56 protein-coding genes, 1 tRNA gene and 1 pseudogene (2 of these 58 cut by a window edge) are annotated in these 56,280 nt (G+C 63.7%); 36 read left to right on the top strand and 22 right to left on the bottom strand.

The features are described from left to right. Positions 1-1,372 carry the 5' portion of a YifB family Mg chelatase-like AAA ATPase gene (locus A9D13_RS11905; protein WP_066773748.1) on the bottom strand. It extends 137 nt beyond the left edge of the window, so only the first 1,372 of its 1,509 coding nucleotides appear in the window; the start codon lies at positions 1,370-1,372; its stop codon lies off the left edge, out of view. A 213-nt stretch (positions 1,373-1,585) separates the two neighbouring features. Between A9D13_RS11905 and rpmH the strand changes: the two genes are divergently transcribed. From rpmH to A9D13_RS11870, 7 genes are all read left to right on the top strand, one after another. Further along, positions 1,586-1,720 (top strand): 50S ribosomal protein L34, encoded by a 135-nt coding sequence (gene rpmH, locus A9D13_RS11900; protein WP_066773746.1) that lies wholly within the window; start codon positions 1,586-1,588, stop codon positions 1,718-1,720. Positions 1,721-1,831: 111 nt separating this feature from the next. Further along, positions 1,832-2,236 carry a ribonuclease P protein component gene (gene rnpA, locus A9D13_RS11895; RefSeq protein WP_066773744.1) on the top strand — a complete coding sequence of 135 codons (405 nt, stop codon included), beginning with the start codon at positions 1,832-1,834 and terminating at the stop codon, positions 2,234-2,236. Positions 2,237-2,240: 4 nt separating this feature from the next. Continuing rightward, the gene (gene yidD / locus A9D13_RS11890) at positions 2,241-2,450 is read left to right on the top strand and encodes a membrane protein insertion efficiency factor YidD (RefSeq protein ID WP_066773742.1); all 210 of its coding nucleotides are present in this window, start codon (positions 2,241-2,243) and stop codon (positions 2,448-2,450) included. 96 nt (positions 2,451-2,546) lie between these two features. Further along, positions 2,547-4,337, top strand: a complete 1,791-nt coding sequence (yidC, locus tag A9D13_RS11885; RefSeq protein ID WP_066773740.1) for a membrane protein insertase YidC — start codon at positions 2,547-2,549, stop codon at positions 4,335-4,337. Positions 4,338-4,341: 4 nt separating this feature from the next. Next, positions 4,342-4,992 (top strand): ribosome biogenesis GTP-binding protein YihA/YsxC, encoded by a 651-nt coding sequence (gene yihA, locus A9D13_RS11880; protein ID WP_066773739.1) that lies wholly within the window; start codon positions 4,342-4,344, stop codon positions 4,990-4,992. 114 nt (positions 4,993-5,106) lie between these two features. Next, a complete protein-coding gene (locus A9D13_RS11875; RefSeq protein WP_156522022.1) occupies positions 5,107-6,093 on the top strand; it encodes a hypothetical protein in 987 nt (328 codons plus the stop codon). A gap of 216 nt (positions 6,094-6,309) precedes the next feature. Beyond that, positions 6,310-6,690, top strand: coding sequence for a hypothetical protein (locus A9D13_RS11870; RefSeq protein WP_066773735.1), 381 nt, complete (start codon positions 6,310-6,312; stop codon positions 6,688-6,690). Between the two features lie 30 nt (positions 6,691-6,720). Here A9D13_RS11870 and A9D13_RS11865 read toward each other — a convergent pair whose 3' ends face one another. Further along, the gene (locus tag A9D13_RS11865; RefSeq protein WP_066773731.1) at positions 6,721-7,374 is read right to left on the bottom strand and encodes a YitT family protein; all 654 of its coding nucleotides are present in this window, start codon (positions 7,372-7,374) and stop codon (positions 6,721-6,723) included. Positions 7,375-7,539: 165 nt separating this feature from the next. Here A9D13_RS11865 and A9D13_RS11860 point away from each other — a divergent pair, with 165 nt between their 5' ends. Together A9D13_RS11860 and A9D13_RS11855 are read left to right on the top strand one after the other, a co-directional pair. Next, positions 7,540-8,226, top strand: a complete 687-nt coding sequence (locus A9D13_RS11860) for a glutathione S-transferase family protein (protein ID WP_066773729.1) — start codon at positions 7,540-7,542, stop codon at positions 8,224-8,226. Positions 8,227-8,379: 153 nt separating this feature from the next. Further along, positions 8,380-8,688 carry a hypothetical protein gene (locus tag A9D13_RS11855; RefSeq protein WP_066773728.1) on the top strand — a complete coding sequence of 103 codons (309 nt, stop codon included), beginning with the start codon at positions 8,380-8,382 and terminating at the stop codon, positions 8,686-8,688. Between the two features lie 7 nt (positions 8,689-8,695). On the opposite strand, the gene A9D13_RS11850 is transcribed toward A9D13_RS11855, so the two are convergent. After that, positions 8,696-9,238 (bottom strand): hypothetical protein, encoded by a 543-nt coding sequence (locus tag A9D13_RS11850; RefSeq protein ID WP_066773726.1) that lies wholly within the window; start codon positions 9,236-9,238, stop codon positions 8,696-8,698. Positions 9,239-9,519: 281 nt separating this feature from the next. Here A9D13_RS11850 and A9D13_RS11845 point away from each other — a divergent pair, with 281 nt between their 5' ends. Continuing rightward, on the top strand, positions 9,520-9,816 hold the full coding sequence (locus A9D13_RS11845; protein ID WP_066773724.1) for a DUF1294 domain-containing protein: 297 nt from the start codon (positions 9,520-9,522) through the stop codon (positions 9,814-9,816). A gap of 31 nt (positions 9,817-9,847) precedes the next feature. Here the strand turns inward: A9D13_RS11845 and thrS are convergent, their stop codons facing one another. Next, the gene (thrS, locus tag A9D13_RS11840; protein ID WP_066773722.1) at positions 9,848-11,860 is read right to left on the bottom strand and encodes a threonine--tRNA ligase; all 2,013 of its coding nucleotides are present in this window, start codon (positions 11,858-11,860) and stop codon (positions 9,848-9,850) included. Positions 11,861-12,209: 349 nt separating this feature from the next. On the opposite strand from thrS, the gene A9D13_RS20515 reads away from it, so the two are divergent. The 8 genes from A9D13_RS20515 (at position 12,210) to A9D13_RS11805 (ending at position 18,689) form a co-directional block, all read left to right on the top strand. Beyond that, positions 12,210-12,377 carry a hypothetical protein gene (locus A9D13_RS20515; protein ID WP_156522020.1) on the top strand — a complete coding sequence of 56 codons (168 nt, stop codon included), beginning with the start codon at positions 12,210-12,212 and terminating at the stop codon, positions 12,375-12,377. Next, the gene (locus A9D13_RS11835) at positions 12,374-12,970 is read left to right on the top strand and encodes a hypothetical protein (RefSeq protein WP_066773720.1); all 597 of its coding nucleotides are present in this window, start codon (positions 12,374-12,376) and stop codon (positions 12,968-12,970) included. Before A9D13_RS20515 ends, A9D13_RS11835 begins: the two co-directional genes overlap by 4 nt. Next, entirely contained in the window at positions 12,967-13,161 is a 195-nt protein-coding gene (locus A9D13_RS11830; protein ID WP_066773718.1) for a helix-turn-helix transcriptional regulator, read from the top strand. The genes A9D13_RS11835 and A9D13_RS11830 overlap by 4 nt, the downstream gene beginning before the upstream one ends. Positions 13,162-13,264: 103 nt before the next feature. Further along, the gene (locus A9D13_RS11825; RefSeq protein ID WP_229665251.1) at positions 13,265-14,410 is read left to right on the top strand and encodes a YjgN family protein; all 1,146 of its coding nucleotides are present in this window, start codon (positions 13,265-13,267) and stop codon (positions 14,408-14,410) included. 2 nt (positions 14,411-14,412) lie between these two features. Then, positions 14,413-15,468 (top strand): M48 family metallopeptidase, encoded by a 1,056-nt coding sequence (locus A9D13_RS11820; protein ID WP_066773714.1) that lies wholly within the window; start codon positions 14,413-14,415, stop codon positions 15,466-15,468. A gap of 72 nt (positions 15,469-15,540) precedes the next feature. Beyond that, a complete protein-coding gene (locus A9D13_RS11815) occupies positions 15,541-16,317 on the top strand; it encodes an alpha/beta hydrolase (protein ID WP_066774123.1) in 777 nt (258 codons plus the stop codon). Between the two features lie 39 nt (positions 16,318-16,356). After that, the gene (locus A9D13_RS11810; RefSeq protein WP_066773713.1) at positions 16,357-17,352 is read left to right on the top strand and encodes an LLM class flavin-dependent oxidoreductase; all 996 of its coding nucleotides are present in this window, start codon (positions 16,357-16,359) and stop codon (positions 17,350-17,352) included. A gap of 104 nt (positions 17,353-17,456) precedes the next feature. Further along, positions 17,457-18,689, top strand: a complete 1,233-nt coding sequence (locus tag A9D13_RS11805) for an NAD(P)/FAD-dependent oxidoreductase (protein WP_066773711.1) — start codon at positions 17,457-17,459, stop codon at positions 18,687-18,689. Here the strand turns inward: A9D13_RS11805 and queG are convergent. Further along, positions 18,686-19,726, bottom strand: a complete 1,041-nt coding sequence (gene queG / locus A9D13_RS11800; RefSeq protein WP_066773709.1) for a tRNA epoxyqueuosine(34) reductase QueG — start codon at positions 19,724-19,726, stop codon at positions 18,686-18,688. The two genes, A9D13_RS11805 and queG, sit on opposite strands and share 4 nt — an antisense overlap. A gap of 177 nt (positions 19,727-19,903) precedes the next feature. Between queG and A9D13_RS11795 the strand changes: the two genes are divergently transcribed. The 5 genes from A9D13_RS11795 to A9D13_RS11775 all read left to right on the top strand — a co-directional run bounded on the left by A9D13_RS11795 (position 19,904) and on the right by A9D13_RS11775 (position 25,147). Then, positions 19,904-20,932, top strand: coding sequence for an ABC transporter ATP-binding protein (locus A9D13_RS11795; protein ID WP_082922317.1), 1,029 nt, complete (start codon positions 19,904-19,906; stop codon positions 20,930-20,932). Next, on the top strand, positions 20,932-22,179 hold the full coding sequence (locus tag A9D13_RS11790) for an ABC transporter permease (protein WP_066773706.1): 1,248 nt from the start codon (positions 20,932-20,934) through the stop codon (positions 22,177-22,179). The genes A9D13_RS11795 and A9D13_RS11790 overlap by 1 nt, the downstream gene beginning before the upstream one ends. A 24-nt stretch (positions 22,180-22,203) precedes the next feature. Next, entirely contained in the window at positions 22,204-22,689 is a 486-nt protein-coding gene (msrB, locus tag A9D13_RS11785) for a peptide-methionine (R)-S-oxide reductase MsrB (RefSeq protein ID WP_066773704.1), read from the top strand. A gap of 122 nt (positions 22,690-22,811) precedes the next feature. After that, on the top strand, positions 22,812-24,749 hold the full coding sequence (dxs, locus tag A9D13_RS11780) for a 1-deoxy-D-xylulose-5-phosphate synthase (RefSeq protein WP_066774119.1): 1,938 nt from the start codon (positions 22,812-22,814) through the stop codon (positions 24,747-24,749). Next, positions 24,746-25,147, top strand: coding sequence for a hypothetical protein (locus A9D13_RS11775; protein ID WP_066773702.1), 402 nt, complete (start codon positions 24,746-24,748; stop codon positions 25,145-25,147). Before dxs ends, A9D13_RS11775 begins: the two co-directional genes overlap by 4 nt. On the opposite strand, the pseudogene A9D13_RS11770 reads toward A9D13_RS11775, so the two are convergent. Further along, positions 25,144-25,802 (bottom strand): annotated as a pseudogene (locus A9D13_RS11770) (NnrU family protein). The gene A9D13_RS11775 and the pseudogene A9D13_RS11770 sit on opposite strands and share 4 nt — an antisense overlap. Before the next feature lie 31 nt (positions 25,803-25,833). Continuing rightward, positions 25,834-27,462: a peptide MFS transporter gene (locus A9D13_RS11765; RefSeq protein ID WP_066773700.1), complete on the bottom strand. Its 1,629-nt coding sequence runs from the start codon at positions 27,460-27,462 to the stop codon at positions 25,834-25,836. A gap of 165 nt (positions 27,463-27,627) precedes the next feature. Here A9D13_RS11765 and A9D13_RS11760 point away from each other — a divergent pair, with 165 nt between their 5' ends. The 7 genes from A9D13_RS11760 to A9D13_RS11730 all read left to right on the top strand — a co-directional run bounded on the left by A9D13_RS11760 (position 27,628) and on the right by A9D13_RS11730 (position 33,560). After that, complete coding sequence (locus tag A9D13_RS11760; RefSeq protein WP_066773698.1) at positions 27,628-28,029, top strand: GntR family transcriptional regulator; 402 nt, start codon at positions 27,628-27,630, stop codon at positions 28,027-28,029. 205 nt (positions 28,030-28,234) lie between these two features. Beyond that, positions 28,235-28,513, top strand: coding sequence for an integration host factor subunit beta (locus tag A9D13_RS11755; RefSeq protein ID WP_066773696.1), 279 nt, complete (start codon positions 28,235-28,237; stop codon positions 28,511-28,513). 120 nt (positions 28,514-28,633) lie between these two features. After that, positions 28,634-28,718: transfer RNA gene (locus A9D13_RS11750), tRNA-Leu, on the top strand. 200 nt (positions 28,719-28,918) lie between these two features. Further along, positions 28,919-29,608: a PilZ domain-containing protein gene (locus A9D13_RS11745; protein ID WP_066773694.1), complete on the top strand. Its 690-nt coding sequence runs from the start codon at positions 28,919-28,921 to the stop codon at positions 29,606-29,608. Between the two features lie 123 nt (positions 29,609-29,731). Then, a complete protein-coding gene (locus A9D13_RS11740) occupies positions 29,732-31,336 on the top strand; it encodes an NAD(P)/FAD-dependent oxidoreductase (protein WP_172808168.1) in 1,605 nt (534 codons plus the stop codon). Next, entirely contained in the window at positions 31,333-31,788 is a 456-nt protein-coding gene (locus tag A9D13_RS11735; protein WP_229665249.1) for a GtrA family protein, read from the top strand. Before A9D13_RS11740 ends, A9D13_RS11735 begins: the two co-directional genes overlap by 4 nt. Then, the gene (locus A9D13_RS11730) at positions 31,785-33,560 is read left to right on the top strand and encodes a hypothetical protein (protein WP_082922313.1); all 1,776 of its coding nucleotides are present in this window, start codon (positions 31,785-31,787) and stop codon (positions 33,558-33,560) included. Before A9D13_RS11735 ends, A9D13_RS11730 begins: the two co-directional genes overlap by 4 nt. 8 nt (positions 33,561-33,568) lie before the next feature. Here A9D13_RS11730 and A9D13_RS11725 read toward each other — a convergent pair whose 3' ends face one another. Continuing rightward, the gene (locus A9D13_RS11725) at positions 33,569-34,081 is read right to left on the bottom strand and encodes a Fur family transcriptional regulator (protein WP_066773691.1); all 513 of its coding nucleotides are present in this window, start codon (positions 34,079-34,081) and stop codon (positions 33,569-33,571) included. Between the two features lie 96 nt (positions 34,082-34,177). On the opposite strand from A9D13_RS11725, the gene A9D13_RS11720 reads away from it, so the two are divergent. Further along, positions 34,178-34,489 carry a hypothetical protein gene (locus tag A9D13_RS11720; protein ID WP_156522018.1) on the top strand — a complete coding sequence of 104 codons (312 nt, stop codon included), beginning with the start codon at positions 34,178-34,180 and terminating at the stop codon, positions 34,487-34,489. Between the two features lie 4 nt (positions 34,490-34,493). Here the strand turns inward: A9D13_RS11720 and msrA are convergent, their stop codons facing one another. The 5 genes from msrA to rpe all read right to left on the bottom strand — a co-directional run bounded on the left by msrA (position 34,494) and on the right by rpe (position 39,844). Continuing rightward, positions 34,494-35,165 carry a peptide-methionine (S)-S-oxide reductase MsrA gene (gene msrA, locus A9D13_RS11715; RefSeq protein WP_066774113.1) on the bottom strand — a complete coding sequence of 224 codons (672 nt, stop codon included), beginning with the start codon at positions 35,163-35,165 and terminating at the stop codon, positions 34,494-34,496. Between the two features lie 58 nt (positions 35,166-35,223). Continuing rightward, positions 35,224-35,346 (bottom strand): hypothetical protein, encoded by a 123-nt coding sequence (locus A9D13_RS21270; protein ID WP_268235785.1) that lies wholly within the window; start codon positions 35,344-35,346, stop codon positions 35,224-35,226. Between the two features lie 151 nt (positions 35,347-35,497). Continuing rightward, the gene (gene purH, locus A9D13_RS11710) at positions 35,498-37,090 is read right to left on the bottom strand and encodes a bifunctional phosphoribosylaminoimidazolecarboxamide formyltransferase/IMP cyclohydrolase (protein ID WP_066773687.1); all 1,593 of its coding nucleotides are present in this window, start codon (positions 37,088-37,090) and stop codon (positions 35,498-35,500) included. Positions 37,091-37,257: 167 nt separating this feature from the next. Next, positions 37,258-39,174, bottom strand: coding sequence for a heparinase II/III family protein (locus A9D13_RS11705; protein WP_066773685.1), 1,917 nt, complete (start codon positions 39,172-39,174; stop codon positions 37,258-37,260). Positions 39,175-39,181: 7 nt separating this feature from the next. Beyond that, positions 39,182-39,844 carry a ribulose-phosphate 3-epimerase gene (rpe, locus tag A9D13_RS11700; RefSeq protein ID WP_066773682.1) on the bottom strand — a complete coding sequence of 221 codons (663 nt, stop codon included), beginning with the start codon at positions 39,842-39,844 and terminating at the stop codon, positions 39,182-39,184. Positions 39,845-40,063: 219 nt separating this feature from the next. On the opposite strand from rpe, the gene A9D13_RS11695 reads away from it, so the two are divergent. The 5 genes from A9D13_RS11695 (at position 40,064) to A9D13_RS11675 (ending at position 46,752) form a co-directional block, all read left to right on the top strand. Beyond that, positions 40,064-41,764 carry an ABC transporter ATP-binding protein gene (locus A9D13_RS11695; RefSeq protein WP_082922311.1) on the top strand — a complete coding sequence of 567 codons (1,701 nt, stop codon included), beginning with the start codon at positions 40,064-40,066 and terminating at the stop codon, positions 41,762-41,764. A gap of 141 nt (positions 41,765-41,905) precedes the next feature. Further along, positions 41,906-42,424: a DUF2141 domain-containing protein gene (locus A9D13_RS11690; RefSeq protein ID WP_172808153.1), complete on the top strand. Its 519-nt coding sequence runs from the start codon at positions 41,906-41,908 to the stop codon at positions 42,422-42,424. A 59-nt stretch (positions 42,425-42,483) separates the two neighbouring features. After that, complete coding sequence (locus A9D13_RS11685) at positions 42,484-43,713, top strand: M20 metallopeptidase family protein (protein ID WP_066773678.1); 1,230 nt, start codon at positions 42,484-42,486, stop codon at positions 43,711-43,713. Beyond that, entirely contained in the window at positions 43,710-45,014 is a 1,305-nt protein-coding gene (locus A9D13_RS11680; protein WP_229665247.1) for a Zn-dependent hydrolase, read from the top strand. Before A9D13_RS11685 ends, A9D13_RS11680 begins: the two co-directional genes overlap by 4 nt. 172 nt (positions 45,015-45,186) lie before the next feature. Beyond that, the gene (locus A9D13_RS11675; protein ID WP_066773676.1) at positions 45,187-46,752 is read left to right on the top strand and encodes a YadA-like family protein; all 1,566 of its coding nucleotides are present in this window, start codon (positions 45,187-45,189) and stop codon (positions 46,750-46,752) included. An 86-nt stretch (positions 46,753-46,838) separates the two neighbouring features. On the opposite strand, the gene A9D13_RS11670 is transcribed toward A9D13_RS11675, so the two are convergent. From A9D13_RS11670 to A9D13_RS11635, 9 genes are all read right to left on the bottom strand, one after another. Beyond that, entirely contained in the window at positions 46,839-48,080 is a 1,242-nt protein-coding gene (locus A9D13_RS11670; protein ID WP_066773671.1) for an Nramp family divalent metal transporter, read from the bottom strand. 13 nt (positions 48,081-48,093) lie between these two features. Beyond that, complete coding sequence (locus tag A9D13_RS11665) at positions 48,094-48,456, bottom strand: hypothetical protein (protein ID WP_066773669.1); 363 nt, start codon at positions 48,454-48,456, stop codon at positions 48,094-48,096. A gap of 14 nt (positions 48,457-48,470) precedes the next feature. Continuing rightward, positions 48,471-50,408 carry an asparagine synthase (glutamine-hydrolyzing) gene (asnB, locus tag A9D13_RS11660; RefSeq protein ID WP_066773667.1) on the bottom strand — a complete coding sequence of 646 codons (1,938 nt, stop codon included), beginning with the start codon at positions 50,406-50,408 and terminating at the stop codon, positions 48,471-48,473. A gap of 13 nt (positions 50,409-50,421) precedes the next feature. After that, positions 50,422-51,519: an aspartate/ornithine carbamoyltransferase family protein gene (locus A9D13_RS11655; RefSeq protein ID WP_229665245.1), complete on the bottom strand. Its 1,098-nt coding sequence runs from the start codon at positions 51,517-51,519 to the stop codon at positions 50,422-50,424. After that, positions 51,516-51,638: a hypothetical protein gene (locus A9D13_RS21265; protein ID WP_268235784.1), complete on the bottom strand. Its 123-nt coding sequence runs from the start codon at positions 51,636-51,638 to the stop codon at positions 51,516-51,518. Before A9D13_RS21265 ends, A9D13_RS11655 begins: the two co-directional genes overlap by 4 nt. Further along, complete coding sequence (locus tag A9D13_RS11650; protein ID WP_066773665.1) at positions 51,635-53,059, bottom strand: sodium:solute symporter family transporter; 1,425 nt, start codon at positions 53,057-53,059, stop codon at positions 51,635-51,637. The genes A9D13_RS21265 and A9D13_RS11650 overlap by 4 nt, the downstream gene beginning before the upstream one ends. Continuing rightward, on the bottom strand, positions 53,052-53,540 hold the full coding sequence (locus A9D13_RS11645; protein WP_156522017.1) for a hypothetical protein: 489 nt from the start codon (positions 53,538-53,540) through the stop codon (positions 53,052-53,054). The genes A9D13_RS11650 and A9D13_RS11645 overlap by 8 nt, the downstream gene beginning before the upstream one ends. Positions 53,541-53,682: 142 nt before the next feature. After that, entirely contained in the window at positions 53,683-54,867 is a 1,185-nt protein-coding gene (locus A9D13_RS11640; RefSeq protein ID WP_229665243.1) for a S8 family serine peptidase, read from the bottom strand. 205 nt (positions 54,868-55,072) lie between these two features. Next, positions 55,073-56,280: the 3' portion of an NAD(P)(+) transhydrogenase (Re/Si-specific) subunit beta gene (locus A9D13_RS11635; protein WP_082922309.1), read on the bottom strand. The gene runs 313 nt beyond the window's last position; only the last 1,208 of its 1,521 coding nucleotides appear in the window; its start codon lies off the right edge, out of view; the stop codon is at positions 55,073-55,075.

Below are 56,280 nucleotides of genomic sequence, written 5' to 3'. Positions count from 1 at the left end.
TCTTTTCCGCCGCCTGCATGAGGAGGTCGCGCCCCGCATCATCTGGCGTTGCAAAGCGGTCGAGCGCATCGCCGGCCAGCCCCGCATTGTCGCGCATGGGCGTGCCTGCCAGACGACGCGTCTGAATGTCGCGCGCCGCCCTCACCCGCGCCGCCACTTCTGCGCTGCCTTCGGCCGGCGGCGGCAGGGCCAGATCGCGGACCGATACGGGCTCGACCTCGACATGCAGGTCGATGCGGTCGAGCAGCGGCCCCGACACTTTCGACTGGTAATCGGCTGCGCATTTCGGTGCGCGCGAACAGGCGAGCGCCGGATCGGACAGATGCCCGCAGCGACACGGGTTCATCGCCGCGACCAATTGCACCCGCGCCGGAAAGGTCACATGCGCATTTGCGCGCGCTACGGATACTTCGCCCGTTTCCAGCGGCTGGCGCAGCGAATCGAGCGCATTTCTCTGAAACTCGGGCAACTCGTCGAGGAAAAGTACGCCCAGATGGCCGAGGCTGACCTCGCCGGGGCGTATTTTCAGCCCGCCGCCTGTCAGCGCCGCGATACTGGCCGAATGATGCGGACTGCGGAATGGCCGCGCCCGGCTGATCTGCCCGTCCTGCAACAGCCCTGCGACCGATTGCACCATCGAGGTTTCAAGGATCTCCTCGGTCGTCAGCGGCGGCAATATGCCGGGCAGGCAGCTTGCCATCAGCGATTTGCCCGCACCCGGAGGGCCGACGAACAGCAGGTTGTGACCGCCCGCCGCGGCGATCTCCAGCGCGCGCTTGGCCGTTTCCTGTCCCTTCACCTGCTTCAGATCCGGACCGATCGCCGCATCGGCCACCCGGCCCCGATCGGGCACCGGCAATTGCTGCGTGCCCTTGAGGTGGTTCAAAAGGCTGACAAGATCGGGCGCGGCGACGATTCCGGTCTCGCTCGCCCAGCGCGCTTCGGCTCCTTGCGCGGCGGGGCAGATCAGCGATCTTTCGTTCTGCCCTGCGTGGATCGCGGCAGGCAGAGCGCCCGGAGCGGCGACGATTCGCCCATCCAGCGCCAATTCGCCCACGGCCACATATTCGGAAAGCTGTTCGCCATCGGTGATCCCCATCGCAGCCAGCAGGGCGAGTGAGATGGGAAGGTCGAAATGCGATCCTTCTTTCGGCAAGTCGGCGGGCGACATGTTGACGGTGATGCGCTTGGGCGGCAGGGCAAGGCCCATCGCGGCCAGCGCGGCGCGCACGCGTTCGCGGCTTTCGCCCACCGCCTTGTCGGGCAGGCCCACGATCTGGAAAGCGGGCAATCCGCTTGCCAGCTGGCACTGCACCTCGACGGCGCGCACCTCCAGGCCAAGATAGGCCACTGTCTGCACCAGTGCGACCATGATATATGCGAACCCTTGCGACTTTCCGGCCCAAGGCTATGAATCAGCGGCGCATCGCATGTCCAGCCCGCTTGGCGCTTGACTCACAGCCATCGGACCAGTATCCGCGCCTCCACAGCCGAGGCTGCCCGCTTTGGGCGGCCCTTTTTGTTGGCGCGGCGCGGTGTGATCCGCAGTTGCGCCGTAACACAGATTTGAATTGGGAATTACGCCATGAAGCGCACTTTTCAGCCGAGCAATCTCGTGCGTAAGCGCCGCCACGGTTTCCGCAGCCGCATGGCCACCCCCGGTGGCCGCAAGGTTCTGCGCGCCCGTCGCAGCCGCGGTCGCAACAAGCTGAGCGCCTGAGGCCTCACCGCCCACGCTCACGCGATTTGCGAGACGATATTCAAGACGCCGGTTCGGGATCGCCCGGGCCGGCGTTTTGCTTTTCCGCCCCCCACGCCTAGATTCCGCCCCATGACCACCCCTTCGGCACCCATCGTGATGCAGAAACGCAGCGACTTCCTCGCAGCAAATAAAGGCCTGCGGGTGGCGCGCCCCGGTTTCGTACTGCTGGCGCGCCCGAACGAAGTGGAGGGCGATACCATGCGCTATGGCATCACCATCACGAAAAAGGTTGGCAACGCGGTCGTCAGGAACCGCATGAAGCGTCGCTTTCGCGAATTGCTGCGTGCCGAACTGCCGCAACTGGGCCTGCCCGGGCACGATCATGTGCTGATCGGCCGCGATGGCGGGATCGAGCGTGATTTCACCAAGCTGCGCGATGAATTGCGCGCAGCCCTTACCCGCGCGGCCGAAGGCAAGGGCGATCCCCCGCGCCGGGGCAAGCCCAGAGGGCGGAAACCCAGGGGCAGGAAATAGGCCGATGAAATATATCTTCATCGCCATCGCCCGCCTGTGGCAACTCGGCCCCTCGATGATCCTGCCGCCATCGTGCCGCTTTACCCCGTCGTGCAGCGAATATGCGATTCAGGCCTTGCGCAAACATGGCGCGATTAAGGGTGGATGGCTGGCGACGAAGCGCCTATTGCGCTGCCACCCGTGGGGCGGGTGTGGCCATGATCCGGTTCCGTGAACCCATGGCCGTTTGGACTCTTCTGGCTTTTTTCGCCAAGCGCTCTTAAGCAGCGCGCCATTGATGGCTCAGCTTTAATTCGACTGGATTGGGATTTTGGAAAACCAGCGCAATATCATTGTCGCACTGGTCCTGGTGGCCTTGCTGCTCTTTGGCTGGGATTCGGCCATGCAGTATTTCTATCCGCAGCCGACGGAACCGGTGGAACAGACCACCGTCGATCCGACGGTCACGACCACCGCGGCAGAAGACGAAGCCCCGACATCGCGCGGCCGCGACCGTGAAGGCGGGCTGAAGAGCGCATCCGACATCGAGACCGAAGAACGCGACCTTGCCACCGCACTGGTCGAAGCCGACCGCGTGAAGATCGAGGCGCCGGCCATCTCGGGTTCGATCAACCCGGTCGGCGCGCGCATCGACGACCTGACGCTCAACCGCCACACCCAGACGGTTGCCAAGGATTCGCCGCCTGTCCGCCTGTTTTCGCCCGATGGCACCCCGGCGCAATATTTCACCCAGTTCGGCTGGGTCGGCCAGGGCGTGAGCGTGCCCGATGCCAACACCGTGTGGCAGACCGAAGGCGGCCCGCTTTCTCCCGACAGCCCCGTCACGCTGACGTGGAACAATGGCGAGGGCCAGCGTTTCGGGATCGAACTGACGGTCGACGACAATTACCTCATCACCGCGAAACAGACCGTCGCCAATACCGGCAGCGGCCCCGTGGTGGTGCAGCCCTATGGCTTCATCAACCGCACCAGCCGCACGGCCAGCGACGACATCTGGAACGTGCAGTCCGGCCCGATCTATAATCTCGACGGTTCGGTCGAGTTCGGCACCGATTACGACGATGTCGACGATGCGAAGGTGATCGAGGAACAGGGCCAGACCGACTGGCTCGGCTTCACCGACATCTACTGGCTCTCCACGCTGATTCCGTCGGATGCGAGCGGGGCCGAAGGCACGTTCCGTGCACTGGGTAACGAACATTACCGCGCCGACCTGATCTATGATCCGGTCACCATCCAGCCCGGCAAGCAATACAGCCGGACCACCCAGCTTTTCGCCGGCGCCAAGGAAAGCGAGGTCCTGTCCGCTTACGAAAAGCAGGGCATCAACAATTTCTCCTTCGCGATCGACTGGGGCTGGTTCTTCTGGTTCGAAAAGCCGATCCTGTGGCTCTTGAAGGCGCTGCATTCCATCGTCGGAAATTTCGGCGTGGCGATCATCCTTCTCACCGTCATCGTGCGCGGCGTCATGTTCCCGATCGCCCAAAAGCAATTCGCGTCCATGGCCTCGATGAAGGCGATCCAGCCCAAGCTGAAGGCGCTGCAGGAACGGCACAAGGACGACAAGCAACAGCTTCAGCAGGAGATGATGAAGCTGTACAAGGAGGAGAAGGTCAATCCGCTCGCGGGCTGTTTGCCGATGTTCCTGCAGATCCCCGTCTTCTTCGCGCTGTACAAGGTGCTGCTGATTGCGATCGACACGCGCCATCAGCCCTTCATCCTGTGGATCAAGGACCTGTCCGCGCCCGATCCGCTGCACATCCTCAATCTCTTCGGCCTGCTCGATTTCCAGCCGCCCAGCTTCCTCGCCATCGGCGTGCTGGCGCTGCTCCTGGGCATCACCATGTTCCTGCAGTTCAAGCTGAATCCGGCCCAGATGGACCCGGCGCAGCAGCAGGTGTTCATGATCATGCCGTGGGTGCTGATGTTCGTGATGGCGCCGTTCGCGGCAGGTCTCCTGATCTACTGGATCACCTCGAACACGCTGACCATCGCGCAGCAGCAGTACCTGTATTCGCGTCACCCGCAGCTCAAGGAAGCCGCGGCGCGCGAGGCCGAGGAAAAAAAGCGCAAGGCTGAAGAAGCCAAGGCGAAGGGATAAGATCGTGACCGAAGAGGAAGGCGCGCGCGCCGAATATGAAGAGCGCGCCCGCCGCCTGTTCTCCGGGCCCGTCAATTTCCTGCTGTCTGCGCCGCAGCTCAAGTTCCTGCCCGAACCCACCGTGCCGGAAATTGCCGTCGCGGGCCGGTCGAACGTCGGCAAGTCTTCGCTTTTGAACGCGCTGACGGGCCGCAAGGCAATTGCCCGCACGTCCGTCACGCCGGGGCGCACGCAGGAACTCAACTATTTCGACGTTGGCGATCCGCTCCAGTTCCGCCTTGTCGACATGCCGGGGTACGGCTTTGCCAAGGCGCCGCTCGCGGTCGTCAAGAAATGGCGCTTTCTTGTGAACGACTATCTGCGCGGGCGGCAGGTGCTGAAACGCACGCTCCTGCTGATCGACGCGCGCCACGGAATCAAGCCGGTGGATCACGAGATCATGGAGATGCTCGACACCGCGGCCGTTTCTTACCGCATTGTCCTGACGAAGTCGGACAAGATCAAGGCAAGCGAACTGGAAGCCGTGACCGAGCGCACCTTGGCCGAAGCGCGCAAGCACTCGTCAGCCTATCCCGAAATCTCGGTGACGAGCAGCGAGAAGGGTCTGGGCATCGCGGAATTGCGCGGCTTCGTGTTGGAGAGCGCGGAAGTCTGAGCGACCGGGCCTCACACTATTCAAATCTGGATAGTGTGAATTTTCAATATTGTTTGTCCCTATATTTCAAATTATTGCTTGCTCAGGGGTATCCTGCCCCTGGGGAGCATAATAATGAAATTGAGGATGCTTGGGTTGCTGCTTGGCAGCGCCTGTCTGGCTGCGTGTGGTGGCGGTGGCAGCGGCGGCGGCGGTTCGTCACCGGTCGTGACGCCTTCGCCCAGCCCCACGCCGACGCCCACGCCTTCGGGCCCCAGCTACACCGCCTATGCCGATCTGACCGGCAGCCAGCAGTTCAAGATGGCCTGCCAGACTCTCGATCAGGGTAGCGGCGTGTTCCAGTTGGGACCACCCATGGCCTTTTACACGGATCCCGGCGTGACCCTGTCCTATGACGCGTCGCAGGACAGCTATACCCTGTCGAACTATGGCGTGGAAGAAAGCTTCGGTTCCGCCGATATCGACAGCTCGGTCACCAATCCGGAGATCGAGATCGCCTATGCGAAGGACGATGGCACCGGCTTTACCAGCCGCCTGCTGATCGCCGCGCCGCAGCCGGGTGGGCAAGCGGTCGATTATTCGCGCGCGCTTTATGCCTTCGTGAAAAACGTGAACACCGGCTATGTCGAAACTTCTAGCTGCAATTTCGGCGTTCCGACGCTGCTGACCGACACGCCTTCGCAATCGCCGATTACCTTCACCGACTTCACGACCCGCGGCACGCTTTATCGCATCTACCCCGACGCGACATTCGCCGTGTACAACCTCAGCGGTTCGTCGCAGACGATGAGCGCCAATGCCACGACGGGCGAAATCACGATCTCGCTGGCGCTGAGCGGGGAGCTGGTGTCGGTCAACGGTACCAGCACCGTCCCGGCGTCGATCGACCTCGGGACCTATGGCGCGACGATCAATATCGACGGGGAAACTCAGGGTTTCGGCGGCATTTTCAACTATGAGGATCCCACGCTCTTCGCCCCGTTCGAAGGCTGGTTCTACGGCCCGCAGGGCACCGAAGCCGCCTTTGCCGCCGGTATTCAGGATACCGACGAGAATAATGTGCGCACAATCGGCACTTTCAGCTTCTTCGCTGCGCGCTGAATTGCAGATTGCGATGCGGGCTCCGGTATAGCGGGGCCCGCGTCCGGTGGCCTTCATCGGCTGCATGAACTTGCCGACACATATGATCGCGCCATGCTCTCAGGTGAGCGTGTGATAGCCTTGAAATTACGCTATTGCGTAACCTTATTCAGGTCCGTGGCAGCCTATTTTGGTAAAAAGCAACGCTCACACAAATCCCCAAGGATCTGAATAGAAATGATTTTCAATACCCGCCTCGCCGTCGTCGCCCTTTCGCTGGCCCTGCCCGCAGCAGCGCCCGTGGCCCATGCCGCGCCCGAAAAGGCGACCATCACCGTCGAGGCGCCCAAAGGTCTGAATGAAAAGCAGCTGAAGAGCTGGAACGAGATCAACGAAGACGCGCGCGACAATGCGAAGGATCAGGCGACGATCGAAAAGAAGATCGCCGAGAACGAGGAAGACCTGCGCGATGCGCAGCAGGATCTGAAGCACGCGCAGGACCGGCTGAAGGACAAGCAGGACGACCTGCGCGACCGTCAGGCGGATCTCGCCAAGGCGAAGAAGAAGATGGCCGAGATCGAGGCCCGCCGCGACAAGCTTTCCGCCAAGGCGCTTTGATCGCACGCGCCCGGACGCGCCGCATTTGCTTCAATAGCCGATGTAGCGTCCGGGCCGATGGTTCACCATCAGGATCGAATTGATCGCCAGCGCCGACAGGATCGATATCAGCCACGGCGTGATTTCCAGTGTCAGCAATGCCGCCGACAGGATGATGACATCGCCGATCATCTGGGTGCGACCCGCGTTCCAGCCTTTTGACCGCATCAGCACCAGCGCGACGATGCCCGAACCGCCCACGCCCGCGCCGTGGCGGGCCAGCACCAAAATGCCCAGCCCCGCCATCCAGCCGCCCAGCAGCGCGGCAAAGGCGGGGTTCACATCCTCCACCGACAAGCCCAGCGGTATGACAAGGCCGAGCGCCATGATCGCCACATTGGCGAACAGCGTCTTGAGCGCAAAGGCGCGCCCCATCGCGCACGCGGCAAGGAAGAAGAACGGGATGTTGATGATGATGAAGAGCGTCGTCGCCGGCAGCGGCACCAGATAAGACGCGAGCAGCGCCACACCCGCCATGCCGCCGGTCACCAGCCCCGCGGCTTTCAGCATCACGACCGAAAAGGCGATCAGGCTCGACCCGATGGTGATGGCGTAGAAATCCTCGGCCAGAGAGTGACGCCGACCATTGTTGAAAGGCGTGTGCTCTACGGCTTCGGCAGTGACGGTTTCATTCGATCGATGCATGGACGGTCCCGTTGACGACCAGCCATCCTCTTGCCCTTGCGGTCCATGCGCGCCCGCGCCTGCCGCCTCGCCCCGCTCTTGCTGACAAAGCGGGGCGATGGCAAGCCCCACTCCCCATTCGAGCGCCCTCGACTTGACCACGCTACAGGTCTAGTCAGCGCAGCCATGAAGCTCATCATCGGCAACAAGAACTATTCCAGCTGGTCCCTGCGCGGCTGGCTCGCAGCGAAACAGTCGGGCCTCTCTTTCGAGGAGATCACCGTCAATATTTCAGGCGAGGACTGGGAAGAGGCGAAGAAGAGCTGGGGCGATGTGCAGCCATCGTCGGGCAAGGTGCCGGTTTTGTGGGACGACGAGGTGGTGATCTGGGACAGTCTCGCCATCCTGGAATATCTCGACGACAAGGTGCGCGAGGAAGGCGGCGGCAAGGCAGGCAGCCGGTTCTGGCCCAAGGACCCGGTCGCGCGCGGGCTTTGCCGCTCTATGGTGGCGGAAATGCACAGCTCTTATGCCGCGCTGCGCAGCGAAATGCCGATGAACGTGCGCCGCCGGATGGAAGGGCACGCACTCTCCGATGCCGCAAAAACCGATATCGTGCGCGTCCTCACACTCTGGGCCGAGGCGCGGGCGCGTTTCGGTGCGGGTGGGCCGTTCCTGTTCGGCAGCTATTCCGCCGCCGATATCTTTTATGCGCCCGTCGTCAGCCGCTTCATGACCTATGGCGTGGGCGTCCCCAAATTCGCCGAGACCTATATGGAAGCGGTTTGGGAGCATGACTGGATGCAGGAGTGGATCACCGCGGCAGAGGAAGAGGACTGGCAGATCGCGGCTTTCGAGGTCCCTGCCGACTAAGAGCCGCCGACTGAAACGTGCTGCGCTTGCGGTAAAGCGCTGGGTAAACAGGCACAATCGGCTCATTCCGGCGGAACCGGGTCCCGGTTGCCGCGTTACCGCGCTACCCCCTCGGAGTTAGCCGGAAAGTCATCCCCCTTGAGACGCTATCTCATGAAGATCGAACCGCTCGAAAGCGAGGAGCAGACGCTTGTCGAATTCGAGGCGGATAATGATCGCAGCGCCATCGTGCACATGCGCCGCGAAGCGCTGGGCCGCCGCGCCGAGCTTTGGCACGAGGAGACTTTCGTCGCCTATATCACTCGCCACGCGAGATCGCGCGCACCGGGGCCGCCTTCCAATTTCCTGAACCGGGATGCGCGCGCACAACTGCCCGGTTGGGCGCAGGGCAAGCCGGGGCAGGAGGAGGAGCGCCGTCCCCATGGCTGGGGCTGGCGCAAGACGGCCGGCGGCAAGAACTAGGGGCGCATCAGTCGCCGATGCGCACCATGACATGCTGATAAGGCGTATCCTTCCACATGACATAGACCGGATCGGCAATGTCGGTGGAGATGCCCTCCAGCGCGCCTTCGCCCGGCAGGATCAGCATCAAATGCGGGCCTTCCTTGATCCAGTCATTATCCTCGGTCGGCTGGGTGGCAAAAGGATCGATATTGCTGACCCCTGCCGAATCGCCGTCCCCCATCAGCATGTATGAAACGCCGAAACCGCCGGGCGTGTAATCGCCCTTGGTCATGAAGGCGCCCATCAGCTTTTCCCATTCGGCGTCATTGCACATCGGGCCGATCACCGGCCCCTGCGGATAACAGGTGTAGCCGTTGGTCCCCTCTTTCAGCACATTGCCTTCAAGGTCCTTGTAGGTCGCATCCTTCGCGATCGAAGCCGGGGCGGCCCCGGCGGCACTGGCAATGAGTTTCGACTTGTCGCTGTGGTGCTCGGCCAGCGCGGCTCCGGCAAGTCCGGCGGCGGGTAGCGCCACGATGACCGCGGCGATTGCGAATGTCTTTCGCATGGCATTCCCTCCTTCTGGTTTTGCGACCCATCGTGTTTTCGGGCGACCCAGTCGGAAGAATTCGCATGCTACGCCTGTTTGGCGCGCTTGCCCAGAGGGCCGCGCCAGCAAGCTGAATTGGCTGTGCCTTGCCGCCCCGGCCCAGTTGCGAACCGGCTGGCGGTGACACATAGTCCATTGATTGCGAGTAGAATTTCGTAGCCCGTACACAGGGGGTTCGATGAATTGGCAGGGCAGGATTGCGGTAAGATTTCGCGTGTGGGTCGGGGTCCGCCGGGACCATGGCTGACCTCCTGCGCGGCAGCGAGGGTCTGCTGCCTTTCATCCCGCTGGCGCTGATCGTGGTGAACTTCGTCACCATCGCACTGTTCTATCTCGACAAGCGCAGCGCGATCGCGGGCGCGCGACGGGTGCCCGAAGCGCGGCTGCTGTCATGGGCGGCGATGGGCGGCACGCCCGGCGCATTCCTTGCCCGGCACCTGTTCCGGCACAAGACGCGCAAGGAGCCTTTCACGACCCGGCTTCAGCTGATTGCCGTGGTGCAGGTCGGGCTGCTGATCGGCGTGGCCCTGTGGTAAGCCCGATCGCGGGCCACGCCGGATAGCAGCTTCAGCGCAGGTCGGGCGCGCTCGCCTCGCCCTTCAGCATGACGATGGCTTCGTCGAGCGAGCAGAATTTCTGTTCCTTTTCGCCCAGCGTACGAATGGCGACAGTGCCTTCCTCCGCTTCGCGCTTACCCACGACCAGCAGGTGCGGGACCTTGGCAAGGCTGTGTTCGCGCACCTTGTAATTGATCTTCTCATTGCGAAGATCGCTTTCGACGCGGATGCCCGCCGCCTGCAGCTTGGCGACCACTTCGTTCGCGTAATCGTCGGCGTCCGAAACGATGGTCGCGACCACCGCCTGCACGGGGGCCAGCCACACGGGCAGCTTGCCGGCGAAATGCTCGATCAGAATGCCGATGAAGCGTTCGTAGGACCCGAAGATCGCGCGGTGCAGCATGACCGGGCGGTGCTTCTCGCCATCCTCGCCGACATAGGTCGCGTCGAGGCGTTCGGGCAGCACGCGGTCCGACTGGATCGTGCCCACCTGCCAGGTGCGGCCGATGGCGTCGGTCAGGTGCCATTCCAGCTTGGGCGCATAGAACGCGCCTTCGCCGGGGAGTTCCTCCCAGCCATATTCCTCGGTGGCGAGGCCCGCTTCCTTCACCGCGTTGCGCAGCTCGTCCTCGGCCTTGTCCCAGTCGGCTTCGCTGCCGAAACGCTTTTCGGGGCGCAGGGCCAGCTTGATCGAATAGGTGAAGCCGAAATCCTTGTAGACCCGGTCGGCCAGTTCGCAGAAGGCGCGCACTTCGGCCACGATCTGGTCCTCGCGGCAGAAGATATGCGCATCGTCCTGCGTGAACTGCCGTACGCGCATCAGCCCGTGGAGCGCGCCGTGCGGCTCGTTCCGGTGGCAGCAGCCGTTTTCATACAGGCGGATCGGCAGTTCGCGATAGCTGGTGATGCCCTGTTTGAAGACCAGCACATGGGCCGGGCAGTTCATCGGCTTCAGCGCCATCCAGTCGGCTTCGCCCGAAATGACGTCGCCCTCGTCTTCCACGTTCGGAACCTCGTCGGGCACCACGAACATGTTTTCGCGATATTTGCCCCAGTGGCCCGATTTTTCCCACTGCCGCGCGTCCATCACCTGCGGGGTCTTGATCTCCTGATATCCGGCCCCGTCGATGGCGCGGCGCATATATGCTTCCAGCTCGCGCCAGACCTTATAGCCATTGGGATGCCAGAAGACGGAGCCATGCGCCTCTTCCTGCAAATGGAACAGGTCCATCTCGCGCGCCAGCTTGCGGTGGTCGCGCTTGGCGGCCTCTTCCAGCCGCGTGAGGTGCGCGTTCAGCTGCTTTCTATTCAGCCAGCCGGTGCCATAGATACGCGTGAGCTGCGCATTCTTCTGATCGCCGCGCCAGTAAGCACCGGCAACGCGCATCAGCTTGAACGCCTGCGGGTCGAGCTTGCCCGTCGAAGGCAGATGCGGGCCCCGGCACATATCGAGCCATGCGCCTTCACTGCTTGGCTGGCCCGACCAGTACACGGTCAGTTCCTCGCCCTCGGGCAGTTCGGCGGCCCATTCGGCCTTGAACTTCTCGCCTTGCGCATTCCAGCGGTCGATCAGCTGCTGGCGCGACCAGACTTCGCGGACCAGCGGCTTGTCGGCCTTGATGATCTCGCGCATCTTTTCCTCGATGGCGGGAAGATCGTCCATGCTGAACGGCTCGCGGCCCTCGGGCGCCATCACGTCATAATAGAAACCGTCGTCGGTCGCCGGGCCAAAGGTGATCTGCGTGCCGGGCCACAGCGCCTGCACCGCCTCTGCCAGCACATGGGCGAAATCGTGGCGGGCGAGCTCCAGCGCCTCGTCCTCGTCGCGGCTCGTCACCAACGCCAGCTCGGCATCGCCCGCGAAGGGACGGGTCAGGTCGACCAACTCGCCATCGACGCGCGCGGCGATCGCCGCCTTGGCAAGGCCGGGGCCGATCGCGGCAGCGACATCGGCGGGGGTCGACCCTTCCGGCATCTCGCGCACCGAACCGTCGGGCAGGCTGATCTTCACAAGTTCCGTCATCGCAATCGTCTTCGCTCAAATTACCTTAGCGCCGCGCTTTGGCACAGGCGCGCGCGCACCGGAAGGGGCGGCGTCAGTCTTATTTCAGCGGAAACCGGGAGGAGACGCCATCCGCCCGGACCCCCGGGCGGCAGCTGGCCTTAACGCAGGACCAACCGCCCCGGGGCGAGCCGGGTGCCGGTAGTGGTCGTAGTGGTGCGCTGCGTTGCCATGGGCACGGCGTTAGCACCCAATCCCGGGCAAGTCATTGCTCAATACTGCCAAGGTCACGCGACATTGTGTCATGCTTGCTTGACACGAGGCGCGAATCTGTCTAGTTCCCTTTACATCGAAGCAAGGAGACTTGACCATGACACGCAAGACCGCATTCCTCTGGGGCGCCGCCATCCTGATGGTCGCGCTCCTCAACATCATCGATATTCTGCCCGACTGGGCGACCTTTGCCGCCGTGCTGACCCTGCCGCTGATGGCAACGTGGCGCTGCGCCCCCCGCCGCCGCGATGGAGAACGGTCGTGAACGCCGCCACCACGCCGCGTTCGAAACCGGGCCTGTGGCTGGGGCTGTTTTTTGCCGCCATCGCGGTGATCGCCGTGCTCAAGACCACCGCGGCAATCAATCCGGGCACCGCCTATATGCTGCTGGCCGGATCGTTCTGCCTGCTCGTTCCCTTCGTGCGCGCCACGCGCCGCAATCGCGGCGCCTGCTCCAGCCCGGCAGCGGCGCGCTATACGAAGGGAATCGCGATCAGCTCCGCCCTTTATGTCGCGGGGCTGGGCATCGCGGTTTACCTTGATAACCGCATGGAACTAGAGGGGACGGCGGGCTTCCTCGTCGCGCTCCTCCCCGTGCTGCCGATCTTCGGCATGATCTGGGTGATGGCGCGGTACCTGATGGAAGAGACCGACGAATATCTGCGCCATCTCGCCATGATCGGGGCACTGTGCGGGCTTGGGCTGGTGCTGGGAGTCGGCTCATTCTGGGGTTTTCTCGAAACCTTCGGCATGGTGCCGCATGTGCCGGGCTGGTGGGCGGTGCCGATCTGGGCCGTGGGCATGGGGCTTGGCCGCGCCTTCATGTCGATGCGCGACCGCGCCGGGGCCGACGAATGAAAAACCGCCTCAAGGTCCTGCGCGCCGAACGCGACTGGAGCCAGCAGCACCTGGCCGACGAGCTGGGCGTATCGCGCCAGTCGGTGAACGCGATCGAGACAGGGAAATACGATCCCTCGCTCCCGCTAGCCTTTCGCATCGCTGCCTTGTTCGACATGCGGATAGAGGAGATATTTACTCCCGACGACTGATCCATTTCCGCTACACTTTTCCCAACTGCATTAACCCTTTGCTTGACTTGTCCGGTTACAGAAGTGACTTGTCTGATCGGACAGGGTCACAACGGGGGTATCAATGGACAGTATGGGAACCGGCCCCGCCTTTGGCGGACCGGATGGTGGGGAACCGTGGCATGAGGAACCTGCCGCGCCCGAAACCGCTTTCGCTTTCGAAGGCAACTGGCGCGATTTCGCGAAGATCGCCTTCACCAATCTCCTGCTGACCATCGTCACGCTGGGAATCTATCGTTTCTGGGCGACAACGCGCGAACGGCAATATCTGTGGTCGCGCACCCGCTTTATCGACGACCACCTCGAATGGACGGGACGGGGCAAGGAACTGTTCTTCGGCTTCCTGCTGGCCACCGTCCTCATCATCCTGCCCTTCGCGCTGATCAACATGATCACGCAGGGGCTGATCTTCCGCGGGAACGAGGGGGTCGCCGCCGGCGTATTCATCGCCTCGTTCCTCGTATTGTTCTATTTCTCGGGCGTCGCCCGCTTTCGCGCGCTGCGCTATCGGCTTGGCCGCACCCATTGGCGCGGCATTCGCGGGGGCAGCTATGACCAGGGGTTCAAATACGGCCTCTCCCACATGTGGAAATACACGGTGGGCTATCTCGCGCTGGGCCTGATGGTGCCATGGGCGATGGTGTCGCTGTGGAATGAGCGGTGGAGCGCCATGAGCTTCGGCCAGCTTTCCTTCCGCAGTGAGGCTGATTTCTCGCCGCTGATGAAGCGTTACCTGCTGGTCTATCTCGCGCCTTTCGTCCTGTTCATTGCCATGTTCGCCCTTTTGGCCGCAGTGACCTTCGGGTTTGGGGGGATGGAGAACGAGAACACCGCGCTTGGCATCACGGTTGCCGCGCTGACGGTCATCCTGATGGTCGGCGTATATGCGGGCTGGGGCATCGTCTATCTCGCCTTTTATGCCAAATACATGCGCATCGTGATAGGTGAGATGAAGCTGGGCGAGAATATCGAGTTCGGCTTCCACGCCAGCACGAAGGACTGGCTGAAGCTGATCGCGGTCGACATCGGGCTGGTGCTGGTGACGCTGGGCGTGGGCTATATCTTCCTCACCTATCGCCACTGGAAGTTCTTCATCACCCATCTCGAAGCCTATGGCGAGGTCGATCCCGATGCGCTGACGCAGTCGGAAACGCCGATGTCGAAACATGGCGAGGGTCTGCTCGACGCTTTTGACATGGGCGCGATCTAAGGATGACGGAACCCGTCCGGGCAAGCTGGTACGACGGCCTCACCGCGCGCAAGCGGGAGGGTGAGGCCGTCCTTTCAGGTACGCAGCTATTGCTCCACGAAGATGGCGGGGACGAAACCGCCATCACCCTGAGCGAACTGCGCTTTCATGAGAAAAAGGCCGAAGGGCCGGTATACACGCTCGACCACAACACCGGCTTCCGTCTGCGTTTGCATGGGGAGGTGCCGGGCGACATGGCCGCGCGCCTGCCTTCGGGCCAGCTTTACGGCCACTGGATCGACCGGCTGGGCCTGCCCAAGGCTGCGGCCCTGTTCGCCGTTGTCAGCGCCGCCGCGCTGGCCGCGGTCTATACGCTGCCAGCATGGCTGGGCCCGATGATCCCGCAATCGTGGGAGCGCAAGATGGGCGATGCGATGCTGGGCGACATGAACAATGTCGTGTGCCACTCACCCGCAGGCGACAAGGCGCTGGCAAGGCTGGTGAACGAGATCGATCCGGGCCGCCCCGTCACCCGCGTCGATGTTGCCAATATCGACATGGTCAATGCCGTCGCGCTGCCAGGCGGGCGGGTACTGATCTTCGACGGGCTGATCCAGGGCGCGAAGAGCGCTGACGAAGTGGCCGGCGTATTGGCGCATGAAATCGGCCATGTGCGCGAACGCCACGTGATGCAGGCGCTCTTGCGCCAGTTCGGCCTGTCGCTTTTGCTGGGCGGGGCCAATTCCGATATCGGCTCGACCGTCTTCGGCCTTGCCTCCACCAGCTATACAAGATCGGCAGAGGCGGAGGCGGACGATTACGCGCGTGAACGGCTGGATGATGCCAATATCTCGCCCGAGGCGACAGCCGGCTTCTTCCGCTGGCTCAGCGAAAAGGGCGAAGGGCCGAGCTGGGTGAGCTATATCTCCAGCCACCCCGCCCCGTCGGACCGGCAGGAAAAGTTCGAAGCTGCGATCGAAGAAGGCCGCGACTATCGCCCCGCCCTGACGCCCGATGAATTCGCCGCGCTGGAAACCATGTGCGAGGATGACCCCGATGTGGAGGAATTCGGTTTCTGACCGGATCATAACGCGCTAGGGCAATGGTCGCATGGCCACGACCCGCCTCGCGGGTATATGCAGGATCGCAGCATGACCGAACCGCTCAACCCACCCGTTTCGCGCAGCCCCGGCCCCGATGGCACCAGCATTGCCCACCGCCGGCTCGATGGCGAAGGGCCGCTGATCGTTTTCCTCCCCGGCTATATGTCCGACATGAAAGGGTCGAAAGCGACCGCCGTGATGGAATGGGCCAAGGCAGGTGGCAGATCCTGCCTGCTGCTCGATTATTCGGGCTGCGGCGCCAGTGCCGGACGCTTTGCCGATGGCACACTGTCGAAATGGCAGGCAGAGGTGATGCAGCTGATCGACGAAGCGGGTGCGGCAACGGCAGACAGGCCGGTGCTGCTGATCGGATCGTCGATGGGCGGTTGGCTGATGTTGCTGATCGCCCGCGAAATCGCCGAGACGCGCGGCGATGCGGCATTGGCGGGATTGATCGGCATTGCGGCGGCACCCGATTTTACCGTCTGGGGCTTTGAGGATGCGCAGCGCGCGCAGCTGGCGGCGGGCAAGCCGTTTTACGAAAACAATCCCTACGGTCCCGAACCCACGCCCTATCACCCCGGCTTCTTCGCCGATGCCGAAGCGCGGCTGGTGCTGGAAGAGACCTTGCCGATCCATGCGCCCGTGCGCTTGCTGCACGGACAGAACGATGCGGACGTGCCATGGGAAACCGCCTTGCGCCTCGCTCACAGTCTTGAAAGCGAGAATGTGCGCATGTGCCTTGTGAAGGATGGCGATCATCGCCTGTCGCGCGATCAGGATATCGCCATGCTGCTGACCGCGCTCGCCGAACTGCTGGGCTAAAGGGTTTCAAGCTGCTGCCCGCTCCCCATATCGGGGCGCATGACCCTTCTATCCGTACTCGATTTCGCATCGATCCCCGAAGGCGGGAGCGCATCCGACGCCCTTGCCAATAGCGCCCGCCTTGCCGCCCATGCCGAGGCTGAGGGCTATCACCGTTTCTGGCTGGCCGAACATCACGCCATGCCCGGCATCGCGTCCAGCGCGGTATCGGTCTGCCTTGCCCATGTCGGCCATGCGACCAGCCGCATCCGCATCGGCGCGGGCGGGATCATGCTGCCGAATCACAATCCCTTCGTGATCGCCGAACAATTCGGCACGCTGGATGCATTGTTTCCGGGCCGCATCGACCTCGGCCTTGGCCGCGCGCCCGGCGCCGACAGCCGGATCGGCCGCATGCTGAGGAAGGACCTGCACGCCGCCGCCGAATATTTCCCGCAAGACGTCGTCGAACTTCAGGCATTGTTCGCGGGCGATGAAGGGCTGCCGCTGCCAGCCATTCCGGGCTTGGGCGCGAAAATCGAGATGTGGGTGCTCGGCTCCAGCCTGTTCGGCGCGCAGCTCGCGGCAAAGCTGGGCCTGCCCTATGCCTTTGCCGCCCATTTCGCGCCGACCCATCTGGACGAGGCGCTGCGCCTTTACCGCCAGCGCTTCGAACCCTCGGACCTATTGGACAGGCCTCATGTCATGGTCGGCACCACCGCCTATGCCGCAGAGACGAGCGAGGAGGCCTATCTCCTCGCCTCTTCCATGGACCAGAGCTTTATCGCGCTGCGCACCGGCAGACCGGGCAAGCTGCCCCCGCCCGTCCCCGGCTATCGCGACAGCCTGCCCCCGCAGGCCGCCGCCCAGCTGCGCGGCACACGCGAGGTGAGCGCCATAGGCACGCCTGTCGAAGTCGCCGAAAAACTGTCCGCCATCATCGCCCGCACCGGCGCGGATGAGCTGGTGCTGGCGGGTAATACGTTCGACACCGATGCCCGCATCCGGTCGCTGTCACTGACGATGGAGGCGATGCGCGCCGCAGCGCCTGCGTGATGGCTGCACGTCGCGGCTTGCAATCCACCCCCGGCTTGGCCTAGCCCCTGCGCCGAACGGCCCGGTCGGACAGACCGGGGGGAGAGGCCTGACAAAGGATCGGTATGAGCCAAGCAGATGTCATAATCGTCGGCGCCGGACACGGGGGCGCCGCAGCCGCTCTCGCGCTGCGCCAGCAGGGTTTCGAGGGTTCCATCGCCCTGATCGGACGCGAAAAGGAACCGCCCTACGAACGCCCGCCGCTTTCCAAGGAATATCTGGCGCGCGAGAAGGAATTCGAGCGCCTTTATATCCGTCCGCCCCATTTCTGGGAGGAAAAGGACGTCCAGCTCATTCTCGGCACCTCGGTCACCGAGATCGAGCCGATGGGCAAGACGGTCAAGCTCTCCAATGGCGAGCAGATGGGATACGACCATCTGATCTGGGCCGCCGGCGGCGATGCGCGGCGCCTGTCGTGTTCGGGCGCCGACCTGACCGGTGTGCATGCCGTGCGCACCCGCGCCGATGCCGACCGCATGATGGCCGAAATCGATGCCGGCGCGAAACGCTGCGTCGTGATCGGCGGCGGCTATATCGGGCTGGAAGCGGCAGCCGTGCTCCGGAAGCTCGACATCGAGGTCGTGCTGATCGAGATGCTCGACCGCGTGCTGGCGCGCGTCGCGGGTGAAGAGCTCTCGCGCTTCTATGAAAAGGAGCACCGCGACCACGGCGTGAATATCATGCTGGAAACCGGCGTCGACTGCATCCTGGGCGATAGCGAGAAGGTCACCGGCGTGAAGCTGTCCGACGGCAACGAGATTCCCGCCGACATGGTGATCGTGGGCATCGGCATCGTGCCGTGCATCGGCCCGCTGATCATGGCCGGGGCGACCGGCGCCAATGGCGTCGACGTCGATGAATTCTGCCGCACCTCGCTGGATGACGTCTATGCCATCGGCGACTGCGCGGCCCATGCCAACGACTATGCCGATGGCGCGGTGATCCGGCTGGAATCGGTGCAGAACGCCAATGACATGGCCAAGGTCGTGGCGCAGAAGATCTGCGGCGAAAAGGTCCCGTATAAGGCGACGCCATGGTTCTGGTCGAACCAGTACGATCTGAAGCTGCAGACCGTGGGTCTTTCTATCGGCCATGACCGCACGGTGCTGCGCGGCGATCCTGCCGAACGCAGCTTCTCGATCATCTATCTGCGCGATGGCAAGGTCGTGGCGCTCGATTGCGTCAACAAGGTCAAGGATTACGTGCAGGGCAAGAAGCTGGTCGACCGCCATGCGGTGATTGATCCGGAACTGCTTGCCGACAATGACGTGCCGCTAAAGGCGATGGCCGAGGGCTAATCGGCCAGTTCCGCCAGCGCCCAGCGCGCAGCCTCTGCCACCACCGGGTCGGGATCGCCGGTCAATTCGGCGACCGGCCCGGTCAGCGCCCTGTCCCCGCTGTTTCCCGCCGCGATCAGGCAATTTCGCACGAACCGGTCCCGCCCGATCCGCTTGATCGGAGAGCCGGAGAACAGCGCGCGAAATCCGGCATCGTCGAGCGCCAATAGTTCGTTCAACCGCGGCGCGACCAGTTCGGCGCGCGGCAGGAAGGCGCGATTGGCCTGCGCATCCTGCGCAAAGCTGTTCCACGGGCATACCGCCAGGCAATCGTCGCAGCCATATATCCGGTTGCCCATGGCGCGGCGGAATTCATGCGGGATCTCGCCCTTGTGCTCGATCGTTAGATAGGAAATGCAGCGCCGTGCATCCAGCTGGCGCGGTGCGGGAAAGGCCTGCGTCGGACAGGCGTCCAGACACGCGCTGCATGATCCGCAGCGATCGGGATGCGGATCGTCCGGCGCGAATTCCAGCGTGGTGTAGATCGCGCCCAGAAAGAGCCAGCTGCCGTGGGTACGGCTGACGAGATTGGTGTGCTTGCCCTGCCAGCCGATGCCCGCCGCCTCTCCCAGCGGCTTTTCCATGACAGGCGCGGTGTCGACAAACACCTTCACGCCGATTTCCTCCCCCGGAGCTTCCAGCCCCCTGCGCCGCGCCTCTGCCACCAGCCAGCCGGCCAGCCGCTTCAGCGCGCCCTTTACAACGTCGTGATAATCGCGCCCCTGCGAATAGACCGAGATGCGGCCGCGATCGGGGTGCCCCTCCAGCTTCAGCGGATCGTTCACCGGCGCATAGCTCATGCCCAATGCGATCACCGATCTGGCCTCGGGCCACAGCACCTGAGGCGCGGCGCGCTGATCGGCCCGGCCCTCCATCCATTCCATCGCCCCGTGGCGGCCATCGTCCAGCCATTCGTGCAGGCGGGCGGCGCGCACGGGATCGGTTCCGGCGCTTGCGATGCCGATGCTTGCAAAGCCCTCCTGCGCCGCGCGCTTCATAAGCGCTTGCCTTAGCTTGGCGAGCCTGTCAGCCCCGTCGACGTTCAATGCCTTAACCTTATCTTGCAAGTTGGCGGTCCATGGCGTCTCTTCACGCCGGCCGTGGAAAACGGGCGGAATGCCGGACCATCCGCCCGCCGCGAAAGCGAAGCCGGGAGATTCTAGTTGCAACAGGCGATGACACAAGAACCCTTCTCCGGCGAATTCACCGCTGCTCCGCAAATCGCAACCGACAGCCGCCCGCTTGCCATAGAGGCGAAGGGCCTGGTGAAGCGCTTCGACGGCACTCTGGCGGTCGATGGCGTCGACATCGCTGTGCCCGAGGGGTCGATTTTCGGCATCCTTGGCCCCAATGGCGCGGGCAAGACCACGACATTGCGCATGTTGCTGGGCATCATCGACCCCGATGAAGGAACCCGCAGCGTGCTGGGGAGCGACGATCCGCACCGTCTTGCGAACCGCATCGGCTATCTGCCCGAGGAACGCGGCCTGTATCCCGCGATGAAGGCGGTCGACGCCATCGCCTTTGTCGGCGCATTGCGCGGCCTGTCGGTAAAGGAAGGGCGCAAGCGCGGGCTCGAAATCCTTGAAGCGCATGGCTTTGGCCATATCGCCCAGCGCCAAATCCGCGCCATGTCGAAGGGGCAGGCGCAGACGGTGCAATTGCTGGCGACACTGGTCCACGATCCCGCGCTGGTCGTGCTGGACGAGCCGTTCTCGGGCCTCGACGCGATCAGTCAGGGAAAGCTTGAACGGACCATCCGTGGCCTTGCCGAAAAGGGCACCACGGTGATTTTCTCCACCCATGTCCTCGCGCATGCCGAACGGCTTTGCGAACGTATCGCCATCATCGCTGGGGGCAAGGTGCCGTTTCATGGCCTTGTCTCCACCGCGCGCGACCGCTTGCCTCCGCAGGTTCATCTGGAGACACGCGAGCGGGACGGACCATGGCGCACTGCCCTGCCCGCCCATGCGGAGCCGCAGATCAAGGCGACAGGCGGGGCGCTGTGGAACTTCTCGCTGGAAGACGGCGGCGTCGAACCACTGCTTACCGCATTGGTGGAGGGCAAGGCCGGGATACAGGCGCTCTCCATCGAACGGGCGGGTCTGCACGATGCATTTGTCGCCATCGCGGGCGAGGCTGCCGCCAAGCAGCTTGACGAAGAAACCGGGCTGGCCGCCATGAACACGGCGGAGGCCAGCTGATGAAAGGTCGCATGGGCAAGATCCTCACCATCGCGCGGCGTGATTTCCGTGCGATCCTGTTCAGCCGGTCGTTCCTGTTCTTTATCCTCGGCCCGCTTTTCCCGGTGGTCGTCGCATCCATGGCCGGCGGCATCGGTGCCAGCGTGCAGGGCGCGGCCGGGCCCGCGCGCATCGGCGTTGCCATGGCCGACACTGATACCGCGATGGTCACGGAGGCGCGGGCCGCGCTCAATCAGCCGCTGCCGCGGCTGCCGGGCACTATCGTCCTCGACCGCCCGGCCAATTCTCCGCAAGAGGTGAGCGCCATCCTGAAAGACGGGGCAGGCCAGGGGGTCGCCGCCGTGCTTTCGGGCACGCTCGACGATCCGGTGCTCTCCGGCCCGCAACCGCGCATCGCGGCATGGAGCGGCGATGTTTCCCTGCTGGTGGAAGAGGCGCGCCGGATCAGCGCCACAGGTCCGGGGCAGGCACGCCAATGGCCCGAAATCGGCCTGCGCCCCGTGGCCCAGCCCAGTCAGGTCGACCAGACCGGCGGCCGCATCCGCACCGCTCAGGCGGCGCAGACCCTGCTGTTCATCCTGACCATGCTGCTGGCGGGCATGGTGCTATCCAATCTCGTCGAGGAAAAGGCGAACAAGATCATCGAGGTGCTGGCCGCCGCCGTGCCGATGGATTCGGTATTTTTCGGCAAGCTGCTGGCCATGCTGGGCGTCAGCTTTGTCGGCATCTCGATCTGGGGCGGCGTTGCGGCGCTGGTGATCGTGGCGGGCGGCGCGTCGGTCGCTTTCCTGTCTGCACCTGCCGTCGGCTGGCCGCTGTTCATGGCGCTGGGCGCGATATATTTCGCCTGCGCCTATCTGCTGCTGGGATCGCTCTTTCTCACCATCGGCGGCCTCGCCGCGACGGTGCGCGAGGTGCAGACCTTGTCGATGCCTGTCACCATGGCGCAGCTCCTCGTGTTCTTCCTCGCTTCCTATTCGCTGGGCCAGCAGGGGCAGCCCGTCGAACTGGCCGCAGCGCTCTTTCCGTTCTCCTCGCCCTTTGCCATGCTGGCACGGGCGGCGACCGATGGGGCGTTATGGCCGCATCTGCTGGCGATAGGGTGGCAGGCCCTGTGGGTGGTGATCATCGTTCGCACGGGCGCAACATTGTTTCGCCGCACGGTCATGAAATCAGGCCCCCGCGGAACGAAGCGTGGATTGTTCAGGATGCTGCACCAGTCGACCCGCTCGTTCAGGCAGGCATAAGGCGAAAGGTGCTATCCCACCGGAATGTTGAAAGATCGCCGATCCGTCATGAACCTGCTGCTGGCAGGTGCCGCCGCGCCGTTCATCGGCGCATGTTCGGGCCGCGCCGAGGCGCGCGAAGACTTTCCCTTCAAGCTGAGCGAAGCGCAATGGCGCAAGCGCCTGACGCGCGAGGAATTTCGCATTCTTCGCGAAGCGGGTACTGAGCGGCCCTATACGTCGCCCCTCAATAAGGAAAAGCGCGCAGGCATCTTCGCCTGTGCCGGCTGCGGCCATCACACGTTCTCGTCGAAAACCAAATATGAGAGCGGCACCGGCTGGCCCAGCTTTTGGAAGCCGCTGAAAGGTGGGGTCGGGACCAGCACCGATTACAAGATCGGCTATCCGCGCACAGAGATCCACTGCGCCAATTGCGGCGGCCATCTGGGCCATGTCTTCAACGACGGGCCCAAACCCACCGGAAAGCGTTATTGCATGAATGGCGCGGCACTGGATTTCATTCCGGCCTGAGCCTAGAGGCAATAGTCTATTGCCGGAACTGGCTTTATTCCTTCCGGTTAGGCTAAGGACCTCTTCCGAGCATGGGTGAGGCTTTGGTCGACTCATGCAAACTTCACGGCTAGAACAGAATGATGACTGCCGAACCGGCCCAGACGAAACCCGAAACGCCCCTTCTCGACACGGTGGATACGCCCGCTGACCTGCGTAGACTTGCGCCGGAGCAGTTGCGGCAGCTTGCCGACGAGCTCAGGAGCGAGATGATCGATGCCGTCGGGACGACCGGCGGGCATCTGGGATCGGGGCTTGGCGTGGTCGAGCTGACGACGGCGCTGCATTACGTGTTCAACACGCCCGATGACCGGCTGGTCTGGGACGTCGGCCATCAGGCCTATCCCCACAAGATCCTGACCGGCAGGCGCGACCGCATCCGCACATTGCGGCAGGGCGGCGGGTTGTCCGGCTTTACCAAGCGGAGCGAAAGCGAATACGATCCGTTCGGCACGGCGCATAGCTCTACCTCGATCAGCGCGGCACTGGGTTTCGCCATGGCGAACAAGATGACCGGCGCAGAGGGTAAGGCCATTGCGGTGATCGGCGATGGCGCGATGAGCGCGGGCATGGCCTATGAGGCGATGAACAATGCCGAGCAGGCGGGCAATCGCCTGATCGTCATCCTCAACGATAATGACATGTCGATCGCGCCGCCGGTTGGCGGGCTGTCGACCTATCTTGCCCGTCTCGTGTCGTCGGGCCGCTTCCTTGGCCTGCGCGAACTTGCGCGCAAATTCGCGCGCAAGCTGCCGCGCCCCCTGCATGTCGCGGCGCGCAAGACCGACGAATTTGCCCGCGGCATGGCCATGGGCGGCACCTTGTTCGAAGAGCTGGGCTTCTACTACGTCGGCCCCATCGACGGGCATGACCTCGACGCGCTGGTCCCCGTGCTGGAGAACGTGCGCGATGCCGCCGAAGGTCCGTGCCTGATCCATGTCGTCACGCAAAAGGGCAAGGGCTATGGCCCCGCCGAGCAGTCGGCGGACAAGTATCACGGCGTCCAGAAATTCAACGTCGTCACCGGCGAGCAGAAGAAATCGACCGCCAGCGCGCCCAAATATCAGGACGTGTTCGGCAAGACCCTGGCGAAGCTGGCGGACGAAGACGCGACCATCTGCGCCATCACCGCCGCCATGCCGGGCGGCACGGGCGTGGACCTTTTTGCCAAGGCGCATCCAGACCGCAGCTTTGACGTCGGCATCGCCGAACAGCACGCGGTGACATTCGCCGCAGGGCTGGCTGCGCAGGGCATGAAGCCGTTCTGCGCGATCTATTCGACTTTCCTGCAACGCGCCTTCGATCAGGTCGTGCATGATGTCGCGATCCAGAACCTGCCGGTTCGCTTCGCCATCGACCGTGCCGGGCTGGTGGGCGCTGACGGAGCGACCCATGCGGGCAGCTTCGACGTGACCTATCTCGCCACGCTGCCCAATCTCGTCGTGATGGCCGCGGCGGACGAGGCGGAGCTGGCGCATATGACCTACACCGCCGCCTGCCATGACAGCGGGCCGATCGCCTTCCGCTATCCGCGCGGCAACGGCACCGGGGTGGCGATGCCGGAGGTGCTGGAGAACCTGCCCATCGGCAAGGGCCGCATCGTGCGCGAAGGTTCGAAGGTCGCCATCCTGTCGCTGGGCACCCGTCTGGCAGAGGCTGAGAAGGCCGCCGACCAGCTCGATGCCAAGGGCCTTTCGACCACCGTTGCCGACATGCGTTTCGCCAAGCCGCTGGACGAGGAACTGATCCGCAAGCTGATCGCCACGCATGATGTGGTGCTCACGATCGAGGAAGGCTCCATCGGCGGTCTGGGCGCGCATGTTCTGACCATGGCGAGCGACGAGGGCCTGACCGACACCGGCCTCAAGATCCGCACGATGCGCCTGCCCGACGTGTTTCAGGATCATGACGCCCCCGACAAGCAATATGACGAGGCGGGCCTCAACGCCCCGAATATCGTCGACACGGTGCTGAAGGCGCTGCGCCACAATAGCGCGGGCGTAGAGGAAGCGCGGGCTTGATCGCCTGGGTTTTCGCCGGTGTCTGCCTGATCTTTTATCTCGGCGGGGCATGGTTCTTCGGTAGCCGGGCCAGAGGGCGCAAGGTCGCAGAACTGCTGGGGCGGCGCGCCAACCCCACGCGGGATGAATTTGTCGCAATGATGACCGTTAATGCACGCCCGGACGTGGCCGCTTTCTTGTGGGACGCGCTTCAGCTGTATTACCGGCCCGAACTCACACCGCACCCCGATGACGATCTGGTCGGTGACCTGCTGATCGATCCGGATGAGCCCGAAGACTGGGTCATGGATTATTGCCACCGCTTCGCGATCTCGGCGCAGGAATTGCCAAAATGGGGCGAGGAACACCGGGTCACCCCGCGCAATCTGGGGCGTTATCTTGCGACCCTGCCGCGTTAGCCGACCCACCGCCACACGCCCGCCGGGATCCCGCCCAACGGCAGGTGCAGCCAGCTGATCGCCAGCCATAACGCCAGCGATACCAGCCACATCACCGGCCGGATCTGCCCCAGCTGCGACAATTGCGGGAAATAGCTGGTCTTGCCCGCCCAGACTTTCCAGCCCTCGCCTAGGAATTCGCGCTTCTTGTGATCTTGTGCGGCGCTGCCACCCAATGCCAGCACGATCATCGCCCCCATAAAGAACAATGTGCGCAAATCAGGCGCCAGCAAGATATGCGACAGCGCCCATAGCGCGATGCCCCACATAACCGGGTGGCGCGTGACGGCAAAGGCGCCATCGGCTTCGCGTGTAGCGGCAAGTTCCTCCCCGTTGGGCGAAGGCGCCGCCGGATTGCGCATGATGCCGCCTGTCAGCAGCAGCAAGGCAAGGAAAGTCAGCACCATGGCGGCGATCCATGCCCACAGATCATGCGGCGGCCAGGCATAGGGTCCGTCCAGCCAAACGTGATGAAAGCGACCAGCGAATAGATGGCGGTAAAGGCCATTTTCCCCAGCCACCCCATCAGCGGGCGGCGGAACTGGTGCGACAGGATCACGTGGCTGCCGACGAAAACGATCGCGGCAGACAATAGGAACGACTGTCTCAGGTCCATATCGCTCTCCCTTACGGAGTCGGCCTAAACCTCAATCACGTGCGGGATGCATCCCGCCTGCCTGCGGCTCGCCCAGTTCGTCCTCGCCCGCCAGAGCATCTTCGGGCCGGTCTTCCAGCGTGTCGATATGCATCAGCCGTTTGACGAAGGGCGCGACCAGAATGACGACGACACCAATGCCCACGACCCACCAGCCGATGGTGCCATAGACATCGACCGTGCCCTGCCGCGTCATCTCACCGTCCTCACCCCCGGTGGCGCGGCCGATCATGCCGGCGACGAAATTGCCGCCTGCGGTCGCGAAGAACCAGGCCCCCATGATGAAGCTGGCAAGATGCTTGGGCGACAGCCGGTTCATGGCCGACAGGCCCACCGGAGACAGGCACAGCTCACCCATGGTGTGCAGCCAGTAGATGAGGAGGATGAAAAGCGCCGAGACCTTTGCCGCATCGCCTGCGGCGCTGTCGCCCCAGACCAGCGCCACGAAGCCGAGGCCGACAAGGATCAGGCCATAGCCGAATTTCGCGGGGGCCGACGGCTCGATGCCCTTATGACCCAAGGTGCGCCACAGCCATGCCAGCACCGGCGCGAACAGCACGATGAAGATCGCGTTGACCGACTGGAACAAGGATGCCGGAATACCGCCGCGATCGACGAAGCGGTCGGTGAAGAGATTGAGCGATCCGCCCGCCTGTTCGAACAGGCCCCAGAAGATCGGCTGAAACGCCAGCAGGAAGATGATCGCGAAAATGCGGTCGCGCGCCTGCTTCTCCAGCTTGAACGCCTCGTAAAGCATGTACAGCAGCAGCAACCCGCCCGAGACGAGCAGCAGCCCGCCCACGACCGACTGGTACTGGATGAGGAGCCACAGCGCGCCGACGGCGACGGTGCCGATGGCATACATGGTCCACTCGGTACCCTTGGCCAGCGGTGCGGGCGGTTCGCCCTTGCCGTTTAGCGCAGGCTTCCCGAACCAGAACACGATCAGCCCGATCACCATGCCGATCCCGGCAAGGCCGAAGCCATAGCCCCAGCCGATCGTCTCACCCAGATAGCCGACGAGGATCGAACCCAGCGCCGCGCCCACGTTGATGCCCATGTAGAAGATCGAATAGGCCCCGTCGCGGCGTTCGTCGGTCAGGCGATAGAGCTGGCCGACGATGACCGAGATATTGGCCTTGAGGAAACCCGAACCGACGATGATGAAGGCAAGCGCCAGCCAGAAGACATTGACCGCAGGGCTGCTCTGATAGCCTGAGCCATCGCCCTCCACCGCCATTAGCAAATGACCCATCGCCAGCAGGAAACCGCCGAATACGACGGCTTTCCTCTGCCCCAGGAAGCGATCGGCCAGATAGCCGCCCAGCACCGGGGTGATATAGACGAGCGAGGTATAGGCCCCGTAGATGATGTTCGCATCGCCATCCGAAAACAGCCAATGCTTGGTCAGATACAGGATCAGGATGGCGCGCATGCCGTAATAGGAAAAACGCTCCCACATCTCGGCATAAAAGAGGACGAACAGCCCGCGCGGATGCCCGACGACCTCTTCGCTGCGCTTGGCGGCGATAACGCCGCCGATGGCCAGAACCGCGAACAGGGCGACAGCCGCGATAGCCGCGACCCAGTCACCCTCGTTCCAGGCTGCAATATCTTTCATATGGGATCCCGTTTCCTGTCCTTATGGCGCGCGACCCTAACCGCCAAGGCGCGCAAGGAAAGGGGTTATTTGCAATTGTTACCGGTTTTGCCGGTGCTTCCGCCGCGATTGGGGCCGCTTTCGCCGTGCTTGCCCGATGCGGTGTGTTATGCCAGTATTACGCCTATGCCCAAAGCGACCGGACCACAGGCGACGCGCCCCGTCTATCTCAAGCTTCGCGACGAGATCGTGGCCGCGATCCTGACCGGGCGTTTCGCCGAAGGGGATCTGCTCCCCTCGGTCCGCGCCTTTGCTGCCGAACACGGGGCCAACCCGCTGACCGTGGCGAAAGCCTATCAGCAATTTCAGGACGATGGCCATATCGCCGTGCGCCGGGGCATCGGGGTGGAGCTGCTGCCCGGCGCCCGGGCCGCCCTGCTTTCGGCAGAGCGCGCGCAGTTCCTGACCGATGACTGGCCCGCGATTCGCCAGCGCATGGCGCTCCTCGATCTCGATCCGGCAGAGCTGATGGCGAATGTTGAGGCGGCGGACGCAGGCCGATCCGCCGAGATCGCCACGCAAAACTGATCTGCCGCAAAGAGCTACCCCTTATCGCCGTGTTTTCGTTCATTTTAAGCGCGTTCCATGGGTTGAATGTTGCGCGTGCGAATGGCATGTTCCCTTTCGTCCGCATGACATGCGCTCGGTTTGGATCTGGGGGGGCCCGGTTTGGATGAGAGGTCACGGCGCGGATGCCAATGGGGTCGCAGCCACGGCAAGCGGGTGAATGCGAATGATCAGATCGGAACTCGTCCAGACTCTCTCCAAGGAAAATCCCGAGCTTCGGCCCGAGGAAGTGGAGCAGGTCGTCAATACTTTCTTCGACGCCATTACCGAGCGTCTGGCCCAGGGCGGCCGGGTCGAACTGCGCGGTTTCGGCGCTTTTTCGACGCGTGAGCGCGCAGCGCGCGCAGGCCGCAATCCGCGCACCGGCGAAACGGTCGAGGTGCCGGGCAAGAAGGTCCCCTATTTCAAGGCGGGCAAGGAAATGCGCGAGCGCCTTAACCCCTGACGGGGCAGGCAGCGCAGCCCTTCTCCTTCAAAAGCTGCGGTTTAACGGCGGGCGCCATATTGCGCCTGCCTTGTCGCGCGCCTAATCAGCGTGCCGCCGGCCCATGGGGCCGATCGCGATGCGGACGTGGCGGAATGGTAGACGCCGGGGACTTAAAATCCCCTGATCCTTGATCGTGTGGGTTCGAGTCCCACCGTCCGCACCATCTCGCGACCGCTCGCGATGCGCTTCGATTCGCGCCGCAGAGGCAAAGCCTTGGTAAAAAATCTCGCGCTCAGTCCTGCGTATAATTTCGCGGTTTAGCGAACGGCTCTTTAACCACTCCCGATTTATCCTGCGAAGCGTGGAGGATCAGGCCCTTATACCAACTGCCTGATCCGCGTGCGGAAACGTAAGGAATCTGGCGTGAGCGATCTGGGTCAACACAGCAGTTTCGGCGAAGCGATCGCCAGCCATGCGGAGCGCAGGAGCGAACAGCGCTTCCCCATCATCCGCACGGCCAAGCTGATCTATGACGATGTCGAGATGCCCTGCGTCCTGCGCGATATTTCCAATTCGGCCCTGCGCGTGCGCATCTATGAACCGCTGCAACCGGGCACGGCGCCGATCCGCCTCGAATTCGGCGACGGCGATGCGCATCACGTCGAACTGGTCTGGCAGCGCGATGGCCATGCCGGCCTTCGCTTCCCCGAATTCGCGGATTTGCGGGCGCTGGTGGGCGAAAAGGGGCCATTCCAGAAACGTGCGATCCGCATTGCGGTCGAACTGCCCTCTGCGGTTTCCATGCTCGGCACCAAGCATGATGTCGTGATCAAGGACATTTCGCATCAGGGCGCGCGCATCGAATGCGAACACCCGCTCGCAATGGACCAGCAACTGCGCATCGCGATCCCGTCGCTGGGCGAAGTCTACGCCGTCGTGCGCTGGCGCGATCATCCGCATTACGGACTCGCCTTTGTCGAGACGTTCCGGTTCGAGGAAATCGCCCATATGGCAGGCAACCTTCAGGCCCTGTCGCGCGTCTGGCGCAAGGGACGCCCTTCGCAGCGAATCGTGCGCCCCGAACCGCCCGCACCGCGCGCGGTCAACGGCTGACCATCAAAGTTAACGCGAACTCCGCCCCGACGCGTGGGGCGTTAACGACCCCTTAGCCATTTTCGGTCAGGATTTCCTTGGGTCCACCGCTCAGGACCTGCCGACTCAGGGGGCTTCGTGAATATTTCCGCCACACCATCGCGCCAGCCAAGCGAGCTTAGCGTTGATGTCGTCATCATCGGTGCAGGCCCTGCAGGGCTGACCGCGGGCTACCTGCTTTCCAAGGCCGGCAAGTCCGTCGCGATCATCGAGAAGGACGAGACCTATGTCGGCGGCATCAGCCGCACGGTGGAACACGAGGGCTATCGCTTCGACATCGGCGGGCACCGCTTCTTCTCGAAATCGAAGGCCGTGGTCGATCTGTGGAACGAGATCCTGCCCGACGACTTCATTTCGCGCCCGCGGATGAGCCGGATCTATTACGAGGGCAAGTTCTACAGCTATCCGCTGCGCGCGTTCGAGGCGCTTCGCAACCTGGGGCTTTTCCGCTCGACCATGTGCATGGCAAGCTTCGCCTATGCGCAGGTTTTCCCGCGCAAGCAGGTGAAGAGCTTCGAGGACTGGACCATCAACCAGTTCGGCAAAAAGCTCTACTCGATCTTCTTCAAGACCTACACCGAGAAGGTGTGGGGCATGCCCTGCGACGAGATGAGCAGCGATTGGGCGGCACAGCGCATCAAGGGCCTGTCCCTGTGGGGCGCGGTCACCGATGGGCTGAAACGTTCGCTGGGCCTCAATAAAAAGCCCAATAACGGCATGCAGGCGAAAACCCTGCTGGAGGAATTCCGCTATCCGCGCCTTGGTCCCGGCATGATGTGGGATGCTGCGCGCGATCATGTCGTGGCGGCTGGCAACAAGGTGCTGATGGGGCATGCCCTGAAGCAGCTGGCATCCGACGGCCAGGGCGGCTGGCGGCTGGAAGCCACGCTTCCCGACGGGAGCGAGCGCGTGATTCGCGCCGCCCACGCGATCAGCAGCGCCCCGATGAAGGAACTTGCCGCGCGCCTGTCGCCCGTGCCCGAATCGGTGCTGGACGCCAGCGGCCTCAAATATCGCGACTTCCTGACCGTGGCGCTCAAGATCAAGAGCGAGGACCTGTTCCCCGACAACTGGATCTACATACACGATTCGAAGGTGCAGGTGGGCCGCATCCAGAACTTCCGTTCGTGGTCGCCCGAAATGGTGCCCGACAGCACCGTCGCCTGTGTCGGCCTCGAATATTTCTGTTTCGAGGGCGATGGCCTGTGGGCGTCGGGCGACGATGAACTCGTCGCACTGGCGACGAAGGAAATGGCGATCCTCGGCCTGTGCGATCCGAAAGACGTGATCGGCGGCACCGTCGTGCGTCAGGAAAAGGCCTATCCGGTCTATGACGAGGAATATGCCGATCGTGTGCAGGCCATGCGCGAGGAGCTGGAAGCCAAGCACCCGACGCTGCATCTGGTCGGCCGCAACGGCATGCATCGCTATAACAACCAGGACCATGCGATGATGACCGCGATGCTCACGGTTGAGAATATCCTGGCCGAGGCGCGCATCTATGACACATGGTGCGTGAACGAGGACGCGGAATATCACGAGGCCGGGCGCGAAGGCGAAGAACCCGCCTTCCCGCAGCATGTCGGCACCGCCGAAGACCGCGCCGCTGCGCTTGCTTCGATGCGCGCGGTTCCGACCCGCGTTACCGCGGAGCGCGAACCCGTCGAAGCCGGGAGGGACGCTGCGTGATCTCCCTTCCTTCGATCCAGATGCGCGAGATCCGCCGCTTCGCCGCCTATGGGCTGGCCAGCGTGGTCGCGCTCGGGGTCGACATGGCGGGATACATGGCGCTGCTTGCCAGCGGCATGGCCGCGCCGCTGGCAGCCGTGGCAGGCTATTCGCTGGGTATCGTCGCGCATTGGCTGGCATCGAGCCGAGTCGTATTCGCCAATCGCGTCGCCGATGCCGGGCGCCCGCGTTCGGTGCAGAAAGGGCTGTTCATCGCGTCGGCCCTGGTCGGGCTGGGACTGACATGGGTGATCGTGTCGGTCGCGGTCGACGCGGGCATCGACGCGCGGATTGCCAAGTTGTGCGCCGTCGGCACCAGCTTCATCGCGACATTCCTGCTTCGCCTTCGCTTTGTCTTTACGCTGCGACACGCACCCGTGCTGGCACGGGCAACAGGGGATAGCGCGCGGTGATCGGGGAACGCCGCCGCCCGGTTCTCGAAAGGGAACTCATTGTCCGGGTCGCGCTGGCCTGGGCGCTGATGGCGGTGCTGCTTCCATTGACCGCGATTCCGATGATCTGGAATCGCCAATTCGCCGATGGCGACGACATCATGCGCCTGATCCAGGTGCGTGACTGGCTCGCGGGGCAAAGCTGGTTCGATGTGACCCAGCACCGGATCGACGCGCCCTTTGGCGCGGTGATGCACTGGTCGCGTCTGGTAGACGTACCACTGGCCATGATCGTCTGGCCGCTGTCACCCATCATCGGGCAGGCCGCGGCAGAGCAGGTCGCCGCCGTGCTGGTCCCGCTTCTTACCCTGTTTGTCGTCATGTTGCTGATCGGGCGCATGGCATGGCGGCTGTTCGACGAAGAGGCGACCACGCTTGCCTGCATCGTTGTCGCGCTCTCCGCCCCGCTGCTTTACCAGCTGCGCCCGATGCGGATCGACCATCACGGCTGGCAGATCGCCTGCGCCCTGCTCGCAGTCAATGCGCTGATGGCCCGCGATGCGCGGCGCGGCGGCTGGATCGCCGGGGCGGCGCTGGCGCTTTGGCTCTCGATCTCGATGGAGGCGATGCCGATGGTGATCGCCATCTGCGGTATCGCGCTTGTCCGCTGGCTGCGCTGCTGGGGCGACCGGCAATGGCTGGTCTCGATCCTGCAATCGCTCGCCATGTGTTCGGGCGCGCTCTATCTGCTGACCCATGGCACTGCCGCAGGCGGAGAGCTTTGCGATGCGATTGCGCCTGCTCACCTCGCCGCGCTGGGCGTAATGGCGCTGGGCGCCACCGGCCTTGGGCGGGTAGAGGTGTCGCGCCCGTGGCTCTTCGTCATGCTGGTGCTCGGCTCCACCGGCCTCGCCTCGGTGCTCGTGCTGCTGCAGATCGCGCCGCAATGCGCTGGCGGCAGCTTTGGCGGGATGGATCAGGTCGCGCATGACATGTGGCTCGCCAATGTTTCCGAAAGTAAGCCGATCTGGGATCATCCGCTCGACCTGACGGTGCAGATCCTCCTGCCGCCGGTGCTGGCCATCATCGTGTGTTTGCGCCTTGCGATGCAGAGCGGCGCGTGGCTGCATCGCTGGCACCTGGAATATGCGGCGCTGATTGCGGCGGCGATGATCTTTGCGATTGCGCTTCCGCGTTCCTGCGGCGTGGTGATCGGCCTTGCCGCCGTGCCGCTGGGCTATCAGCTGCGCTTGTGGCTGCGGTCGCTGCGCACGCTGCACAAGCCGCGCAAGCAGGCGATGGCGGTGGCCGGCATCGTCGCGGCCCTGCTCCCCGCCCTGCCCCTGACGCTGCTGATGCAGGCGGCCCCGGCCCAATCGGCTGCACCTGCCGATGCTACTTTAGCGCAAAACAGCGCATGCGATCTGGATGCGGCCCTGCCCGCCATCGGCGGCAAAGCTGCGACCATTCTCGCCCCCATCGACATGGGACCTGCGATCCTGCTCGACAGCCCGCACAGCGTCGTCGCCACCGCCCATCACCGCGCTCATCGGGGCATTGGCGATACGATCCGCTTCTTCACCGGCGATGAGGATCAGGCCCGCGCCATCCTGGCCAGCCGCAAGGTCGGTTATGTGATGCTCTGCCCCTCAATGCGGGAAATGGAATTCTATCGCGCGCAGGGTAAGGCGAATTTCGCCCAGCGCCTGACCGATGGCGACGCGCCCGACTGGCTGATGCCGATCGAGGGCCATGCCCCCAACGGCATGAAGCTCTGGCGCGTAATCGGCTAGCGCCCGCCTTAGGCCGCCTTAGCCGTGCAGACGCTGCAGGTGCCGCGCAGTTCGACGACGGTCCGCAAATCCGTAAACCCCGCTTCGCCTGCCGCACCGCGCAGGCCATCGGTCAGCCGATCGTCGTCTATATGCTCGGCCTTGCCGCAGATGTCGCAGATCAGGAAGATACAGTCATGGCGGCAACCGGGATGGCGATTGACCAGATAGGCATTCGCGCTCTCGATCCGGTTGGCAAGATTGGTACGCACGAACAGGTCGAGGATGCGATAGATGCTGTTGGGCGCCACGCGCTTGCCCCGCACGCGGGTCAGTTCGTCCGCGATGTCATAGGCAGACGCCGGGGCATCGTTTCGCATCAGCTGTTCAAAGACGGCGGCGCGCATGTCGGTCCATTGTTCACCCGCATCGGTCAGCGCGCTGCGCGCCGCGCGCAGCAGGGCCTGGCCCGAATGTTCTTCGTGCCCATGGGTTTCGTCGGCGCAGCTGTGAAGGTGCGGATTCAATTCGGCTTGCGTCATCACGTCTTTGAGATATTGCTGTCGGGCCGATCATACAAGCGTGCAGCACGTGCGCGCCTGTGAAGATCGTTTTGCAAATGGTGCGGAAGTTTGCAGATGGTCCACTCTATACTCGCGCTGGTCGCCCTTACATCTCTTGCCGTGGTCGATGCTCCGCTAGAGCAGGCCATCAGTGCGCGCGATGCGCAGACGCTGCGCTGCATCGCGGCGATCGACGTGGTGGCAGGCTGGGGCATCGACGATCCGGTGCGCCGCGCAGGCGCCCGCGATCAGCTGGTCAGTCAGCTGGAAAGCAGTAACGCGATGGCGCAGCTCGAATCCCATGCCCTGCGTCTTCAGGGCGAAGAGCTGCAAAAGGCTCTGGACGATTGCCAGACGATGAGCGCGGTTCAGCACAAGCCCGGCTGACCCGTCAGCCTTTTACGAATTTCGCTCGATAGAGCGAGGGAAACAATTCCCTCAGCCCCTTCACCTTGGGCGCGTCCCAGCGCTGGATATAGGCATGGCGCGGGTTCTTCAGCATGAAGTCCTGATGGTATCTTTCCGCCGGATAGAATGTCTTGGGGCTTTCGATCTTCGTCACGATAGCCCCGCGCCACAGATCTGCGCGCGATAATTGCGCCAGATAGGCGCGGGCCACCTGTTCCTGCCCCTTGTCCATCGGCACGAGCGCGCTGCGATACTGGCTGCCGGTGTCCGGCCCCTGCCGGTTAAGCTGGGTGGGATCGGCAACGACCGCGAAAAAGATCTGCAGCAATTGATCATAGCGGATCTTGGCAGGGTCATAGGTGACCCGCACCGCCTCGGCATGGCGGGTCCGGCCAGAGCTGACGGCCCGGTAATCGGCATCGGCCCTTGTGCCGCCGTGATAGCCCGACACAGCGCTGGTCACGCCATCGACATGGCTGAACACGCCCTCAACGCCCCAGAAACAGCCGCCAGCGAAAATGGCGGTCTTCAACCCGCCGCTTTCCTGCGATTCGACGCGGGCAGCGGGGGTTTTCACGATGTCCTCTGCCAGAGCGGGCGATGCCGCACCGGCAAGCAGGGCGATAGGGGCAAAAAGGGAAAATGCGCGTTTCATGGCGCGCATCATAGCAGGCGTTGATGAACCTGCGATTTGTCGCTTCAGTTTCGAAGGATCAGAAGATCGCGGCAAACGCCTGCGGGATGAGCGGCAGGCCCGTCACCGCGAACAACCCGCCCGCACCGATTGCGAAACCGATGGAAAGATGGCGGATCATGTCCTTGTCGACGATGCTCATGGTCAGATTCTCTTGGATGCGTTCACTATGGTTAAGGGCAGTAAAGCATAACCCTTGAAGAAAGCGTGAATGTGCCTGTCGTCCGGGGTTCAGGAAAGTCGCGGCTTGTCGCGTCCTGTACCCCGGAAAACCTGGTCCCGATGACTGCCGATCAATGGCGGAAGTGGCGCATTCCGGTGAAGACCATGGCAAGGCCCTTTTCATCGGCGGCGGCGATCACTTCCTCGTCGCGGATGGAACCGCCCGGCTGGATGACCGCGGTCGCACCCGCCTCTGCCGCCGACAGCAGGCCGTCGGCAAAGGGGAAGAACGCATCCGAAGCCACCGCGCTGCCCACGGTCATCGGCTGCGCCCAGCCATGGGTCTCTGCCGCTTCGGCAGCCTTGGCGGCGGCGATGCGCGCCGAATCGCGGCGGTTCATCTGGCCTGCGCCAATCCCTGCGGTCTGGCCGTCCTTTACATAGACGATGGCGTTCGACTTCACGTGACGCGCCACGGTCCATGCGAACAGGCAGTCCTTCAGCTCCTGATCGGTCGGTTCGCGCTTGGTCACGACCTTGAGGTCCTTGGGATCGACATGGGCGTAGTCGCGCTCCTGCTGCAGGATGCCGCCCGCGATCACGGTAACGGTCTGGCCCCGGCGGCGCGGGTCCGGCAGTCCCGGCACGATCAGCAGGCGCAAGTTCTTCTTCTTGGCGAAAATCGCCTTTGCCGCATCGTCCGCACCCGGCGCGACGACGACCTCGGTGAAGATCTTGGTGATTTTTTCGGCAGTCGCCGCATCGAGCGGACGGTTGCAGCACACGATGCCGCCGAAGGCCGAGACGGAATCGCAGGCAAGCGCCTTGTCCCACGCCTCGTCCAGCGTCTCGCCCACGGCGACGCCGCAAGGGTTGGCGTGCTTCACGATCACAACAGTCGGCGGGCCGTCGCGGAATTCAGCCAGCAGCTCCAGCGCGGCATTGGCGTCATTGTAATTATTGTATGAAAGTTCCTTGCCCTGCAGCTGCTCGGCCTGCGGGAGGCCAACCGTGTGCGGGCCTTCGGGTAGATAGAGCGCAGCCTGCTGGTGCGGGTTTTCGCCATAACGCAGCGTCGACACCAGCTTCGCCGCCATCGCGCGGCGCGGCGGGAAGGTCAGCTGCTGGTCGGCATAGGCGAACCATTGGCTGATCGCCGCGTCATAGGCTGCGGTCGCGGCATAGGCCTTGGCCGCCAACATCTTGCGGAAGTCATAGCCGGTCGCCCCCTCGCCCGCGTCGAGCTCGGTGATGAGCGCGGGGTAATCGGCGGGATCGGTAAGGATCGAGACAAAGGCATGGTTCTTCGCCGCCGAACGCACCATCGAGGGGCCGCCGATGTCGATGTTCTCGATGATCTCTTCGCGGCTCGCGCCCTTGGCGACGGTCTGCTGGAAGGGGTAGAGGTTGACGACGACGACATCGATCGCACCAATCGCGTGCTCTTCCATCGCGGCAGCATGTTCGGGATTGTCGCGCACGGCCAAAAGGCCGCCGTGTACCTTGGGGTGGAGCGTCTTGACGCGGCCATCCATCATTTCCGGAAAACCGGTAAGGTAGGAGACGTCCTTTACCTCAAGGCCCGCATCGCGCAGCGCCTTGGCCGTGCCGCCGGTGGACACCAGCTCCACATTGCGCGCGGCAAGCGCCTTCCCCAGATCGACAAGTCCGGTCTTGTCGGAAACGGACAGCAGGGCGCGGCGAACGGGAACGGGCTTTTCCATGGGACGGGTCTTTCGTGCGGGCGGCGCTTATTCGCGCACAGGGACTGTGCCCGCGCGCTTACGGCGGGAAGGCCCGCGCTTCAACCCGGCTTTCGACAGGAAATTCGGCAGATTTGCCCGTTTCGGCCCGATCGGCCCATTCTGCCCAATCAACCCGTTCTGCCCAATCAACCCATTCTGCGAAGCGACCAGTGGATCATCCCGCCTTCGCGGCCCACATCGCCTGTCACCACCAGCTGCAACACCTGCCGCGGATGACCACCTTCATCGACCCAGAGGCTGTCCTCTATGCCAAGGCCAACGCCATTATCCGCACCATCGACACGGAACTGCCAATAGCTGCCATCAGCCAGCGCCAGCATCGCGCCGCTGCCGCCGCTTTCGGTCTGCACCACGTGATCGGCAGCAACGCGCGGGCCAAGGTGAAAGCGGATCGCAAAGGGATGGCTGCCGCGACGCGCCTTTTTCCCGCGCGGCATCAGCGCATCCTGCCCTTCGAGGATATGGCCATTGTCGGCCAGCGCCAGCCGCCGTTCGTGGAACAGGCCGTGGCGCGAGACATAGCCGTCATGGCTGGCGATCATGATATGCGCGCCATCGGCCCGTTCGCGGTCGAAGATGACCGATTTGACGCCGCTGCCCAGCCGGCCGTTCGGTTCGACCGCTGTGGAATCGGCCTCGCCCAGCACGAGTGTCGAATGGGCGGCGGTGGAGCGCAGACCCTCCTCGATCCGGCGCGGGACCGCGCCGCCGGCAAGCGACGCGCCGCCGCAATTGACGATGATGCGTTCGGCACCGTGGCTGAATTCGATGGCAAGCGTCGAAGCACAGCCGCCATTGGCTTCGCGGCCCGCAGGCGGGGGCGCGGCGTCGAATTGCAGCACCGCCTGTTTCGCGGCCAGCCGCTGATAGCCCCAGTGCCCGGCATCGCGCAGCGGGCGGGCGCGCGGATCGGCAGCCTCGCACAATGTCAGCAGGCGGCGCGCATCCATCGGCGCGCAGCCTTGCCAGCTGCCCAGCGTGCCATCGGCATGCGCCAGCGCCAGCAGCGGCGGCGTCATCAGCTGTAGCATCACCTCGATCTGCTGCGGCGGATCGCGGCGGCAGGCGCGATAGCATGCGACAAGGCGCAGCAGGGCGGTGATCGTATCGACCTGGTCGTTGGGGCTGCGCGACAGCATGCCCCCGTCTTCGCCCACGGCATCGCCCAGCACATCGATCAGCCCGGCTTCGCCATACAGGCGCCGCGGCTTGCCATCGGGCAGCAGCAGGCCCGCAGCGGTCAGCGCGGTCCATGCCGGAATAGCCTCATGCGCGGGCAGTCGGCGGCGCAGCTGGCGATCGAGCCAGAGCGCGCCTTCATTGATCTGTCGCAGCACGCCTGCGCGGAACGACCGGTCGGTACCCGACAGGATCAGCGGCGCATGCACCAGCCACATCAAGAGGCGCTGCCCGGCAAGCCCCGGCGTCCAGCCCGGCCCTTCGCCGATGGCGGGATTCGCCAGCATCCAGCGGCGCAATATGTCCTCGGCCACGGGCGCGACCTTGTCGCGGGTGCCTGCCGCTTCCAGATCCGGCAGCCAGGTAAACCCGTGGATCGCCCGCGCGATCGGCGGGGCGAGCTTGGCCGAACCAAAATCGAGATTCTCGATCGAAAGCCGCTTGCCCGCGATCAGGAAATGCCCAGCGCGCAGCGCCATGCCGCCCGGACGTTCGCCCGGCAGCGGTTCGGCCACGGTCGCCAGCAGGCGCAGGCGCGACGGTTTGTGGAACGGGCGCACCAGATTGCGCGCCGAAACGCCGCGCGCATACAGGAAACGCTGCGCCTTCTCGATCAGGCCGAGGCGCGGCGCCGACAATTCGGCAAGGCTGATTTCCGTATCCCGCGCCGAAGACGATGGGGGCGCGGAAGGCGGCGGACCGGATTCGTCCGCGCCCGCCGGTTCATCCTCCACCCAGCCGCCATCGCCGCCCTGTCCCATCAGCGGGATGCCCCGGCCCGACGCAGGGCGCGCGGCACGGCCGGCGCGATGCTCCGCATTGCGCAGGACGTCTTCACGCAGCCTTGTGGGGTCAAATGCCATGAGGGGTTCAACCCTCCCCCTTCAGCGCGGCGATATTGGCCGCATATTGCGACGGCCCGCCCTTGAACGTGGCCGAGCCTGCGACCAGCACGTCCGCGCCCGCATCGACGCACAGCCGCGCGGTTTCGGCATTCACGCCGCCATCGACTTCCAGATGGATGTCGCGGCTGGTCTTGTCGATCATCTTCCTGACCGCCTCGATCTTCTTCAGCTGCGAATGGATAAAGCTTTGCCCGCCGAAGCCGGGATTAACGCTCATCACCAGCACGAGATCGATATCGTCGATCAGATAGTCGAGCATCTTCGCAGGTGTCGCCGGATTGAGCGAGATGCCCGCCTTCTTGCCCAGCCCCTTGATCGCCTGGACCGTGCGGTGGATGTGCGGCCCCGCTTCGGGATGGACGGTGATGATGTCCGCGCCGGCGTTTGCGAAGTCTTCGAGATACTGGTCGATCGGGCTGATCATCAGGTGCACGTCGAAAGTCTTTGCCGAATGCGGGCGCAGCGCTTTCACCACGGCGGGGCCGATGGTGATATTGGGCACGAAATGCCCGTCCATGACATCGACGTGGACCCAATCGGCCCCTGCCTCGTCGATGGCGCGGACCTCTTCACCGAGCTTTGCGAAATCGGCCGAGAGGATGGATGGTGAGATGAGCGGTTTTGCCATGAATCGGCAGTAATCCACAGCGGGCCACGGCAACAAGCAAGACCTGCCTATTTTCCACACGGCCCGACGCTTTCGTACCGCCAAGGGACAGGTTTAATAGCCCAGCCGGGCCATAATCGCGCCTGCCCGTGAAGCATTCGCAAAGCCGCGCGCAATCTCGGCGGGTGCCAAGACGGGTAATTCGGGGTAACACCCGTTTTCGATGCACCGGAACCGCCCATGATCCACGCCGCCATCACGCTGTTGCGCAGCCTGCCGCCGGGTCGGCTTGCCATGCTGTTCGCGCTGATGCTGGCCGCTGCGCTGAGCGAGGGCGTGGGGCTGCTAATGCTGGTACCGATGCTCTCGCTGTTGTCGGGCGGCGAGAGCGTGGCGGCGGGCTTGCCGGGCTGGGCCGCCGGGCTGGTGCCGGCCATGGCCGATGGGCCGGGAATTGCCGGGCTACTGGGGATTTTCGTCGCCTTGGTGGCGGCGCGCGCTGTCCTTACCTTCCGGCTGGGCGTGCTGCAGATGCAGATTCAGCACCGGCTGGTCGATGAATGGCGCATGCGCATTCTGGATGGGCTGCTGGCGGCGGGATGGCGCAGGCTGGCCCAGATGCGGCAGGCGGCGAATGCCAGCGTGCTGATCACGCAGGTCGATAATATCGGTGACGGCTTCGGACGCCTGCTGCTGCTTGTGACCAGCGCTGTGACATTGGCGGTGATCTGGGCAGCCGCCATCGCGCTGTCCCCGCTGGTCGCGCTGATCGCGGCGCTGGGCGGGCTGGCGGTTCTGGCCCTGTTCGCGCGGCTGCGGCGCCATGCCCATGCGATGGGCACCCATGTCATCGACCAATACGAAACGCTGCAGGGCGAAGCGCAGGAAACGCTGGGCGCATTGCGGCTGATCAAGACGCATGGGCGCGAGAATTCCGTATCTGGCCGATTTGCGCAGGCGGTGCGTCGCCTTCGGCAGGCGCAGATCGCGTTTCTTTCATCATCGACCGGCAGCCGCGCGGCACTGCAGTCGGGCGGCGCGCTGGTGCTGGCGCTGGTGGTGTGGACCGCGTGGTCGCGGGGGCTGGCGCTTGCCGTGCTGCTGCCGCTGGTGGTGCTGTTCGCGCGCTCGGTTCCGCTTTTGAATTCGCTGCAGGCAGGATTGCAGCAATGGGCGCATGTGCTGCCCGCGATCCAGCGGGCCGAAACCCTGCTGGCGCAGCTGGCCGATGCCCGCGAGCCAGAAGCCGAGCCTTCCATGGTCGCCCGACCGGAGCGCGAGATCGCCTTGCACAACGTGTCGCTTGTCCATGCCGATCGAGGCGTGCCCGCGCTCGACGATGTCTCGCTGGTGTTGCCGGTCGGCACGATGACGGCGCTGGTCGGGCCATCGGGCGCGGGCAAGACAAGCGTGGCGGATCTGTTCGGCGCGCTGTTCGCACCCGATTCGGGCACGCTGTCGATCGATGGCGGCGCGCTCACCGGCGGGGCGCTCACCGGTTGGCGCAGACAGGTCGCCTATCTGCATCAGGAGCCGGTGTTGTTCCACATGACGATCCGCGACAACCTGCTCTGGGCCGTGCCAGAGGCCGATGACGCGGCGCTGGAAGCGGCATTGCGGGCGGCATCGGCGGAATTCGTCCTGTCCCTGCCCGGCGGGATGGACACCATGGTCGGCGATGCCGGGCGCAGGCTTTCGGGCGGTGAGCGCCAACGCATCGCACTTGCCCGCGCCTTGCTTTCCGATCCGGCGCTGCTGATCCTCGACGAGGCGACAAGCGCATTGGACACCGGGAACGAGGCTGCCATCGCCCGCGCGGTGGCGGGAATGCGCGAGGGCCGCACCATACTGGTCATCAGCCATCGCGGCGCACTGACCGACATGGCCGACCGCATCGTCACATTGTGCGAAGGCCGCGTTGAAAGCGTGAGCGAATGTTGAATGGCGAATTCAGTCGCTATTCACTGCCCATATGCGAATTACTCACCTGAAATGACGCGGACCGGCCTGTCGCTTGATCCGTGCCACGGCGGTCCCATCTGGTCGCTGAACTTTTCCATTCATTACTCGGACGCTTACGCAATGAACGCAAACGACACACTGCATCGCCGCCTGCGAAAAACCGCAGGGAATGTCGCGGCCGCGCTCGCGCTGGGCTCTGCGGGCCTGATTGCCGCCACGCCTGCCCATGCGGCCCCGGCGGGTTGTGAAGGCGACACCAGCGGCAAGAGCTGGGTCTTTCTGGAAGCCAACGGCATTCGCAATTCGAACGGCTGGCTGACCGTGAAGATCTACAACAACTCCGACGATTTCCTGGGATCGGGCGGTTCGATGGACGTGATCCGCGTGCCCGCGAGACCGGGCAACCAGCGCGTGTGCATGAAGCTGCCCGCCAATGGAAACTACGCCTTCTTCGTCTATCACGACGAGGACAAGGACAAGAAGCTGAACTTCAACTTCCTGAAGATGAGCCCGACCGAGGGCGGCGGCTTTTCGAACAATCCCGACATGGGCCGCATCCACCGCCCGAGCTGGGGCGAAACGGCAATCAAGATCAGCCGTCCGGGCCTCGCCACGCGGGTGAATGTCAAATACCCGTAAGGGCCTGATGATGCTGGGGGTGCTTGGCGAGGGATGGGGGCCGTGTTAGCCCTGTTCTCATGAACCTTCACCCCTCGCCCCCGCTTCCCGGCACCATCGCCGACGCCGCCGAGGCGATCGCGCCCGACATCATCGCGCTGCGCCGCGCGATCCATGCCGATCCGGAACTGGGGCTACAGACGCCGCGCACGCTGGAGAAAGTGCGCGCCGCCCTTGCCGACCTGCCACTTGAATGGCGCACTGGCCCGCAGACCACCGGCGCAGTCGCCGTATTGAAAGGCCGCGGCCCCGGCCGGCGCGTCGTGCTTCGCGGCGACATGGACGCGCTGCCCCTGGCCGAGGAGACCGGCCTCCCCTTCGCATCTGAAAGACAGGGCCGCATGCATGCCTGCGGCCACGACGGGCACACCGCCATGCTGGTGGGCGCGGCCCGCGTGCTGGCCGATCGCTGCGACAGTTTCGACGGCGAAATCTGGCTGATGTTCCAGCCGGGCGAGGAAGGCTTTGGCGGCGGCCGCATGATGATCGAGGATGGGCTCCTCACCGATGAAAACGGCCCGCCTGACGCGTGCTTCGCACTCCACGTCATGCCGAATGCGAAACATGGTGAGATCGCCTGCCGTCCGGGCCCGCTGATGGCGGCCTCCGATGGCCTCAATATCGTGGTGAAGGGGGCTGGCGGCCATGCCTCCATGCCGCATGGCGCGGCCGATCCGCTGCCCGTCGCGTGTGAAATCGTGACCGCGATCCAGACCATGGTCACGCGCCAGTTCGACGCAGGCGACAGCGTCGTTGTATCGGTCACGATGATAGAGGCGGGCCATGCCGATAATGTCATCGCCGATACCTGCACCATGCGCGGCACCGTGCGCACCCTGACCGAAGAGACCCGCGCCAAGGTCGCCGCCAGCATAGCGCGGCTCGCCACGAATATCGCCGCCGCCCATGGCATGAGCGCCGAGGCGAAGGTCACGCGCAATTTCCCCGTCACCGCCAATGACCCGCGCGCCTTTAAGCTGGCCGAGACCGTGGTCGCCCGCGAATTCGGGGCCGAGCACTGGCACGCGCTCGCCCGCCCGCTGATGACGGCGGAGGATTTCAGCTATGCGCTGAACCATGCACCGGGCGCGATGCTGTTCCTTGGAGTCGCGCGCGAAGGGGACGACTGGTCGCAGTGCTGCGGCCTGCATTCCCCGCGCATGCATATGGATGAAAGCACCCTGCCGCGCGGCGCCGCCCTGCTGGCCGCGCTGGGGCTGGAAGTGCTGAACGAAGGCCTGCCCGAATGACCAACCCGACCAACATGCCCAAAATTTCGATCCAGAGGATCGAGCACGACATCAACGCCATCGCCCGCTTTGGCTTTAACGAGGATGACCGCGGCGTCTATCGCCAAGGCTTCAGCGAAAACGACATGGCCGCGCGCCAATGGCTGCGCGATCAGTTCGAGGCGCTTGGCGTGCCGCACCGCATGGATGGCGCGGGCAATGTCATCGGGCGCTTTGGCCCGGCGCACGATGATGGCGAGATACCGGCGGTGGTGATCGCCTCCCACCTCGACAGCGTGCCCGCGGGCGGCATTTTCGATGGCGTTCTGGGCGTGGTCGCAGGGCTGGAAGTGATCCGCACCATGAAGGATGCCGGGATCGAGCCGTCATATCCCATCGAGGTCATCGCCACGAGCGAGGAGGAAGGCCGTTTTGGCGGCATGCTGGGCGCGCAGGCGATGACCGGACATTTGACCCGCGAATGGCTGGAAAACGCCGCCGACGAACATGGGCTGGCGCTGAAAGACGCAATGGCAACCGCTGGCCTCGACTATTTGCAGGCGCTCCACGCCTATCGCCGCCCGGAATCGCTGCACGCCTTCCTGGAGCTGCATGTCGAACAGGGGCCGGTGCTCGATGTCGAGAAAACGACCATCGGCATCGTCGAGGGTATTTCCGGCGTCTTCAAATGGATGGTGAAGCTGAAGGGCAAGGCCGATCATGCCGGCACTGCCCCGATGCACCTGCGCAGCGACGCATTGATGGGCATGGTCGATTTCGCGCATGAAATCCCGCGCATCATCGATGAAGAAGGCACCGACAAGAGCCGCATCACCATCGGCCATGTCGCGCTGAAACCCGGTTTTCCGCACACCGTCCCGGGCGAAGCCGATTTCACCATCGTCGGGCGCGACCTTGACGAAGACGTCATGAAAAAGCTCGCCGATGCGTGCCGCAAGGTGCTGGAATCGATCTCGCGCCGCCATGGCCTGAAATTCGATTACGAACAGATGAGCTGGCTCGCCCCTGCCTATTGCAACGACGAGATCATCGCGATGGTGGAGCGCAACACGAAATCACTGGGCTACAGCTACAAGATCATGCCTTCGGGCGCGGGCCATGACGTGCAGTTCTTTACAGGGCTGACGCGCACCGGCCTGATCTTCGTGCCCAGCGTCAAGGGCATCAGCCACGCGCCCGATGAATGGACCCACTGGTCCGATATCGAACGCGGCGCGCAACTTTTGTGCAATTGTGCGCTCGAGCTGGCGTGCGGGGCGCAGCAAATCGCGCCACAGACCTTGCCAAGCGACGCCTGTTAACCGCCAAAGTTTCTGCAAAGGCAATAAAATTAACGCTGCGCGGGAACATGCTTTCCCGCTGACCGTATTCTGTATCGATCATTCGATCACAGGGGCAGCGGTTTGAGTGCGCGCACGCGCGTAAAATCTTTCCAAGACAATATTCCGGCGCCCCCTGACCAAAGGGGACTTCATGCAGAAAAACTTCGTTTTCGCCCGCCGGGCGTCCGTGCTTTCGGGTTGCGCGATGGCGGTGATCGCCTTTGCCGGCACGTCCAATGCTGCACTCGCAGAAGAATGCGTCATGCAAGATGCCGGCACCTCGACGACCAGCACGCAGGGCGCGACCAGCGGCGATGCGACCGACACGGCATGCGGCACCGATGCTGCAGCCGAGAACGGATATGCCACAGCGCTGGGATATGGATCTGTCGCCAATGTCGATTCGGGCAGCATAAGCGCGGATTACGTTGACGGTGCGACCGCGCTTGGCGCACAGGCCGTGGCCGTTGGCTATGACACCATCGCCGTCGGTAATGACGCGCGCGTCGGTTCGTTCGTTTCGAACGATGGCGAGACGATCACCTATGACTATGCCGATTTCGGCACCGCCGTCGGCGCGGACTCGCGCGTCAGCGCATCGTTCGGCACCGCCATCGGCAAGGTCGCAACCGCATCGGGCGAAGGGGCAAGCGCGATCGGTGCCTATGCAACCGCCAGCGGCCAGAACGCGATCGCATTCGGCACCGATGCCGACATAAACGACGGCAGCCGCGTTGGCGCGGATGCCAGCGGCACGAATTCCATCGCAGTCGGCACCAATGCCAGTGCAGCCAGCGACCAGTCGATGGCCATGGGCACCGGCGCATCGGTCGCGACCGCGTCAGACGACGCGATGGCCATCGGATCGGGTGCCAGCGCCAGCGGCATCAGCACCACCGCCATCGGCAACGACGCCACTACTTCGGGCGCGCGCAGCACCGCGATCGGCCTGCTGGCAGGCGCGACCGGCACCGAATCGGCGGCCATTGGCGGCCTTGCCAAGGCGACCGCTTCCAATTCCACCGCCATCGGCATCCGCAGCAAGGCGACCAGGGCCTATGCCACGGCGATCGGCGCAAGCGCCGTCGCCGGCGGCGGGCGCTCCACCGCGATCGGCGTTGCCGCAACGACCGGGGGCGAGGCTTCCAGTGCGATCGGCGCCTATGCGAACGCCGCCTATGCCCGCTCGACCGCCATCGGCTATGAAGCGACGACCACCGCATCCGATCAGGTCGCATTGGGGGGCGAAGGCTCTTCGGTGCAGATCGGCGACATCGATGCCTCGACCGCGGCGCAGGAAGGCCAGCTCTATTCCGTGACCGTCGATGACAGCGGCACGCTGGGCAAGGGCAGCGCGCTCGCCACTTCGCAGCAGGTGGCAGGGCTTGCGACCGAAATGCAGGCGGTGGCTGCCGTATCGGATGCGCAGTTCGCCGCGCTCCAGTCCGATGTCGATACGCTGTCCTACAAGCTCGACAATATCGACGAAAGCACGCGTGGCGGCATTGCTGCGGCGATGGCGCTGGGCGGCACGATGATCGTGCCCGACAGCACCGTTTCGGTCACGCTCAACGGCTCGACCTATCGCGGCGAGCAGGGCTTTGCCGGTTCGCTGGCGGCACGCGTCGCGCCGCGGATCTATGTTTCGGGCGGCATCGCCGGATCGACCGCAAAGAAGTCGACCGGTGGCCGCGTGGGCGTTGCGTTCGGTTTCTGATTTAGGCGGCTTCTGATTCAAGAGGTGCATCGGAGAGGATGCCCGAAGGGGCGGGCGGCCAAATGGTCGCCCGCCCCTTCATTCGTTCAGGCGAAGATTTCCACCATCTGCTGCCCTGCCAGCACCACGAACAGCAGCGCCGATCCGGCCAGCACCGCATTCGCCAGCCAGCCATTGCGCGCCTCTGGCGGAAGATCGCGCCGGTTCAGCAGCATCAGCAAAGTGATGGCGAGAAAGGGCATGAACAAAGCCCCGAAAGCGCCATAGAGCACCGCCAGCAGGAAGGGCCGTTCAAAGAACAGCAAAGCCATCGGCGGAAAGGTCAGCCACGCGGCATAGGCGCGAAAAGGCAGCGTGCTTTCCACCGGGCCATCGACGGCGGGGCGGTCGAAGAACTGGCCGTACCAGTCGGTGAAGAACAGGCTCATCCCGTGCCACACGCCCAGAACGGATGAAAAGGCGGTGGCGGCAAAGCCGATGAGAAAGGCGATGGCGACGGGCTGGCCCAGCCGCTCCTCCAGCACGCTCGACAAGTCGAGAAGCCCGCTGGCGCTGCCCTGCAATGCGATCCCCGCGCTATAGAGCAGTTCCGCCCCGACGATCAGCATGGCGACGACGAACACGCCCGTCAGCACATAGGCGAGCGCATTGTCGATCCGCATGACGCGCAGCCAGCCGGTGCCTTCCCAGCCCTTGGCCTGCACCCAATAGCCATAGGCCGCCGTCGTGACCGTGCCGCCCACCCCGCCGATCAGGCCCAGCGTGTAGAACAGCGATCCTTCCGGCAGCACCAGCGCCAGCCCCTTCAGCACTTGCGGCAGCGAAGGCGCCACGATGATGGCAAGGCCGACAATCACCACGAACATGATGCCGACCAGCACCTTCACCACGCTTTCCAGCCGTTCGTAGCGATTAAAGAACACGAAGGCGAAGCCGGCGAGCCCGACCAGGATCGCCCATCCCGTCAGCGGCAGCACCGGAAAGAGCGCGGCCAGCGGCAGCGCGGTCGCGCTCATCGCGGTGGCGCCATAGATGAAGCCCCAGATCACGACGTAAATGCCGAAATACCAGCCGGTCCAGCGCCCCAGCGACTGCCAGCCGGTCAGGATCGTCGATCCGGTGGCAAGGTGATAGCGCGCCGATCCTTCGGACAGCGCGATCTTGACGATGCAGCCGATAATCGCGGCCCACAAAAGCGCAAAGCCGAAACGCGATCCCGCGATCAAAGTCGCGACCAGATCGCCCGCGCCAACCCCGGTGGCGGCAACGACGATGCCCGGACCGATATGGCGCCAGGTGCCACCCGGCTTGCTGTCAGTATTGCTCATGTAATGCTGCGGCTCAGTCTTCGGATTTCAGCGCCGCGCCCGCCTGGCGCAATTCGTCACCAACCTGCTGGAATTCCATGCCGCAGCGCTTGGCGATCATTTCGCGGTTGCCCGTCTTCAGCGCCTCGACCGATCCACGCATGGTGGCAGTCAGGTCAATGTCCGGATCGCGCGCCTTCAGCTTGCCGATGTAATAGAGCGTGCCCATCGTGCCAGCCGCCTGCAGTTTCTCATCGCTCTGCCCCGCAAGCAGCGCGGTAAAGGCGAGGCAGACCGCATCGGCCTCCTGCGGATCGGCAGGCTTGTCCTGCGCAGCGGCAGGCAGGGCGAGCGCCATGCAGGCCAGCGCGCCCATCAAAGTTCCTGCCAGCCGCATCGCGTGTCTCCCGCTCAGATCAGTTCCTCGATCGCGTGCAGCGCGATCGCGTGGTTGAGGATGATGTCCTTCCTCGTATTGGCGGTATGATCGTCCGATTGCTTGTATTCGGCAATGCTGGCGCGCAGCTTCTCTTCGTCGAAGATGCCATGCTCGGCGATTTTCTCGGATGACAGCCATTTTTCGAGCAGCTTGTCGATTTCGCGGCCCTTTTCCTCGCTGGTGTGGGCGGGCGGGGCCATGAAGGCGAATTTCTCACGCTTGTAGAGCACTTCGGGCAGCACGTGCTTCATCGCTTCGCGCACGACCCATTTCTCGACGCCGTCGCGGATGCGGACGCTGGGAGGAATGCGCATGGCCAGTTCCGCGACATGGTGGTCGAGGAAAGCGGGCCGCGATTCAAGGCTGTTAGCCATGTCGACCCGGTCACCGCCCCAGTTGAGGATCTGCCCCTCCAGCATGGTCTTGATCCAGCTATACTGCACCTTGTCGAGCACGTGCCGCCCATCCAGCATCGTGCGATCAAGGCTGTAGGCGATAGCCGCGACCGGATCATACCCGTCGAGCTTTGCAAGGAATTCATCCGACAGCAGCGGCTTCACGCGTTCATAGACCAGCATCCACGGCTGGATCCAGCTGGGGGTGAAGCCCATCACTTCCTCAAACGCGGGATGGCTGATCGTCTGTTCGGCCAGCACGCTGCCCGAAAAGATCTTGTTCCGCTCCTTCATATCCGCGCCTGCGGCGGTTTCGGCATAAGCGGGATCGTGGAGGAAATAGTCCGCCTTGAACTGGGCATAGCCGCCGAACAATTCGTCGCTGCCCTCGCCCGTGATGACGACCTTGTATCCGGCGTCGGTCACGTGCTTTGACATCAGCATCTTGGCGACGCCGAGCGTGTTGTAGAAGGTGCGTTCCGAATAATAGACCGCATCCTCAAAATTCTTGCCATAAAGGTCGAGCGCGGAAACTCTCAGAATATCCTGATCCGCGCCCACCATTTCGGCCATTTCGGTCGCGATCGAGGTTTCGTCATAACGCGCATCGTCGAACCCGATGGTGAACGCCTTGACCGGCGACTGCTGGATCGCGGCCGCCATGCCAAGGATCGAGCAGCTGTCGATCCCGCCCGAAAGGTAACAGGCGACCGGCACGTCGGCTTCCAGCCGCAGCGCGATGGATTCGACGAGGGCACGGCGCACATTCTCGATATGCTCGTCATCGGGCAATTCGTCATGCTCGCCATCCAGCGGGAAATCGGCGTCCCAATAGCGGCGCTCTTCCACTGCAAATCCGTCGCCGTCCTTTGAAACGATCAGCATGTGACCGGGCTTCACCGCCTCGATCCCCTTCCATAGCGTCATGCCCGGGACCATCACCTGCATCATCTGGTGCAGCTGCGCCTTCGGGTCCAGCTCGCGCGGGACTTCGGGGTGGGCGAGCATGGCCTTGATCTCGGACGACCAGAACACGCCGGCGGGGCCGTTATGGAAGAACAGCGGACGGATGCCGAAACGGTCGCGGACGAGGATCAGCTGCTGCTTCGCCTCATCGAAAATCGCAAAGGCGAATTCGCCGCGCAGCTGATGCACGAAGTCCAAGCCGTGCTTGTGATAAAGCTTGATGGCAAGCTCGCTGTCCGACTTCGTGTTGAAGTCGTAGCCATCGGTCCTGAGCAGGCCGCGGATGCGCTTGTAGTCATAGAATTCGCCATTCGCGGTCAGCACCATGCCGCCGGTGCCGTCGCTGTCGCGGCCAAAGATAGGCTGGTCACCCGCGTTCAGGCCGATGATCGACAGGCGCGTGTGGATCATCGCCAGCGAATTGTCGGGATCGACATGGAAGCCGCGCCCGTCGGGACCGCGGTGATAGATGGCATCGGCCATCTTTTCCGCGCGGGCCATGGTCTCAGGGTGGTGGCTATGGGCCCACAGCCCGGCGATTCCGCACATGAATGGCGTTCCTTTACCTGATGAATTCGCGGGGGACGACTTCGCGCACGCGCCCGAAAATGGCGAGCAGCAGCGCCTGCCGCAGCCAGACCGCACCATCGGCCTGGTTGAAATAGAGATTGTGATCGGTGTCATCGAGACAGGTGCCCAATTCCTCCCCCCGTGCCAGCGGGTGGAGGATCACCGTGTCGGGCTTCATCTGGCTGGCCGAGTTCAGCGAGAACTCGTCCCCGAAGAAGCGATAGCCATCGCCCAGAAACGCGATCGCATTCATGTAGATGACGTCGAGATACTCAAGGCTCTGCTTGAGATTGCGGCTGAAATCGATGGTGATCGGGCTGGCATTGGTCAGCGCGCGCAATTCATCGCCCAGCGGATCGGCCATTTCCGAAAATATGGTGATGTGGTTGATATTCTCATGAAACAGCAGGGCGAGCGTGAGGAAGCTCTTCACCGTTCGCATATTGCCCGGCGTGCCGATGATGCCGATGTTGAGGCGAAACTGTTCGGGCAATTGCCCAAATGCCAGTTCCGGCCGCCATTTCATCAGCGCATACCAATCCGCCAGAGCCTGCGTCGGATGTTCGTCCGACCCGTTGCCGCCATTGATCAGCGGGATGCGCAGATAATCGGTCAGCTCTTGCAGCGCCTGCTGCTGCGTGTGCCGCACGACCACGATATCGGCGTATGAATTGAACATCTGCCCAATGTCGCGCATGGATTCGCCCTTGGCGACGCCGGTGGTTTTTGCGTCCGCTACCGACAGGGTCTTGCCGCCCACATGCAGCATCGCGCTTTCGAACGACAGGCGCGTGCGGGTCGAAGGTTCGAAAAAGGCGGCGGCCATGATCTTGTCATGCAGCGCCTGCCCCGCGGGCACCTTCTTCAGCTGGAGATAGGCGGCAAGCTTTGCCAGCTCTCCCATCAGCTCCTTGTCGAACTGGCGCGAGGACAGGATCGAGCAATTATGCAGCCGGTCCAGCACGGCGAGATCGAGCCCCGGCGACATGTCGATCAGGTCCTGCGGATTGGGGCAATTGCCCAGCACCCCGGCCTTGCGCTGGGGATCGGCCTTATGGTCGAGCTGGCTGGCGGACTGGATATCGTTCACCAGATCGACCCCTTTTTCGCATCGCGCACAAGCATCACGCCAAGGCCGGTCGCGGAGACCGCGCACCAGACCAGCGACGCCCAGACGATCGCCTCCAGAAAACCGGCTGAAAAACTCATGCGTCCTCCTTCAGGCGGATCCATTCGAACCGCGATTTGGACATTGCGCAGGCGCCCAGCACCCATGCGCAGGAAACGGCGGTGGCAACCGTGGTCGCGACGAACCAGCCGATCGTGAAATAGGTGACGAGGCCTGCCCCTGCCCCCAGCACCATGCCGCCCACGGCAGCGATCGTATTGGCCCGCCGCCAATACAGCCCCGTTATGATCGGAAAGATCATCGCACCGACCAGCGGCCCTGCAAAGAACAAAACCGTCGCCAGTGTCCCGATGCGCGGCGCGCACAGCGCCCAGGTCAAAAGCCCCAGCCCCAATGTCACCCATTGCGCCGCGCCCTTCAGATGCTCTGCCGAGGAGCCGGGGCGGATGAGGCGGCGCCAGATATCCTCCGTCACCAGATCGGCGGTCGCAGCCAGCAGGCTGTCGATGCTGGAGGCCAATGAACAGAACACGATGATGAAAATGCCCACAGCGCCCGCCGTTCCCAGGACCTGTGCGATCACCAGCGGGGCGACCATGTCGCTGGATGGGATGGCAACGCCCAGCGCGCCCGATGCCAGCGCAATGAAACCGGCAGCTACCGGGATCGGCAGCCAGATGAAGCCGCCGATCAGGAACGCCTTGCCGCCCACCCCATCGCGGAAAGCAAAGGCGCGGCTCCACCAGACATTGTTGTGAAACACCTCGCCCAGACCGAAGAGCAGATTGTTGAAGATCGCCATGATCGCGGCAGGGAACAAGACGTCGAGTAGCGCGGGCTTATGCGCGGTCAGCTCGGCATGGATTTCGCCGACCGAGACCTGACTGAGCACTGCGAAACCGACGATGACGATGCCGATCAATATGATCAGGGTCTGGATGAAATCGGTCCCGATCACCGCGCCCAGACCGCCGCGCATGGTATAAAGCACGCATACGCCAAGGATGACGCTCATCCCCCAGACGTAATCAATGCCCGCCAGAGCCTCCAACAGGATGCCGCCCGCCATCGCCATGCTGACCAGCCATGTCAGCGAATAGAACAGGGTGAAGACGAGGAAGATCGCCCACGCCACGCGCCCATAGCGCAAGCGGAAGAAATCGCCGCTGGTATAGCCATGCGGCATCAGCTTGCGGATACGCACGGCAAGCGGCGCGAACAGGAACAGGCCCAATGAGGCGGTGGAATAGGCGAGCATGCCCCACACTCCCAGCTCCAGCGCGAATTGCGGGGCGAGCATGGTGGTGTTCGACGTGATCCATGTCGCCGCCGCCGTGGCGGACCCCAGCGCGAGGCCGATGTTGCGGCCCGCCAGAGCGTGATCTTCAAAGCTCTTGTTGCGGCGGCCCCAATAGAAGCCGAGCCCGACCCACAGGACCGAAAAGGCCGCCAGCAGGATCCAGCCCAAAGTGGGGTCGAGGAAAATCGTCCGCTCAGTCATGGCGCGCGCCCCGCACGATCACGGCAAGCACCAGCGCGAACACCACCGCCCCTACCAGCGTCAGCCACAAGGCGCGGGCCAGCGACTGGTGCCGCACTTCCAGCGCCAGCGTATCGCTGACCGCCCCGCCCTCGGGCGCGATGGACAGCATGTAGTCGCCATCGGCGAGGCCCGAGAGGAACAGCTTTTCACCCTGTCCGCCGAACACGGCGCGGGTTTCGCCATTGTCGCGGGTCAATCTAATGGTGACCGGGCCGTCAGCCGTCCAGCCAAAACCGACGTGCCCGGCATCGATGACCGGCACATTGTCTTCGGTGAAGGCAGGGGCGGATGGATCCTGCGCCATGGCAGGCATTGCCATCAGGCAGGATGCGGCAAGCGGCACCAGCCCCAGCCGGGTGGCGCGCGCATATATCTTGTCCCTTGCGACCTTGATCGGGCTTCCCCCGTTGCTCCCTCTCTCTGGCGCGGCACCTATCAAATGGGGGCCGCCGTGGCCACCTTGGCCGGGAAATTTTCTTTCTCGCACACGCAGCATCGGCGCCATAAATGGAAATGGCGCGCTCCCCACTGGGAACGCGCCGATCCTGTAAACCGCGCTAAGCGGCTATGTCACAAGGGGATCAACCCTCGACGCCGACCGCGTAGCTGGCGCCGTCGGGACCAGTGACCGACCCCTGGGTATTGAGGTTCGTGCCGTACAGCAGCATCAGGCCGGCGGCATGCGGCGATGCCATCGAAGTGCCCGAAATGGTGTTGTAGCCGCCATCGAGCCAGGTCGATTCGATCTGGTAGCCGGGTTCGGCGAAGGTCACCTCGGGCTTGCCCCAGTTCGACCAGCTGTTCATCGCCAGCGTGCCATTGCCCGTGTCATAGGCCGATGCGATGGCAAAGACCTTGTCATTGGCCGATGCACCTGCGGCGCGTGCGGGCGAATGGTTCGCCGCGTCTTCGCCGTCATTGCCTGCTGCCAGCACGAAGATCACGCCCGAATTGGCCGATGCGTTCAGCACCGCCTGATCCAGCGTATCGTTCGCGCCGCCGCCAAGGCTCATGTTCGCGACATCGCCGGGCGAGCCATTAGCCGCGACATAGTCGACGCCTGCCATCACGCCCGACCATGCGCCCGAACCCCGGCGGTCAAGCACGCGCACCGCGACGACCTTTGCGCCGGCAGCAACGCCGATCACGCCTTCGGAATTGTCGATAGCGCCGATGGTGCCCGCGACATGGGTGCCATGGCCGTTTTCATCGTCCGCACCCTTACGGCTGCCGGTGAAATCGGCGCTGCGCGCGGTGTCGACGTTGAGATCGGGGTGATCGAGGTCGATGCCGCTGTCGATGACCCACGCGGTCTTGCCCGCGCCGCTGGAGGTACCGACATAGGCGATGCCCCACGGGGTGGTCTGCGCCGCAGGCTCGCTACCGCCGCCACCGGGGCCCTTGCCCGCAGGCGGGGCAAGCGCGACGACGCGGTCGGCAAAGCAGGTGTCGATATGCGGATTGGCGACCTGCATCTTCGCCACGCCCTGCGGCGACATGCGCACGGCAAATCCCTTGATCGAGTGGGAGTAGTCGAACAATACGCGGCCGCCCTGCGGGGTCGCGGCGCGATTGGCCTCGGCGCGCACGTTCTTGCCCTTGGCCCAATTGGCCGAGAAAGTGCAGATGAACTGGTTTTCGATCTTCGCGCCCGCTGCAGGGGCCGCCGCCTTGTCAGCCGGTGCCGCGGCCGCGCCCGAGGCGATGACGCCCCCCATTGCCAGCACGCCGGTAACGCCTGCCAGCATATATCCCTTTATTGTCATGACCCGAGAACTCCACTCATTCACCCTCCGAAATGGAGGGCAGTCCCGAGATGAAGATTATCGTCATAAAAATGACATGCAACCGGTATCTTTTGTAATCTCTTTACGTTTAATCTCTTGTTTTCCACAGCTTGGCAAGCGAAAGGCCGGGGTGCAGGGTTAACCCCGCATCCCGGCCTTTCAAATTTTAAGCGTGTGGCCCGGTTCAGTCGGCCAGCGACTTGTTGATTTCCTCGACCATCTTCTTCGCATCGGACAAGAGCATCATCGTCTGGTCCATGTAGAAGACATCGTTGTCGACACCGGCATAGCCAACACCGCCCATCGAACGCTTGAGGAAGAACACCTGCTTCGCTTTGCCCACGTCGAACACGGGCATGCCGAAGATGGGCGATGACTTGTCGGTCTTCGCCGCCGGATTCACCACGTCGTTCGCACCGATGACGAAAGCCACGTCGGTCTGTGCGAATTCGCCGTTGATGTCCTCCAGTTCGAACACCTCGTCATAAGGGACGTTGGCTTCGGCCAGCAGCACGTTCATGTGCCCGGGCATGCGGCCCGCCACCGGGTGGATGGCATATTTGACGGTCACTCCCTTTTCCTTGAGGAGGTCCGACATCTCACGCAGCACGTGCTGTGCCTGTGCGACGGCCATGCCGTATCCGGGGATGATGATGACCTGTTCGGCCTGGCTCATCATGAAGGCCGCGTCTTCCGCGCTGCCGCGCTTCCACGGACGGTCGACCTTGACCGCGCCGTCGCCGCCGCCGGTATCCTCGGCCCCGAACCCGCCCGCGATCACGGAGATGAAGGAGCGGTTCATCGCCTTGCACATGATGGAGGAGAGGATCGCGCCCGATGCGCCGACCAGCGCGCCGGTGATGATCATCGCCGTATTGTGCAGGGTAAAGCCCATCGCCGCCGCAGCCCAGCCCGAGTAGGAGTTGAGCATGGAGACGACCACCGGCATGTCCGCCCCGCCAATCGGGATGATCAGCAGGAAGCCGATGATGAAGGCCAGCAGCAGGACGACCGGGAAGATCCATTCCGGCGCTGGATCGGCAATCGCGAACATCGCCGTCAGCACCAGGATCGCAATCAGCGTGCCCAGGTTGATGACGTGGCGCATGGGCAGCATGATCGGCGCGCCGCCCATGTTCCCGTTCAATTTCAGGAAGGCGATAACAGACCCTGAAAAGGTGATCGCACCGATTGCCGCGCCCAGCGCCATCTCGATCCGGCTGACCGGGTTGATGACCATGGTCTCAAGCCCGTTGGCATTGAGGTGCGGGACAAGGATGTCGAACGCGCCGGGATTGGCATAGGCCGCGCCAGCAACCAGCACCGCGGCCATGCCGACAAGGCTGTGGAACGCGGCGACCAGCTGCGGCATCGCGGTCATGGCGATGCGCC

This window comes from Croceicoccus mobilis, from assembly GCF_001661965.1.
GTDB classification, from domain to species: domain Bacteria; phylum Pseudomonadota; class Alphaproteobacteria; order Sphingomonadales; family Sphingomonadaceae; genus Croceicoccus; species Croceicoccus mobilis.
Note: the sequence above shows the minus strand (reverse complement) of the source record. Positions and strands in the feature narration are given on the sequence as shown.

Bases quoted from the DNA above. Each gene is read 5' to 3' on its own strand.
- rpmH (WP_066773746.1), top strand. From the start codon at position 1,586: ATGAAGCGCACTTTTCAGCCGAGCAATCTCGTGCGTAAGCGCCGCCAC.
- rnpA (WP_066773744.1), top strand. From the start codon at position 1,832: ATGACCACCCCTTCGGCACCCATCGTGATGCAGAAACGCAGCGACTTC.
- yidD (WP_066773742.1), top strand. From the start codon at position 2,241: ATGAAATATATCTTCATCGCCATCGCCCGCCTGTGGCAACTCGGCCCC.
- A9D13_RS11875 (WP_156522022.1), top strand. From the start codon at position 5,107: ATGAAATTGAGGATGCTTGGGTTGCTGCTTGGCAGCGCCTGTCTGGCT.
- A9D13_RS11870 (WP_066773735.1), top strand. From the start codon at position 6,310: ATGATTTTCAATACCCGCCTCGCCGTCGTCGCCCTTTCGCTGGCCCTG.
- A9D13_RS11865 (WP_066773731.1), bottom strand. From the start codon at position 7,374: ATGCATCGATCGAATGAAACCGTCACTGCCGAAGCCGTAGAGCACACG.
- A9D13_RS11860 (WP_066773729.1), top strand. From the start codon at position 7,540: ATGAAGCTCATCATCGGCAACAAGAACTATTCCAGCTGGTCCCTGCGC.
- A9D13_RS11855 (WP_066773728.1), top strand. From the start codon at position 8,380: ATGAAGATCGAACCGCTCGAAAGCGAGGAGCAGACGCTTGTCGAATTC.
- A9D13_RS11850 (WP_066773726.1), bottom strand. From the start codon at position 9,238: ATGCGAAAGACATTCGCAATCGCCGCGGTCATCGTGGCGCTACCCGCC.
- A9D13_RS11845 (WP_066773724.1), top strand. From the start codon at position 9,520: ATGGCTGACCTCCTGCGCGGCAGCGAGGGTCTGCTGCCTTTCATCCCG.
- thrS (WP_066773722.1), bottom strand. From the start codon at position 11,860: ATGACGGAACTTGTGAAGATCAGCCTGCCCGACGGTTCGGTGCGCGAG.
- A9D13_RS20515 (WP_156522020.1), top strand. From the start codon at position 12,210: ATGACACGCAAGACCGCATTCCTCTGGGGCGCCGCCATCCTGATGGTC.
- A9D13_RS11830 (WP_066773718.1), top strand. From the start codon at position 12,967: ATGAAAAACCGCCTCAAGGTCCTGCGCGCCGAACGCGACTGGAGCCAG.
- A9D13_RS11825 (WP_229665251.1), top strand. From the start codon at position 13,265: ATGGACAGTATGGGAACCGGCCCCGCCTTTGGCGGACCGGATGGTGGG.
- A9D13_RS11820 (WP_066773714.1), top strand. From the start codon at position 14,413: ATGACGGAACCCGTCCGGGCAAGCTGGTACGACGGCCTCACCGCGCGC.
- A9D13_RS11815 (WP_066774123.1), top strand. From the start codon at position 15,541: ATGACCGAACCGCTCAACCCACCCGTTTCGCGCAGCCCCGGCCCCGAT.
- A9D13_RS11810 (WP_066773713.1), top strand. From the start codon at position 16,357: ATGACCCTTCTATCCGTACTCGATTTCGCATCGATCCCCGAAGGCGGG.
- A9D13_RS11805 (WP_066773711.1), top strand. From the start codon at position 17,457: ATGAGCCAAGCAGATGTCATAATCGTCGGCGCCGGACACGGGGGCGCC.
- queG (WP_066773709.1), bottom strand. From the start codon at position 19,726: ATGAAGCGCGCGGCGCAGGAGGGCTTTGCAAGCATCGGCATCGCAAGC.
- A9D13_RS11795 (WP_082922317.1), top strand. From the start codon at position 19,904: ATGACACAAGAACCCTTCTCCGGCGAATTCACCGCTGCTCCGCAAATC.
- A9D13_RS11790 (WP_066773706.1), top strand. From the start codon at position 20,932: ATGAAAGGTCGCATGGGCAAGATCCTCACCATCGCGCGGCGTGATTTC.
- msrB (WP_066773704.1), top strand. From the start codon at position 22,204: ATGTTGAAAGATCGCCGATCCGTCATGAACCTGCTGCTGGCAGGTGCC.
- dxs (WP_066774119.1), top strand. From the start codon at position 22,812: ATGACTGCCGAACCGGCCCAGACGAAACCCGAAACGCCCCTTCTCGAC.
- A9D13_RS11765 (WP_066773700.1), bottom strand. From the start codon at position 27,462: ATGAAAGATATTGCAGCCTGGAACGAGGGTGACTGGGTCGCGGCTATC.
- A9D13_RS11760 (WP_066773698.1), top strand. From the start codon at position 27,628: ATGCCCAAAGCGACCGGACCACAGGCGACGCGCCCCGTCTATCTCAAG.
- A9D13_RS11755 (WP_066773696.1), top strand. From the start codon at position 28,235: ATGATCAGATCGGAACTCGTCCAGACTCTCTCCAAGGAAAATCCCGAG.
- A9D13_RS11725 (WP_066773691.1), bottom strand. From the start codon at position 34,081: ATGACGCAAGCCGAATTGAATCCGCACCTTCACAGCTGCGCCGACGAA.
- A9D13_RS11720 (WP_156522018.1), top strand. From the start codon at position 34,178: ATGGTCCACTCTATACTCGCGCTGGTCGCCCTTACATCTCTTGCCGTG.
- msrA (WP_066774113.1), bottom strand. From the start codon at position 35,165: ATGAAACGCGCATTTTCCCTTTTTGCCCCTATCGCCCTGCTTGCCGGT.
- A9D13_RS21270 (WP_268235785.1), bottom strand. From the start codon at position 35,346: ATGAGCATCGTCGACAAGGACATGATCCGCCATCTTTCCATCGGTTTC.
- purH (WP_066773687.1), bottom strand. From the start codon at position 37,090: ATGGAAAAGCCCGTTCCCGTTCGCCGCGCCCTGCTGTCCGTTTCCGAC.
- A9D13_RS11705 (WP_066773685.1), bottom strand. From the start codon at position 39,174: ATGGCATTTGACCCCACAAGGCTGCGTGAAGACGTCCTGCGCAATGCG.
- rpe (WP_066773682.1), bottom strand. From the start codon at position 39,844: ATGGCAAAACCGCTCATCTCACCATCCATCCTCTCGGCCGATTTCGCA.
- A9D13_RS11695 (WP_082922311.1), top strand. From the start codon at position 40,064: ATGATCCACGCCGCCATCACGCTGTTGCGCAGCCTGCCGCCGGGTCGG.
- A9D13_RS11690 (WP_172808153.1), top strand. From the start codon at position 41,906: ATGAACGCAAACGACACACTGCATCGCCGCCTGCGAAAAACCGCAGGG.
- A9D13_RS11685 (WP_066773678.1), top strand. From the start codon at position 42,484: ATGAACCTTCACCCCTCGCCCCCGCTTCCCGGCACCATCGCCGACGCC.
- A9D13_RS11680 (WP_229665247.1), top strand. From the start codon at position 43,710: ATGACCAACCCGACCAACATGCCCAAAATTTCGATCCAGAGGATCGAG.
- A9D13_RS11675 (WP_066773676.1), top strand. From the start codon at position 45,187: ATGCAGAAAAACTTCGTTTTCGCCCGCCGGGCGTCCGTGCTTTCGGGT.
- A9D13_RS11670 (WP_066773671.1), bottom strand. From the start codon at position 48,080: ATGAGCAATACTGACAGCAAGCCGGGTGGCACCTGGCGCCATATCGGT.
- A9D13_RS11665 (WP_066773669.1), bottom strand. From the start codon at position 48,456: ATGCGGCTGGCAGGAACTTTGATGGGCGCGCTGGCCTGCATGGCGCTC.
- asnB (WP_066773667.1), bottom strand. From the start codon at position 50,408: ATGTGCGGAATCGCCGGGCTGTGGGCCCATAGCCACCACCCTGAGACC.
- A9D13_RS21265 (WP_268235784.1), bottom strand. From the start codon at position 51,638: ATGAGTTTTTCAGCCGGTTTTCTGGAGGCGATCGTCTGGGCGTCGCTG.
- A9D13_RS11650 (WP_066773665.1), bottom strand. From the start codon at position 53,059: ATGACTGAGCGGACGATTTTCCTCGACCCCACTTTGGGCTGGATCCTG.
- A9D13_RS11640 (WP_229665243.1), bottom strand. From the start codon at position 54,867: ATGACAATAAAGGGATATATGCTGGCAGGCGTTACCGGCGTGCTGGCA.